The 57,503-nt window shown below is 62.1% G+C and carries 52 protein-coding genes and 3 pseudogenes (2 of these 55 running past the window's edge); 22 read left to right on the top strand and 33 right to left on the bottom strand.

What is annotated here, in order from left to right:
* Positions 1–3,269, top strand: partial view of a P-loop NTPase fold protein gene (locus X756_RS159080; protein WP_031237843.1) — the 3' portion only. Its footprint begins 379 nt before the window's first position; 3,269 of the gene's 3,648 nt are visible here — the last part of the coding sequence; its start codon lies off the left edge, out of view; the stop codon is at positions 3,267–3,269.
* On the opposite strand, the gene X756_RS159085 is transcribed toward X756_RS159080, so the two are convergent.
* Positions 3,264–3,638: a hypothetical protein gene (locus X756_RS159085; protein ID WP_198019993.1), complete on the bottom strand. Its 375-nt coding sequence runs from the start codon at positions 3,636–3,638 to the stop codon at positions 3,264–3,266. The two genes, X756_RS159080 and X756_RS159085, sit on opposite strands and share 6 nt — an antisense overlap.
* Positions 3,639–4,354: 716 nt before the next feature.
* The gene (locus X756_RS1000000169275; RefSeq protein WP_198019992.1) at positions 4,355–4,498 is read right to left on the bottom strand and encodes a hypothetical protein; all 144 of its coding nucleotides are present in this window, start codon (positions 4,496–4,498) and stop codon (positions 4,355–4,357) included.
* A 225-nt stretch (positions 4,499–4,723) separates the two neighbouring features.
* On the opposite strand from X756_RS1000000169275, the gene X756_RS159095 reads away from it, so the two are divergent.
* Positions 4,724–5,659, top strand: a complete 936-nt coding sequence (locus X756_RS159095; RefSeq protein ID WP_023728889.1) for an XRE family transcriptional regulator — start codon at positions 4,724–4,726, stop codon at positions 5,657–5,659.
* 155 nt (positions 5,660–5,814) lie between these two features.
* On the opposite strand, the gene X756_RS159100 is transcribed toward X756_RS159095, so the two are convergent.
* Both X756_RS159100 and X756_RS159105 read right to left on the bottom strand, forming a co-directional pair.
* On the bottom strand, positions 5,815–6,309 hold the full coding sequence (locus X756_RS159100; RefSeq protein ID WP_156941329.1) for a hypothetical protein: 495 nt from the start codon (positions 6,307–6,309) through the stop codon (positions 5,815–5,817).
* Between the two features lie 290 nt (positions 6,310–6,599).
* Positions 6,600–7,940, bottom strand: coding sequence for a site-specific integrase (locus X756_RS159105; RefSeq protein WP_023728887.1), 1,341 nt, complete (start codon positions 7,938–7,940; stop codon positions 6,600–6,602).
* Positions 7,941–8,267: 327 nt separating this feature from the next.
* On the opposite strand from X756_RS159105, the gene X756_RS159110 reads away from it, so the two are divergent.
* Complete coding sequence (locus X756_RS159110) at positions 8,268–10,133, top strand: site-specific integrase (RefSeq protein ID WP_245264449.1); 1,866 nt, start codon at positions 8,268–8,270, stop codon at positions 10,131–10,133.
* An 85-nt stretch (positions 10,134–10,218) separates the two neighbouring features.
* Here X756_RS159110 and X756_RS159115 read toward each other — a convergent pair whose 3' ends face one another.
* From X756_RS159115 to X756_RS159140, 5 genes are all read right to left on the bottom strand, one after another.
* Entirely contained in the window at positions 10,219–10,848 is a 630-nt protein-coding gene (locus tag X756_RS159115; RefSeq protein ID WP_023728885.1) for a hypothetical protein, read from the bottom strand.
* Positions 10,849–11,528: 680 nt separating this feature from the next.
* Positions 11,529–11,960: a hypothetical protein gene (locus X756_RS159120; protein ID WP_023728884.1), complete on the bottom strand. Its 432-nt coding sequence runs from the start codon at positions 11,958–11,960 to the stop codon at positions 11,529–11,531.
* Between the two features lie 99 nt (positions 11,961–12,059).
* Complete coding sequence (locus X756_RS159125) at positions 12,060–12,833, bottom strand: recombinase family protein (RefSeq protein WP_023728883.1); 774 nt, start codon at positions 12,831–12,833, stop codon at positions 12,060–12,062.
* A 529-nt stretch (positions 12,834–13,362) separates the two neighbouring features.
* On the bottom strand, positions 13,363–13,740 hold the full coding sequence (locus X756_RS1000000169705) for a hypothetical protein (protein WP_023728881.1): 378 nt from the start codon (positions 13,738–13,740) through the stop codon (positions 13,363–13,365).
* Between the two features lie 177 nt (positions 13,741–13,917).
* Positions 13,918–15,348 (bottom strand): hypothetical protein, encoded by a 1,431-nt coding sequence (locus X756_RS159140; RefSeq protein WP_023728880.1) that lies wholly within the window; start codon positions 15,346–15,348, stop codon positions 13,918–13,920.
* 249 nt (positions 15,349–15,597) lie between these two features.
* On the opposite strand from X756_RS159140, the gene X756_RS1000000166540 reads away from it, so the two are divergent.
* From X756_RS1000000166540 to X756_RS159190, 11 genes are all read left to right on the top strand, one after another.
* On the top strand, positions 15,598–16,428 hold the full coding sequence (locus tag X756_RS1000000166540; protein WP_023728879.1) for a toll/interleukin-1 receptor domain-containing protein: 831 nt from the start codon (positions 15,598–15,600) through the stop codon (positions 16,426–16,428).
* Positions 16,429–16,835: 407 nt separating this feature from the next.
* Positions 16,836–17,102 carry an acylphosphatase gene (locus tag X756_RS159145; RefSeq protein WP_245264448.1) on the top strand — a complete coding sequence of 89 codons (267 nt, stop codon included), beginning with the start codon at positions 16,836–16,838 and terminating at the stop codon, positions 17,100–17,102.
* A 124-nt stretch (positions 17,103–17,226) separates the two neighbouring features.
* Positions 17,227–17,880, top strand: a complete 654-nt coding sequence (locus tag X756_RS159150) for a Rieske 2Fe-2S domain-containing protein (protein ID WP_023683609.1) — start codon at positions 17,227–17,229, stop codon at positions 17,878–17,880.
* Entirely contained in the window at positions 17,877–18,722 is an 846-nt protein-coding gene (locus tag X756_RS159155; RefSeq protein WP_023728877.1) for an aromatic ring-hydroxylating dioxygenase subunit alpha, read from the top strand. The genes X756_RS159150 and X756_RS159155 overlap by 4 nt, the downstream gene beginning before the upstream one ends.
* Complete coding sequence (locus X756_RS159160) at positions 18,719–19,378, top strand: glutathione S-transferase family protein (RefSeq protein WP_023728876.1); 660 nt, start codon at positions 18,719–18,721, stop codon at positions 19,376–19,378. The genes X756_RS159155 and X756_RS159160 overlap by 4 nt, the downstream gene beginning before the upstream one ends.
* 1 nt (position 19,379) lies before the next feature.
* Positions 19,380–20,759: an amidohydrolase gene (locus X756_RS159165; protein ID WP_023728875.1), complete on the top strand. Its 1,380-nt coding sequence runs from the start codon at positions 19,380–19,382 to the stop codon at positions 20,757–20,759.
* Positions 20,760–20,785: 26 nt separating this feature from the next.
* A complete protein-coding gene (locus tag X756_RS159170) occupies positions 20,786–21,883 on the top strand; it encodes a BMP family ABC transporter substrate-binding protein (protein ID WP_198020001.1) in 1,098 nt (365 codons plus the stop codon).
* A gap of 3 nt (positions 21,884–21,886) precedes the next feature.
* A complete protein-coding gene (locus tag X756_RS159175; RefSeq protein ID WP_023728873.1) occupies positions 21,887–23,410 on the top strand; it encodes an ABC transporter ATP-binding protein in 1,524 nt (507 codons plus the stop codon).
* Positions 23,407–24,507: an ABC transporter permease gene (locus X756_RS159180; RefSeq protein ID WP_023727825.1), complete on the top strand. Its 1,101-nt coding sequence runs from the start codon at positions 23,407–23,409 to the stop codon at positions 24,505–24,507. Before X756_RS159175 ends, X756_RS159180 begins: the two co-directional genes overlap by 4 nt.
* Complete coding sequence (locus X756_RS159185; protein ID WP_023727826.1) at positions 24,504–25,415, top strand: ABC transporter permease; 912 nt, start codon at positions 24,504–24,506, stop codon at positions 25,413–25,415. The genes X756_RS159180 and X756_RS159185 overlap by 4 nt, the downstream gene beginning before the upstream one ends.
* A gap of 542 nt (positions 25,416–25,957) precedes the next feature.
* Positions 25,958–26,551 carry a hypothetical protein gene (locus tag X756_RS159190; protein ID WP_023728872.1) on the top strand — a complete coding sequence of 198 codons (594 nt, stop codon included), beginning with the start codon at positions 25,958–25,960 and terminating at the stop codon, positions 26,549–26,551.
* Between the two features lie 355 nt (positions 26,552–26,906).
* Here X756_RS159190 and X756_RS1000000169270 read toward each other — a convergent pair whose 3' ends face one another.
* Positions 26,907–27,089, bottom strand: coding sequence for a hypothetical protein (locus X756_RS1000000169270; RefSeq protein WP_196813864.1), 183 nt, complete (start codon positions 27,087–27,089; stop codon positions 26,907–26,909).
* A 218-nt stretch (positions 27,090–27,307) separates the two neighbouring features.
* A complete protein-coding gene (locus tag X756_RS159200) occupies positions 27,308–28,411 on the bottom strand; it encodes a LacI family DNA-binding transcriptional regulator (RefSeq protein WP_023727829.1) in 1,104 nt (367 codons plus the stop codon).
* A 579-nt stretch (positions 28,412–28,990) separates the two neighbouring features.
* Between X756_RS159200 and X756_RS159205 the strand changes: the two genes are divergently transcribed.
* From X756_RS159205 to X756_RS159215, 3 genes are all read left to right on the top strand, one after another.
* Complete coding sequence (locus X756_RS159205; protein WP_023672352.1) at positions 28,991–29,953, top strand: sugar-binding protein; 963 nt, start codon at positions 28,991–28,993, stop codon at positions 29,951–29,953.
* Positions 29,954–30,075: 122 nt separating this feature from the next.
* A complete protein-coding gene (locus tag X756_RS159210; RefSeq protein WP_023728870.1) occupies positions 30,076–31,614 on the top strand; it encodes a sugar ABC transporter ATP-binding protein in 1,539 nt (512 codons plus the stop codon).
* Between the two features lie 44 nt (positions 31,615–31,658).
* A complete protein-coding gene (locus tag X756_RS159215; protein ID WP_023672350.1) occupies positions 31,659–32,645 on the top strand; it encodes an ABC transporter permease in 987 nt (328 codons plus the stop codon).
* 2 nt (positions 32,646–32,647) lie between these two features.
* Here X756_RS159215 and phnN read toward each other — a convergent pair whose 3' ends face one another.
* The 10 genes and pseudogenes from phnN to X756_RS159260 all read right to left on the bottom strand — a co-directional run bounded on the left by phnN (position 32,648) and on the right by X756_RS159260 (position 43,139).
* Entirely contained in the window at positions 32,648–33,277 is a 630-nt protein-coding gene (gene phnN / locus X756_RS159220; RefSeq protein WP_023728869.1) for a phosphonate metabolism protein/1,5-bisphosphokinase (PRPP-forming) PhnN, read from the bottom strand.
* Complete coding sequence (locus tag X756_RS159225; protein WP_023728868.1) at positions 33,274–34,428, bottom strand: alpha-D-ribose 1-methylphosphonate 5-triphosphate diphosphatase; 1,155 nt, start codon at positions 34,426–34,428, stop codon at positions 33,274–33,276. The genes phnN and X756_RS159225 overlap by 4 nt, the downstream gene beginning before the upstream one ends.
* A 34-nt stretch (positions 34,429–34,462) precedes the next feature.
* Entirely contained in the window at positions 34,463–35,170 is a 708-nt protein-coding gene (locus tag X756_RS159230; protein ID WP_023703742.1) for a DUF1045 domain-containing protein, read from the bottom strand.
* Between the two features lie 154 nt (positions 35,171–35,324).
* The gene (iolB, locus tag X756_RS159235; RefSeq protein ID WP_023728867.1) at positions 35,325–36,137 is read right to left on the bottom strand and encodes a 5-deoxy-glucuronate isomerase; all 813 of its coding nucleotides are present in this window, start codon (positions 36,135–36,137) and stop codon (positions 35,325–35,327) included.
* A 191-nt stretch (positions 36,138–36,328) separates the two neighbouring features.
* On the bottom strand, positions 36,329–36,577 hold the full coding sequence (locus tag X756_RS159240) for a hypothetical protein (protein WP_023728866.1): 249 nt from the start codon (positions 36,575–36,577) through the stop codon (positions 36,329–36,331).
* A 9-nt stretch (positions 36,578–36,586) separates the two neighbouring features.
* Complete coding sequence (gene iolE / locus X756_RS159245; protein ID WP_023728865.1) at positions 36,587–37,504, bottom strand: myo-inosose-2 dehydratase; 918 nt, start codon at positions 37,502–37,504, stop codon at positions 36,587–36,589.
* A gap of 144 nt (positions 37,505–37,648) precedes the next feature.
* Positions 37,649–39,510: pseudogene (gene iolD, locus X756_RS01000000165190) on the bottom strand (3D-(3,5/4)-trihydroxycyclohexane-1,2-dione acylhydrolase (decyclizing)).
* Positions 39,511–39,543: 33 nt separating this feature from the next.
* Positions 39,544–41,478 (bottom strand): 5-dehydro-2-deoxygluconokinase, encoded by a 1,935-nt coding sequence (iolC, locus tag X756_RS159250; RefSeq protein ID WP_023728864.1) that lies wholly within the window; start codon positions 41,476–41,478, stop codon positions 39,544–39,546.
* Positions 41,479–41,721: 243 nt separating this feature from the next.
* Positions 41,722–42,276, bottom strand: a complete 555-nt coding sequence (locus tag X756_RS159255; RefSeq protein ID WP_156941328.1) for a hypothetical protein — start codon at positions 42,274–42,276, stop codon at positions 41,722–41,724.
* Positions 42,273–43,139 carry a MurR/RpiR family transcriptional regulator gene (locus tag X756_RS159260; protein WP_023728862.1) on the bottom strand — a complete coding sequence of 289 codons (867 nt, stop codon included), beginning with the start codon at positions 43,137–43,139 and terminating at the stop codon, positions 42,273–42,275. Before X756_RS159260 ends, X756_RS159255 begins: the two co-directional genes overlap by 4 nt.
* 213 nt (positions 43,140–43,352) lie before the next feature.
* On the opposite strand from X756_RS159260, the gene X756_RS159265 reads away from it, so the two are divergent.
* Positions 43,353–44,462 carry a Gfo/Idh/MocA family oxidoreductase gene (locus X756_RS159265; RefSeq protein WP_023728861.1) on the top strand — a complete coding sequence of 370 codons (1,110 nt, stop codon included), beginning with the start codon at positions 43,353–43,355 and terminating at the stop codon, positions 44,460–44,462.
* A gap of 8 nt (positions 44,463–44,470) precedes the next feature.
* Here X756_RS159265 and X756_RS159270 read toward each other — a convergent pair whose 3' ends face one another.
* Positions 44,471–45,169: a YafY family protein gene (locus X756_RS159270; protein ID WP_023728860.1), complete on the bottom strand. Its 699-nt coding sequence runs from the start codon at positions 45,167–45,169 to the stop codon at positions 44,471–44,473.
* 127 nt (positions 45,170–45,296) lie between these two features.
* Here X756_RS159270 and X756_RS159275 point away from each other — a divergent pair, with 127 nt between their 5' ends.
* On the top strand, positions 45,297–45,932 hold the full coding sequence (locus tag X756_RS159275) for a LysE family translocator (protein ID WP_023728859.1): 636 nt from the start codon (positions 45,297–45,299) through the stop codon (positions 45,930–45,932).
* A 115-nt stretch (positions 45,933–46,047) separates the two neighbouring features.
* Here X756_RS159275 and X756_RS159280 read toward each other — a convergent pair whose 3' ends face one another.
* The 11 genes and pseudogenes from X756_RS159280 to X756_RS159325 all read right to left on the bottom strand — a co-directional run bounded on the left by X756_RS159280 (position 46,048) and on the right by X756_RS159325 (position 55,543).
* A complete protein-coding gene (locus X756_RS159280) occupies positions 46,048–46,563 on the bottom strand; it encodes an SRPBCC domain-containing protein (RefSeq protein ID WP_023702091.1) in 516 nt (171 codons plus the stop codon).
* Positions 46,541–46,900: a helix-turn-helix domain-containing protein gene (locus X756_RS159285; RefSeq protein ID WP_023672338.1), complete on the bottom strand. Its 360-nt coding sequence runs from the start codon at positions 46,898–46,900 to the stop codon at positions 46,541–46,543. The genes X756_RS159280 and X756_RS159285 overlap by 23 nt, the downstream gene beginning before the upstream one ends.
* Positions 46,901–46,975: 75 nt before the next feature.
* A complete protein-coding gene (locus X756_RS159290; RefSeq protein ID WP_023728858.1) occupies positions 46,976–48,067 on the bottom strand; it encodes a 3-deoxy-7-phosphoheptulonate synthase in 1,092 nt (363 codons plus the stop codon).
* 472 nt (positions 48,068–48,539) lie between these two features.
* A pseudogene (locus X756_RS01000000165185) lies at positions 48,540–48,961 on the bottom strand (type II toxin-antitoxin system VapC family toxin).
* Entirely contained in the window at positions 48,958–49,221 is a 264-nt protein-coding gene (locus X756_RS159295) for a type II toxin-antitoxin system Phd/YefM family antitoxin (RefSeq protein ID WP_023702090.1), read from the bottom strand. Before X756_RS159295 ends, X756_RS01000000165185 begins: the two are co-directional and overlap by 4 nt.
* 72 nt (positions 49,222–49,293) lie before the next feature.
* Positions 49,294–50,088 carry an SDR family oxidoreductase gene (locus X756_RS159300; RefSeq protein WP_023728857.1) on the bottom strand — a complete coding sequence of 265 codons (795 nt, stop codon included), beginning with the start codon at positions 50,086–50,088 and terminating at the stop codon, positions 49,294–49,296.
* A 30-nt stretch (positions 50,089–50,118) separates the two neighbouring features.
* Positions 50,119–51,114 carry an inositol 2-dehydrogenase gene (gene iolG, locus X756_RS159305; RefSeq protein WP_023672333.1) on the bottom strand — a complete coding sequence of 332 codons (996 nt, stop codon included), beginning with the start codon at positions 51,112–51,114 and terminating at the stop codon, positions 50,119–50,121.
* A gap of 113 nt (positions 51,115–51,227) precedes the next feature.
* Positions 51,228–52,010, bottom strand: a complete 783-nt coding sequence (locus X756_RS159310) for an ATP-binding cassette domain-containing protein (protein WP_027049093.1) — start codon at positions 52,008–52,010, stop codon at positions 51,228–51,230.
* 2 nt (positions 52,011–52,012) lie between these two features.
* Positions 52,013–53,089 carry an ABC transporter permease gene (locus tag X756_RS159315; RefSeq protein ID WP_023687413.1) on the bottom strand — a complete coding sequence of 359 codons (1,077 nt, stop codon included), beginning with the start codon at positions 53,087–53,089 and terminating at the stop codon, positions 52,013–52,015.
* Between the two features lie 107 nt (positions 53,090–53,196).
* The gene (locus tag X756_RS159320) at positions 53,197–54,138 is read right to left on the bottom strand and encodes a sugar ABC transporter substrate-binding protein (protein ID WP_023684065.1); all 942 of its coding nucleotides are present in this window, start codon (positions 54,136–54,138) and stop codon (positions 53,197–53,199) included.
* A gap of 373 nt (positions 54,139–54,511) precedes the next feature.
* Entirely contained in the window at positions 54,512–55,543 is a 1,032-nt protein-coding gene (locus tag X756_RS159325; RefSeq protein ID WP_023695982.1) for a LacI family DNA-binding transcriptional regulator, read from the bottom strand.
* 174 nt (positions 55,544–55,717) lie between these two features.
* On the opposite strand from X756_RS159325, the pseudogene X756_RS01000000165180 reads away from it, so the two are divergent.
* The 3 genes and pseudogenes from X756_RS01000000165180 to X756_RS159335 form a co-directional block, all read left to right on the top strand.
* Positions 55,718–56,817: pseudogene (locus X756_RS01000000165180) on the top strand (fatty acid desaturase family protein).
* 85 nt (positions 56,818–56,902) lie between these two features.
* A complete protein-coding gene (locus X756_RS159330) occupies positions 56,903–57,217 on the top strand; it encodes a MocE family 2Fe-2S type ferredoxin (RefSeq protein WP_023672328.1) in 315 nt (104 codons plus the stop codon).
* A 3-nt stretch (positions 57,218–57,220) separates the two neighbouring features.
* Positions 57,221–57,503 carry the 5' portion of an FAD-dependent oxidoreductase gene (locus tag X756_RS159335; RefSeq protein ID WP_031197325.1) on the top strand. The gene runs 947 nt beyond the window's last position, so the window shows 283 of its 1,230 coding nt (coding positions 1–283); it begins with the start codon at positions 57,221–57,223; its stop codon lies off the right edge, out of view.

Genomic DNA, 57,503 nt, shown 5'->3' with positions numbered 1-57,503 from the left:
GCCTGATTGAGCCGGCGGGAAGCATCGCTCAAACAACGATAGAGACGTCCCAATACGAAGCGAGACATCTTCTTGGAGCGATGATGCTTCGCGATGTTGTAGTGGACCAAGTTCGGCAGCTCTTCTCGCTCAAACTTGTGGCCAGTGATATCACGGACCTGGCACGAACGCTTGTCGATCGGATCATGACGTCGCCACAACCCAACGAAACCCGCGCAAACTGGATGGAAGCGCTGGCGCCCATCTTCGGTCTGGAGCACACGACCTCAGGCGATGGGCTGGAGCAAACGACCTCGGGCGATGTGTCTCGACTTGACCGTTTCCTCCAGGAAAAGGGCATCAATGCCGCGACCCACCTCGCGAGAGGGGCGCTTGATCTTGCCGCGCGAATGAACCAATCCGGTGGAGATTTCGTGGAGATCAGCAGCAGCAGGCTGTTCGCTTCCGCGTTGAGGCTGGCGCGGAGCGAAAGCGAAACTGCGGAATTGGCGGGCGCGACAGCATTGGCGCGGCTCGCGCGGACAGGTCCGTTCCGTGGCATCGGCGACGTCGAGGCGTCTTTCTCCACCACCCAGTCAGATGCAGTCCAGTCGGACGACGAACGGATCGAAGCGACGGACAATGTCACCGATATCCTGCGTCGCGCCTTGTCTATGGCAGAAATTTTCGGCCGATCCGGCACGCTCCGGTTGGACGCGATCATCGTTGCTCTCCTGCTGAAGCGAAGCACCAAGCTCGAAGAGCGNGAAGAGCGGCTTGGCCTAGGTTCCGTCAGCCTCTCCGATCTGCCGGGCGCGCTGCTCGAGCAGATCCAAACGCTGGACAGGCCCCGGATGCAGCAATGGTACTCCGCTTTTGGAGTTGAACTGCCTGAAGGTATCGAGGCCACCGCTTCGCTTGCGGCAGCAGGCATCATCTTCGCCAACCTCCGCAATGACAGCACCGAGGGCGATACGCTAGACGATAAGCTCAACGTGGAAGACGAGGCGCGTGCCTTCGCCCGGGTAGCAGCTGCCCGACAGATCTTGCCCCCCCTAGCCTTTGGCGTCTTTGGCGACTGGGGTTCAGGTAAGACGTTTTTCATGCGGCTTATTCACCGCCACGTCGCTGCCTTGGCCAACCAGACGTCCGATCGCGCGGGTAAGGGAAACGGTTTTCACCGGCAGATCGTCCAGATTCGTTTCAACGCTTGGCACTACGCCGAAACCAACCTGTGGGCGAGCCTCGTCGACAGCATCTTCGGCGAGCTCGATGCCTGGCTTCGGGCTAAAAGCCCTGGCGGCGGCGACACCAAATCCACCCTCCTGGACAAGCTGGCGACGGCGCGCGAGCTGACGCTCGACTCGGCCGAGCGTCTGATGTCGCAACGGCGCCAACAAAAGCTGGCTTCGGAACGGGTAGCGTCAGCTGAGCGAGAGCTGCTGGTGCAACGCGGGCGGTTTGCGGCAACACCACGCCTGTTCTGGAAGGTCGTTGGAGAAAGTTTTGCGAACGCGATCGCCAGAAACGGCGAACTCAAGAAGGCAGCGGCAACGCTTGGCCTCGATCAGTTGAGGGACGACGGTGAGGCGTTGAAGAGCGCCCTGGATTCATTAGGTGACGAGGCGAAGCGAGCTCAGCTGGTCGCGAAGGCTACCCGTGCACGCCTCCTCGGCTGGCCGTTCCTTACCCTCGCTTTCCTGGCGGTCGTCGTCGTTCCACCGCTTGCAGGCGCGATTGGAGCGTGGATTCTCGCCCGGACCGGCACCGAGGGGATATTTGGCGCGGTGCATCCGATCATTGCGCAGGCTTCCGCGGCGTTGGTCGCGATCGCGGGCGCCGTGCGCTTCATCGCCCACGGCGTGCGAAAAGCAACAACGGTGATCGACAAAAACCGCGAAGCCTTGGACATCGCTATTGAGAAAGAACTGAAAAAACCGACACTGGAGGTCAAGCAGGCCGAGGAGCAGCTCGCCAAGCTGATGGCTGAGCTATCCGAGTCCAAGGCCGTGCTAGCCGCCACATCGGATCAATTGGCTGAAATCGCTAGGGAATACGAGGGCGAAACCGGCAACAGTCGCCTCCTCCGCTTCGTGCGGGACCGCGCAGGCGACGGGCTTTATGCGAAGCACCTGGGCCTGATCGCGACAATCCGCAAAGACTTCACCGAGCTGTCCGCATTGATGGCCGCCGCCGACCGCACGATGCGAGAGGAAGCCATCCAGCAAGTCTTGGCGTACGATATCCGTGTGAAAGCACTAGTTGCGAGCGGCCAGGAGGGAGGACTGCTAACTCCAGAAGAGCAAGACGCGCTGACGCGATCCGCCGAGATCCCGACCACCCCGTCTCCAGATCACTTCGAACGGATCGTTCTCTACATCGACGACCTTGACCGCTGCCCGCCCAAGAAGGTCGTGCAGGTCCTGCAGGCCGTTCACCTGTTGCTCTCGTTCCCACTGTTCGTAGTGGTGGTGGCAGTCGACTCTCGCTGGGTCAGCAAATCGCTCGAGTCGCACTACACAAAGCTTCTCGCCAGCAACGAGGGCGAAGGCGCCACAGCCGGTGATTACCTCGAGAAAATCTTTCAGGTGCCCTATTGGGTGCGCGGCATGTCGCCAGCGGGCAGTCAGGCATTGTTGTCGTCGCTCGCAGCCCCTTCGCCCGACGAAACCGCGGTAGCACCGGCGGTGTCGCCTGAGCAAGATGCTGCTCCAAAAGACCGCCCCGAGGAAGGGCAAACGCCATCACCCGATGCTGCGCCGCCCGACAAACCCGCCACGGCTGAGGTGCAGGAACCAGTCACAGTTGTCGGACAGAACCGTACGACCGACACTTCCGCGTCCACCGAGGCCGCGGCGATGGCCCTGGCGCTGACCAGCAATGAGATCGCCTACATCGAGACAGTCGCTCCCTTCACTGGTCGAACGCCAAGACGTGCCCTTCGGTTCCTCAACACCTACCGCGTCATCAAGGCGAGCCTGGACGCCGCGGAAGTCGCCCGGCTGGAAGCTGGCGGCTATCGCTCCCTTATGACCCAGCTCGCGATCGTCACTGGCTCTCCTGGCCTGCGTCATATCTGGTCAGCAGCCCTCGGTCGGTCGACAAGCCAAGTTGACCTTGCCGACCTGTCGGGACGACTGGCGGAAGCCGAGATCTCCGCGCAGAACTCCGCCCTCTTGCTCGGAGCACTTGCCGCACTGTCGAACAGCGAACCCCGAGACCTGGATTTGGCGGTGGACCTCAAGCACTACGGGGAAATTGCGCGTCGCTACAGTTTCGAGAGTTCATAGGACAAGAGGCCGTGCGCGCGTCGCTGCCAGACCAGCTCGGCCATCGCGGCTGGTTTCGCCATAGCGTCGGCGAACGGGCGGACTGCTCCATTCGCTGAAGCCACTTGGCCCGAGATGGCCTGGTCTGCTTCGGATGGCGATGCATGCGCGAACCTTGGGGATCGGCCTCGACTTGAGTACGACAACGATGCCGCGCTCGACATCAACGAACTCCGCGACCTCCGTCCGCAGATGGCCCTCGGGCAACAGCGCGCGGATCTTGTCGGTCTTGACGCGGTCGTCGGCATAGCACGCGGCGGCTGACTTCATCCGAGAACACCGGGGCAGCCGGTCACCGATCTGTGCCAAAGGCAGAGCCTTCTCGAGCATTTTGCGCGCAATTGAAAGATTGCATGGGATGATGTGATCTGATTGGGAGGCATGCGCGCCCAGGGGAGCTCCCTAGGATGCAGTCATTGGCAGGTGGACGTCCACCATCGAGGGGAGAGACGCACTCCCGTCTATAAAGTTTACGACCTGGGCAGGTGGTTTGCGACTGGCAAAGCCTCCTGGAATAGCCTGCATGAAATGTTCGATGAGTTGCAGGCGGTTCCACCTCAGGTCCCCGGGTTTGCAACAATCCGCGTATCGCAACGTTTCCGAGCCGCAGCCGCATAGTTCATCGTCTCTGCACTCACTGAGGCGATAGTGGACTTGCAGGGCAAGCGGGCTCCCAATCAGGGCATACTGCTTGCCAGGCCACAATCCGAAGGTCTCAAGAAACAATTGCCGCGCTGCCCATACTGTATAGAGGTCGAGCAGTGTCGTGAGATCGCCGCCCTCGGTCCATGCCCCGTCGTTGGGCGCGAAGGCGCAAACTGTACCATCCTGGAAATTGGTGTGGCGGGGACCGATCCATCTCGGCGGATTGCCGGTCTCGGTCCAGAATCCCCACGTTCGGGGGCCAGGCCCTGGATGATAGGGTAGCGCTACAAGAAAAGTGGCTTCCCGCGTCAAGCCCGGGAGGATCGAGCTTTTGACGAGAAGCCACAGGCCGTTTTTGTCGGGGTATGTCGCCAATGTCGGATACGCCTCACCGGCGGGTCTCAATTGGCTTTCGTAGGCTTGCTGAAGGTCGCGGCCGACCCGTGATGCGGGACTGGACGGCCGTGATCCACCGGGCGCCCTTTGCCGTCGGGCGGTCCTTTGCCGTGGTCGGGCTGCGGGTCTTCTCTCTCTTTCTCGTTCATCTGCACTTTCCTTTTTCGTTTCGTGATCAACGGAGATCACACCATCGGTGTGCACCCGGAGTGACCCGTGCGTGTTCAGGGCCGCGCCGATCTGCCGCAACAAAGATTCGGTCTCCGGCGCCAAAGCGACTTCCCTTGGAATCGGTGATGTGCGAGTCTGTGTCACCTGCACAGGCTGCGCCAATCCGCGCTGTCGTGTCAAGGTGTGTCATTCGCACAGGCAAGATGCTTTCCTTCGAAGAAAAACTGATCCAAGCCGTAAAGAAGAAGCGCGAGGCCGAAGGGCTGAGCATTCGCGCCCTCTCAACTGCCGTGGGAGTGAGCTTTTCCACGCTTGCCCGAATCGAACGGGGAGAGGGTCAACCAGATAACAATTCCAAGATTCGACTGCTCCAATGGCTCGGCCCTTATGCAGACGAGGCCGGCCTCGGCTTCGATAACGTGGCGTTCGTCCATTTTCGCGCCGGGCGAAACGTTCAGTCTGGCACCGTTCGAATGCTTCTGCAGGCTGCCGACTGCCTTCGCCAATCATTGGGAAGCGCAAGCACCGCGAGTGATGAAGGCGACATTGCGACCCACGAGGCCGTAGCGCTCTCGAAGGAGGAACTCGAGGAGACTGCAGAGCGGTTCCGCGTGGACCTCGGCTTGGACAAAGATGCGCCCCTCGATAGCCTTCGCCTTGAGGTTGAGGATATCGCCATCGTCCCGCTGTCCAAGAATAATTGCATCGACGCGCGAAGCGTCAAGCAACTGCGGGGTAGTGCTAGCGGCGAATGGTCAGCGATGAGCGTGCCGCTGGATTTAGCGAATGACCGGTGGGCCGTTCTTCTGAACGATAGCCACACATTGGAGCGCCAGCGTGTCACCGTGCTCGAAGAGTATTGGCACATCCTGCTGGGGCACAAGCTGACCAAGATTAGCAGAGTGGCTGAGGCCTTTGGCCGAACCTACGACGCGACCGAAGAGCACGATGCTTACTATCTCGCCTCCGCATCCCTGCTGCCAAAAGCCGCGATCGTCGAAGCCGTGTCCCAGAACCTGTCGTCCGCCCAAATAGCCAGGAAGTTCGGAACGTCCTCCGAACTGGTAGAATACCGGATCAAGCGGCTCGGCCTTTGGCGCGAGTACACCGGCAAGCAGATCAAACTAATCCCAGGCTGAAGATAGCCATATGGCGCGGGGGCAGGGCTTTGAGCCGCCGTAAAATCCCTTCACCGGGCGCTGCCGGACGGCTCGCTAGCCGTCTTTCTCAAAGTTGCCTCTCAAATGGCCGCCGGTCCTCAATCGCGGAAGAACGACTGCAACAACCAGCAGTCTCACGGATTTGCCATCCGAGGCATCACTCCCATCACCTTGTCTACTGCTTGGTTGATCTCTTTGTTGTCATTGCCGAATGCGAAGACCTCACCAAAGGTATGGCCGGCCCAATCTTGGCCGGCGCAACCTGCCAAAAGGCGTCCATTTGCGGTATCTGCCCACACGAGAGTGCCGTTTTGTAGAGGCCTGGTACCCGTTACATCGCCGATTGCAGCTTTCATGTCATCGACGCACGCATCGTCGGTCTCCCAAAGAAATACGACAGCTCTGGACACAAACGCAACCTTATGTATGTCCGGTGTTTTCGTAGTTGCACCGCCTATCTTCAGAACCCAGAATTCTATTGGTGCACCAGAGTAGGCGCGAATACCCCCCACTATTACAAGGAGCGCTATCGCCAAGATGACGAGAACCGTCAGGATTTGAAATGCACCCCGAAAAAAGGCCCTACTCCAGTCTGTCTCTAGTAAAGCTGCGATGATCTCTTTGATCATGACGCGCATCCCCCCTTTGGCCAATATATTAGGCGCTTGTTGAACTGCATAAGCAAGTCCAGAAGCCTCCTGAGGCGCGTGCAAGGCCAAGCATACGGCTGCTGTAGACTCCCCGCGGCAACGGACGCATTGTCCCGTCGGGGACAGGGCGATGGGCAAGATGGTCCGTTCAGAGACTGGAACTCCTGACCAGGCACGGAGCGGGTCGGCGGGCACACGCTCTTTTGAAGCTCAGTACTTCTCGATCGACAACGTAAACTGGATTGCTACCTGGCGAAGACGACACCTGGTTACGCAGCAAGCGCTTCGGCGTCCTCGTCAACCACGGCCTCAGAAAACAGACGCGAGAGGGCGATCATTCTTGCCCCTCGGTCGAGGGCGTACGATGTTCGCGTGAAGCGCATTCCGTCCAGAAGTCCATCAATGTACCCCGCGATCGTGTCAGCCGCCATGATCAGCGCGGTATCAACGGTATGGATGTACCTGCTGGTCACCGTGCCACGCGAATGACCGAGTAGAGCCGCAACGGTAGCTTCTGTGAAACCGAGATCGTTGGCGAGGCTAGCGAAACTGTGGCGGAGCACGTGGGGCGTTATGTCCTCAAGTGTCGTCCCCTTGAGAATCTTTTTCCAATATTTAGGGAAGCCAACCAGCGGCTTGCCCTCGACCGTGCCCGGAAAGACGAAGGTGTCCTGGTCATCCATGCTTAGATCGTCCGTCATGTCCAGAATCGGCAGCCCGACTGGCCTTACTGAGGCGCCTTCCTTGCTATCCTCGAAGCGAAGACAGCTGTTTTCAACATCGACCTCGGTCCACTTCAGGCTCACTATCTCGCTCCGCCGGCAGCCCGTTAGAGCAAGGAACCGGATGACGGCGAGAGGGGTTCCCAAAGCGTCATTCTCCCGTGCCTTCCGTAGAATCGCCCCGAGTTCTCGATACTCCTGCTCTGTCAGACGGCGATCCTTGGCGCGATCAGCTTGCTTCCGCACGCCGTGAGCTGGATTTTTCTCGATGATCCCCTGCTCTATCGCGTAGGTGAAAATGCCACCGAGCAAACCTACCGCACGAGCGGCTGTTCCGGGCCCCCCACGAACAATCGCGCGACCTCGTGCCTTCGTCTTCACATTGGCCTTGGTCCGTCCCGCCGTGACGTCCCGGACGAAGCGATTGACGTCGGTTGAAGCGATGTCCTTAACGCGACGGGTGCCCAGAAGTGGGATGATGTGACGGCGGATCCGGCTCTTGTCGATCGTCAACGTCGAAACCTTTTTCGGTCTACGGCCCTTGCCCAGAATCAAGCCCTTGTCAGCATCTTCAAGATATTGCTCACAAAGTTCCTTGACTGTAATCGCCTGGTGATCGAGGCGCCGTTCCTCAGACGGGTTTTCGCCTTGGGCGATTCTTCCGAGGAGTATGCGCGCTTCACGGCGAGCGGTTTCGGGTGTCCACACGCCGTGAAGCCCAATCGTATAGCGGCGGGTACGGCCGGCGGCGCGGTACTGGACGAGGTAGCTTCGTTTGCCAGACCGAAACATGCGTAGTCCGAACCCCGGCAACTCGTCATCCCATATGAAATAGTCCGCATCGCGTACTTCCGCGGCATCGACAACGCGCTTTATCAGTCTGGCCATGGAGTGCCCTTCCTGCACCTCTCGCCTGCTTCCGCGGAAGCACCACGGAAGCAGGCGGGAGAAAATCTCGACCTGTCGCAGCCTACCCAATTCGGCGCGAAGGTCAAAATAAATGCGTTGAATCAAGTGGATAGAGTGCTGCGGCGTACAAAGAGAAACGTTGAGGAAAGCCCCAAAAATTTCCTCCGAAGGCAGAGGTCACAGGTTCGAATCCTGTCGGGTGCGCCAGTTTCTCCCTAGCGCATTGAAAAGCCAAAAGGTATAAGGTTTCAGGACCTTAGACAAAGCCGCCTTGTACACAAAGGGGTCCCACTTGGGCGGTTCATCATGGCGGCTTTGAGCTACATGCAGCGGCGGTCTTCAGGCATCTACGAGTTTCGCAAGCGGCTCCCCCTAGAGCTTGCCGCCAAGCCTGTGCCCCCACATCTCCGCTCGCGGCTAGGTGAGTTGGTCAATCCCGCCACCGGCCTCTTCAAGCGGGAGCTTACCGTTTCCCTAAAGACGGCAGACCACAAGCTGGCCAAGCGGCTCGACCTGAGAGAGGCGGTGCGGGTCACTGACCTCCTCGCCTTAGCGTTGCGTCTCATGAACGGCGGGGCGCTGGACGAAGGGGCAGGCCACCCCGGCACCCCATCACCCGAACAGATTGAGGCGGACACCATCACCGCCTTGCTTGAGGCCGACGAAGAGGAGCGCGAAGAGGGCGACCCTAGGCGGCACGAGCAGACCCCTGAGGAGAGGGCCGCTTGGCCTGACCTCACAGACCCCCGCTTCGGCAAGAAGGGGATGGCAGAGGGGCACCTTGAAGCCCTCGGGGAGCACATCGCCGACCTCCTACGGGAGTATCGCGAAGCACTGGCGCGACGTAACCCCGAGATCGTCAGGGGAGAGCTTCACACCTACCTGAAGGCACGTCAGCTTCCGATAGACCCCTCCTCCCCCTTCTACCGTGATGCTGGCCTTGCGGTGCTCAAGGGGCACGTAAAGGCCTATGAGATGATGGGGAGAAGGCAGGCAGGCGATGACATCCCTACGCCACAGCCTAGCGCCGGCAAGGGGCCGCTCCTGTCGGAGGCTTATGACCTGTGGCAGAAGGGCAGCCCAGCGAGGGGAGGAAAGCAGTCCTCACCCCATACCCTGCGTGAGGCAGAGCGGGCGGTGCGCTACTTCACCCAGTGGCATGGCGACCTTAGGCTAGGGGATATCGGGAAGGAGAAGGCCCGAGACTTCCGCAATGCGCTCGCCAAGATGCCTACGAGGATGACGGACAAGCAGAGGGCCTTGCCACTTAGGGAGTTGCTTGCCGGGGACCTTAGGGCGCATGAGCCTGTGCATGCAGCCAGCGTGAACAAGTATCTCAACCTGCTCTCAGCGATCATAAGCGCGGCGGAGAAGGAGGGGTTGGTCGATGCGGTGCCGGGCTTCACCAATCCCTTTAAGGGCCTCGCCCTCACAGTAGACCGGCGAGGAGAGGATGGCAGGCGGGCACCGTTCGCTGAGGGGAACCTTAAGGCCATATTCGGGACAGGGGTCTACGCGGCAGGGAAGCGGCCTGAGGGTGGCGGTGGTGATGCTGCTTACTGGTTTCCCCTCATCGCCCTCCTCTCAGGGGCCCGGCTTAACGAGATCGCTCAGCTTCGCATCAAGGACCTCAGGCAGGACGCTGAGACAGGCATCTGGCTATTCGACATCGGCACCGAGGGCGGCAGGGCGATCAAGACGGCTAGCTCTAGGCGCTACGTCCCGGTTCACCCCGAGTTGGAAAGGCTGGGGCTTCTGAGCTACCGGCAAAGCTTGCTTGATGGGAAGCCTAAGGGGGGCGACGAGGCCAGCCTCTGGCCAGACATCAAGTCCGCAGACCCATTCTACAGATCGACAGCATGGTCCAAGTGGTTTGGCCGCTTCCTCCGCATTGAAGCCGGGGTGACAGATAGCAACCTCGTGTTCCATTCGTTCCGCCACAGCTTCAAACGGATGGCGCGGGACGCTGGGGTGCTTGAGGAGACCCATGACGCCCTTACGGGCCATGTCGGCGGGGGCGGTGTCGGGCGAGGGTATGGAGGCGGCTTGGGGCTCAAGGCGCTCGCCGACGCTATGGGGAGCATCATGGCCCCTCAGGCAGTTCGGGCCTTGCCTAAATGGTCTCGGCGCGGGAGCCGTGCGGTAAGGCAGCGCAAGGCCGCCAAAGAGTGAGACGAGAGAGAGGAGCCGAACCCCTTCTAACTTCCTCTCCCCCGCCCCTGTCCCTTAAGGAGACATCAGGATGGGCCTATCCCGCTTAGCGCAGGGGCCTCAGGAACGAATGGCCGTGCTTGATGTCGAAGAGCCGGAAGCTCCCGCGAACCAGCGCTTGGTACGCCTCACGGGGAAGCTGCTTAGATAGACCCCATTTGGCAGCGTTCTTTTCGTGGGCATCCAACGCTTTCGCCAAGGCTTCGCGGCGGCCCTTAAGGTTCACTTGCTGGCCTGCGACAACGGAGAGGTTGGCTGCCATGAGGGAATGGTGATCGCCAATTTGCTCGACCGTCTCAGCCCGCTGCGCATCCGCTAGAAGCCGCATGAAGGTGATCCGAAAGACCTTCAGATAGTCCCTCCTCTCATCACCGTCCTTCTTGTTCTTGTCGATAATGGCTGCCCCGCCCTCGAATAGGGTTACAACCCGGAGAGCGGCGAACGCTTCGGGTTCCATAAAGCGCTCGTTGCGGTCCGTGATGGTGACAGCGATGACGGTCCTGCTTCCGATGGTGGTAAGGTGAGCGGTTGAGATAGAACCTTGCGGCAGGCCTTCGAGGAGGCGCTTGGGGTCCGCCTCGGGGGCTCCAGGGTCTACTAGGTGCCTGACGGCTTGATCGTGGTAGGCGACGAGGCCTTTGATGGCTTCGGGGGTGGTGGCTGGGTATGGACGCATTAGGGTTCGACCTTGTGGTTGGTGGCCCATTTGGCGGGCCAGGGTTAGCCGGGGTTCGGCATCTGGTGAGGCGCATAGGGCTGCCCTTCCGAGCGAGGCGGCTGGCCTCTCGGGGGGACTGCAATGCGCGTGTCTCGGGTGATGGTGGGTGGCTGTGGCCCGGGCCGGGCGGGTGACCTTGAGGGCGGCTGAAGAGTGGGTAGGGCAACCCTGAGGGTGAGCCACCGGGCAGAGAGCAACGGATGATATCTCTCAAGCGGGGCTCTGGGCCTATCCGGTCATGAGGCTGCCCGAAGAGGGGGCAATGATGTGGTCTGCCTTCTGCCCCCTGCCTGCTTCAAAGGGCTTAGGGCTGGGCGGGGGTGGTCTTATAGGTCTGTCCCCTTCTCCTCCCTCACCCCCGGAGACTTGGTGGCAGGGCAGGGTTAGGGACTAGCCGGGTGGCGGGTGACTGGTCGGCCCAAGGGGTTGGCTCAGCGGTGGCGTGGTGGCGGCGAAGGGGTATGGTCTGCTTCCTCAGCGGGTTGCTTAGAGGTGGGCAGTCTGAGGGCGAAGAGGTGACTTTTAGGGGCCAGACCTATGGACATCTGTCGGACTGCCTTGAGCCGGCTCAAAGAGAAAGGAGATGAGGAATTAGATATGGGTCGATGGGGGGGGCCTTCTCTATACGCTGCCTAACTTTAAACCTTTGAGTTCTTTATGATTTGCGCGAAGCCGACGTAGGGATGCATTTCCTCCTCCGCCTTACTTGCCTCCCTCGCCTTCCTCGCCTCGTCCCGGTGAGCGTTGCGAGTTCGTTTGTCGGCAAGGTTGTAGTCCTCGAAGCGCTGGAAAAGTTCTTCTGGCTGACTGCCGATGCTTTCCGACACACCAAACAAGGTCCCAAGCATGTCGCGCAAGGCCATTATGTGCTTCATTTTCACACCATGGGTTGAGGCGAGTACCCTCGCGCTATCACCGTACAGCTTCGCGCACGTATCATTCTTGATGCGTTTCGCTGTTATGGGGTGAACTGAATGTTGCCGTGCAGCCGCTTTAAGCATGGCTGCCCATGCGGCATTGCGCCTAAGCTCGTGCGGTCGGGCCTCGCGCTTCAAATTCCGATCATCCATTCTAAACTGTCTCCCATACGGAGGGCTGGGGGCGCTCCTTCTTCATTAGGGAAGGCTAACTCTAACCCATTGAATTTGTTGATGGGGCATTTTCAAGTGTTATGTGGCCAATCTCGCCCTTAGCCTGATGACGCTTTGCGCCGTCCAGCGCCCGCCGCGAGGCGACCGAAAACCCCGCAGGTTGAGAGCGCCGGCCAGCCCCCTTGCCGACAGTGCGCCAGCTGGATCGACATCGCAGAGCACGTCGCGGAACTCTTCGGCCCGATCCTGAGCGCCTAGCTTCACACTCGCCACCGCCACCCCATTCCCGAGACCACGCAGGCAGTCAGCGCCGTTAGGGTTGCCGAGGCGCAGAGGCCGCACCGTGCCGTCTTCAAGCCGCCTCACGGGTTCCTGGCCCTGCGCTACCAACGAGGCTGCTTCACGGGCCAACGCGTCTCGCTTCACCGCTAAGGCCGCCTTTGTGCGGCTCTGGATCATCTTCCGCTCATGCTCCGCCACCAACGCCAAGACCCCGATAGTAAGGTCGCAGGCATCTGGCATATCGGCGGCCACGAACCGCGCCCCGCTGTCCCTGAGGGTGAGCAGGAAGGCGGCGTTGCGGCTGAGCCTGTCGAGCTTGGCTATGATGAGCGTGGCCTGAGCATGTTTGGCGTGGCGCAGGGCCGCTTGAAGCTGGGGCCGGTCGTTGGCCTTGCCGCTCTCGACCTCGACATATTCCCTCAGCGGCCCAGCGGCGGCCCCTGCGCGGCTTCGGATGTAGGCCGCGACGGCTTCGCGCTGGGCCTCAAGGCCGAGGCCTGACGCGCCTTGGCGGGCCGTTGAGACGCGCAAATAGGAAACGAAGAGGGGAGTGGTGACGGTATCAGACATGGGTTCGCTCCTGAGCTATTCCCAAACAGTCTAACGAGGGTTAGGCAATTTGTGAATACCAGTTTTAGGAGCTGAGTAGCTGAGGAGCTGAAGCGCAGATCGGCCCGCCTATCCGCGCGAAGATTGCATCCTCTTTTGAAGTCGCGACACTGGTTCGGCGAGTACGTCAGTGCCCAAATATCTACGGCCAGCCGCCTTCTCTCTCTCGGAGAGCGACCGAACTGGTTTGTCGTTCTTCGATCCGGGACCTTTGACGCGCTCTAGCGTCAACAGCTCAGACTGCGCTTTGATTTTCCGTCCAGATGTAATCATGGCAGTTCGTCCAAAAATATCGCTGCTTTGCCCTTTGACGCGGCGACCTCGACTATTTGAAAGGATTGCCCGGCGGGCATCAGCACTTCGTTCTCATCGTACTCTGCCGCGAGGAACCATATCCGATGTGCAGTAAGCGCCCTAATGGTAAACAGAACATTACCGAAGTAGGCTTCATTTTCCTTAACGGCAGCGCTTGTGAAGCCGGGAAATCTTATCACCTGACCAACGTTATATCTGGCCGCAAAAGCGTCAACGTCAAGGGCGTGGTAGCCTCTGTATACCAGACCCCCATTAAGGACATAAGGGGCAGCTTGCCGAGAGCGTGGTTCAAAACGCCCATGAACTGCAAGATTTCCGGGTTCGCATTTTCCTTCCAGAGAGCACCGTTTATATGATCATGCCAAGCGACACCTGTCGAATACACATAGAATGCCAATGCCTCATACCCGAGTATTGTTTCCGTGTAAGGCTTATCGAGGTCACCAAAGCGCATGGCATATCGCTCGGCAGTTTCGGTTCCAACAATTTTTGCCACGCACTGAAGAAACGCCCCGCCATTCATGTCAATTAGTTTGCCCCCCTCGGCCAACATTCGAAAGCACCTTAGCAAGACGCGCACTCGGCAAAGAGCCGTTGCATTCAAGACGTGGGAATTCAACGGAAATCGTCTAGCTGCGCATCAGAAGATGCTACTGGGTCCTCCTTAAGGAGTAACGTGTTGGCTGGGCACTCCCGCGTAGGGAGAGCGCCTCTGGGTCTTCGTCACCGATCAATGGGTGATCTCGTCAAACCTCCGCTGAAGGAAGGTGTCGATGTCTGGACGGCGGTGTCGCTCGACCATTTCCAACATTTGCACGAGGTCAGCGTCTTCTAGCACAAGCATGTAGCCCCTGCCGTCTCCCGCAGCGTCTCGACACGCCGCGACTACGCGAGGCCGCTCGTCAAGGCGTCGGCAAAGCATCATGCCGAAGAAGCCGCGCTGAAGGCCGAATCGTCCCGTAAGTTGGTCAAGCTCAGGGTTCTCAACGTCATTGCTGTAGTTCTTGCATTCAACGGGCACGCTGATCGAGCGCGTCTGAGGCGCTTGAAGCATCCTGAAGAAGAACCCTATCTGCGCAGCGTTGGTGAACTTGATGTCCATGCGCTTACGCCCCTCGTGTATCTCCTGCTCTTTGATGGGTTTGATGAGGCTTGGGAAGAACAGGAACGTGGTGATGCCCATGGCCACACGATGGTACTCGCTGGCGGTGTTGTTGCCGGTGGCGATGCCGGCCAGCCTGTCTATGAGCACCCTAGCGAACACGGTCTCATCGAAGTTCGCGTCGAGGTCGTCGTTGTCTAGCGGGCCTTGAGCCCCCTTGATCCTCTTGTACTCTTCGAGGACCTCTGGGTGCCGTTGAACGAAGGTGGCCAGATCGTCCTTGATTAGGGGGTGGCGCTCCTTGACGGATTTCTTGGTGACGTAGCGGACGCCATCTCGAAAGGTCCGGACTAGGCTGCTGCGGGCGTCGAGGTATTCCTGCCGAAGGAACTCGATCATGTAGTGGTTCCAGAACTCCTGGCTGTTTAGTGACAGGGTTCTTCGCACGGAGAATTTCGGCACGAGGAGGATAGGCTTCCCGTTGGAGATCGGCAGTTCGTAGAACCTCGACACCCAGTCCTGTCGCTCGGCGGACCAACAAGGGTCCAAGGGCAGCGTTCTCGTGGGTATTCCTAGGAGGTCGCACTGGTCCTTTGTGTAGTCCGCCAGAAGCCCGCGTAGGATGTTGGTGGTGAGGTCCGAAATCGTGTCTGGCCCGACCCCGCGAATAAACAGCTCGGCTTCGGAGATATCGGCGAGGACCCCGGTGCCGAAGGCTCGGCTGTGGCGAAGGGCTTCTACGAGGTCGAGAGCCTTCCCGTGTCCCACGCCCCGCCCTGCGGGTTCCCCTACCGACTGGCCAAAGCATGTTTCGTTCGGCTCGTGCAGATTGCCGAGCAAATGTCCGGCTCGCGCTGGGTTGTCGTCACGAAGGGCCTCAAGGACTTCCGCAAAGAATGATCGGATGTGGTCGCCACACGTTGCTGACCACTCATCATTCCGAATTTGTATGGCGTATGGGTCCAGATAAAGGGGATTGTCGAACGCAGTATCGACATCGACAAAGTCGAGTTCCGCCTGAGACAGCTGCCCGCCGAATGTTGAGTAGAACGTAGCCATAGCACCCCCCGGTCTTGGGCTGACCATAGCAGACCTGCGCTAAGAATGAGGAGGGACCGATGAAGACTTTGATAGGGTCCCATCGGCACCCCACGGGGGGGAGGTCGGAACGACCCTCTCGCAAGCACACCTCTAAGATTTTCGACCCAGAATTTTCATCGCTATCCCCAAGGACCTTGAGGCGGAGTGGTGGCACCTAGGGACCCGGTAAGCTAGCCTTTGTCTGCTCAACTGTTCGGCGGGAAGACGATGGCCACCCTGAAAGAGTATTTTGTCAAAGATGCCGTCACCCTGACACTTGAGGGTGAGTTCCCTATCGAAGGCCCGAACGGCACCCATCTGGTGACATTCATCGGGCGAATTCACTTCAATTTCGAGGCTAACGCCCGCTATGTGTCGTTCTACATCCCCGCCCACAACGGTGTCGAATTTCCGGAATTGCTGTGCCTGAATTTCGTGCCAGAGCTGTTCGATTGGGCTAGCAGCCACTCTGTCAGCACCAACCTACATGGCCTAGATGAAGTGGCCTCCTCAGAAGACCTTCGTTTCACTGGGCGCGTTTACCTTTACTCTGAGGTCCCGGTGCCCGAGAGCCTAAAGCAGCAAGTCAGGCAAGAGGCCGCCTCGCGGGGCAATTTCGTTGAGTTTCGGAGTGTCGAATATATGGAAACTCGCAACCGCACGGAGAAGCCTCTGGCATTCATTTCGCACGACAGCCGCGACAAAGAGGAGATCGCGAAGAAACTGGCGTTGGCGTTGAGCAGCCGCATGTGCCCCGTATGGTACGACGAATATAGCCTCAGGGAAAGCATCGAGAAGGGGCTACAGGAATGCAGGAAATGCATCTTCATCTTGACCCCCAACTTCCTCGCTAACGGCGGATGGGCAAAGACGGAGTACCAGTCGATCTTTACGCGTGAACTGGTCGAGCGGCAGAAGGTCATCCTTCCGGTCTGGGCCGGGGTTACGTCCCAAGACATCTACCAGTATTCACCCATCCTCGCCGACCGTGTGGCTGCACAATGGTCGGAAGGCCTCGACACAGTGGCTGCAAAGCTTGTGGCGGCTATTGGGGCCTGACCCTTCCTCAGACCCCGCAGCGGTGGTACACAGGCGCTACGCGGCTGCTTAGAAAACCTTTGCTTTTCAAGCGCTTTAGGGACTTTGCGGCGTCTCCTGTCGGGTGCGCCAATCTACCCATGTATTACAATAGCTCAGATAACCCTTAAGCGCGTCACGCTGAACGGATCCATGCGACCCGCTTGAAGTCTTTGTTTTAATGGATGTCGTTGTCCCAGAACCGCGGCACTTCTGGGCGACATGCATGAGTGCCCGGGTCTAGGCACGGGCGATCAGTCGATATTCGTGTTATTGGCGCGTCGATTACCACTTCCGCCCGTTCAGTCAGACGCTATGCTGCCGACCATGACACCAAGGTGCGCGTTCCGTCCGTGATGAAGCAAAGTCAACACCGCTTGCATGAGCGGATGACCATTCGCGGCCACCTCGAACCCGCGTCCTTCGTGCCCTGGATCATGCGCCATGCGGCCAAGCTCGGTCTCGCGCACCACATCGCTCATGCAAGCACCGATCGCATCGAACTCGATATTGCCGGTGCGGCGGAGCTGATCGACATGATGGAGATGGGATGTTCGCTTGGGCCCATTGAGGTCTGGGTCGAGACGATCGACCGCGCGCCTGTCGAGCAAAAAAAACATATAGCTTTGCGTGTGGTTACCTCGGTTTGCACTTAATTTAACCAATATTGCAATTGCGAAATTATTATGCATACGTCAGCCGCATCGAGCGGTTCGCCAACTCCTTGCGCCGGCATCTCTCTGGTCGGGAAACAGTAGTATCAGTACGGAAAGTAAGGTCATGCTGTCCGACAAGACGGACACCTGGGTGCCGGTCGCCCTTACCCAGGATCTGCCAACAGGACAGGTAATGCCGGCGCGGACGCCCGCCGGTCCCATTGCCCTCTGGCGAAGCCAATCGGGGCGCTTGGCGGCATCGGCGGATCGCTGTCCGCATCGCGGCATGCGCCTCTCCCATGGCTTCGTGCGCGGCGAGGCGCTCTCCTGCATCTATCACGGCTGGACCTATTCGCAGGCCGGTCAGTGCCTGCGCATTCCTGCCCATCCCAGCCTCACGCCGCCGGAGACGATTCGCGTTGCGACCCGGTTGGTCGAAGAGGCCGGCGGGATCATCTGGGTCGCTGATGGAGAGCCTGATGGCAAGCCACCCCTTTTTGAGGGTTACGTGCCGCTCCGTTCATTGACGGCCCGTGCCGGACATTCGGCGCTCTCGGTCGCTGCCGGTACGAAGGCCACCGTTGAAGGATACGTCTGGCAGGCACCCGGCGCGCCGGCAATTCGCCTGCTGCCTATCCCGCAGGAAGCCGGCGAGACGCTGATCCACGTCCTTGTTCCAGCCGATTGCGATGCGTCCGAGCGCATCGCCGCCTCGCGAGCCGCCGAGAGCCTTCGGCGCATGGCCGAAGGGATCGAGGCGAAAGGGGCTGTGCCATGATCGACGATGCGATGCGCGACGAATGGTATCCGGTCGGGCTTTTCAGCCGGCTCGACCACTATGGGCGCGAGACCACCCTGATGGACGAGCCGATCAAGGTTGCGCTCGACGCCAATGGCGCGGCGAAAGTGACAGGCGAAAACGGGCGCGTGCTGCCGGTTTCGGTGCGCTATGGCCATATCTGGTCGTCGCTCGGCGAACCGAAGAAACCGGTCTTTCCGATTCTCGAGGCAGACCAGCCCGGGCGCCGCTTCGTCGATGTCGGCGTGGTGCGGGTGCGCTGCTCGCCGCTCCGCGCCGTCGAGAACTTCCTCGACATCGCGCACTTCCCCTTCGTCCATACCGACATCCTCGGCTCGGAGCCGCATACCGAGGTCGAAAACTACAAGGTCGAGATCCGCGAGGAAGAGGACGAGGTCTGGGCGACCCAGGTGAAGTTCTACCAGCCGCAGGCGGCGAAATCCGCGAGCGGAGGTATCACGACGGAATACATGTACCGCGTGCCGGCTCCGACCTGCTCAGTCCTCTACAAGACCTGCCCGCCGCGCCCGGGCGAATGGGATGTCATTGCGCTATTCGTCCAACCGCTTGCCGAGGATCTCTGCGACGTCTGGCCGTGGATGGCGCTTTTCGATGACGAGACGCCACAGACCGACCTCATCCATTTCCAGCAGACGATTTTCCTGCAGGACCGCTCGATCCTCGAAAACCAGATCCCGCGTCTTTTGCCGCTCGATCCCGGCATGGAAATCCCGACGCGCGCCGACCTGACCTCGGTCGCCTATCGCCGCTGGCTGAAGCGCCACAATTATACCTACGGCGCGCAATTGGTGGCACAATGAAGCTTTACGATTACATCCTCTCCCCAAGTTGCTACAAGGTGCGCCTGATGGCGACGCTGTCAGGTGTGAAGCTCGAAGTCCGCCCGGTCGACTTCCATCCCGGCGCCGAGCATCGTGGCCCCGAGCTTATGGCGCTTAATCCGGGAGGCTCCATCCCGATCCTTGAAGACGGCGACCTGATCCTGACCGAGTCTTCCGCCATGCTTGGCTATCTCGCCGCGAAGGCAGCACCGGCCTGGCTCGGCAGCGGCGCCCCCGAGGAGACGGCGCGCATCCAGCAATGGCTTTCCTTCTCGCACAGGCTGACCGCCAACCTCGGCGGCGCGCGCCTGCATGAGATGCTGCTGCGCCCCGGTGACATCGGTGCGCTTCAGGCCAATGGCATAGCGGCACTACGTGAGCTGGAAGCCGGCCTCTTCGAACAAAAAATGCGTGGCGACCGGTTTCTCGCTTCCGACCGGCCGACGATTGCCGACATTGCTTGCTTTCCCTATGTCGCGCTCGCGCCCGACGGCGGCGTTTCCCTCGATCCGTATCCCACGATCCGGCTCTGGTCGCGAGCGCTCCGCAGCCTCGACAATTTCATCGAAATGCCCGGTATCCACCGGCTGCACGATTTGAAGCCCGAACCGCGACCCATGCTGGACGAGGCGTGAGGTGACCGGCTATCTCCTGAAGAATTGCGCAGCGGTCATCACCGACGAGGGCAGGGGTCCGAGCGTCCGGCGCAATGTCGATGTGCTGACGAATGGCCCGCAGATCGAGGCAATCGGGCAAGGCCTGCACAGAAGCGAGTTGCCGGCCGGTACTATCGTGCAGGACGCCGACGGCTGGTTCGTCTATCCCGGCCTCGTCAACACGCACCATCACTTCTTTCAGTGCTTTGTGCGCAACCGTGCCGAACTCGACTGGACGAAGCTGTCGGTCATCGAATGGCTCGACCGGATCTATCCGATCTTCTCCCGGCTCAACGAGGATTGTTTCTACCACGCCTCGATCACGGCGATGGCAGAGATGATAAAGCACGGTTGCACGACGGCCTTCGACCACCAGTACAATTTTCCGCGCCATGCCGGAAAACGGCTCATCGACCGGCAGTTCGAAGCGGCCGATCTTCTCGGCATGCGTTTCCATGCCGGCCGCGGCGGCAACACGCTGCCAAAATCGGAAGGCTCGACCATTCCAGACGAGATGCTGGAGACCACGGACGAATTCATTGCCGACTGCGCACGCCTCATCGACACTTATCACGACACCAGTCCCTTCAGCATGCGTCAGGTCGTGGTCGCTCCCTGCCAGCCGGTCAACTGCTACCGCGAGACCTTCGTGGAATCGGTTTCGCTGGCGCGTGATCGCGGGGTGCGGATGCACACCCATGTCGGCGAGGGCGAAAGCCCGATCATCGGGGCCCGCCATGGCATGCGTACGGTGGACTATCTCGAGGACCTCGGATTTGCCGGCCGAGACACTTTCTATGCCCATTGCTGGGAGCTGACGCATGACGAACTGCGGCTGATGGCGGCGAGCGGCACCGGTGTCTCGCATTGCCCTGAGCCGGTCTATCTGGTGGGCGCGGAGGTGACTGATATTCCCGCCATGTCCGCCTTTGGCCTGCGCGTCGGTCTCGGCTGCGACGGTGCTGCCTCGAACGACAATTCCAACCTCATGCACTGCATCCATTCCGCCTACATGCTGCAATGCCTGGCGGCCTCGACGCGCGCTCATCCCGTGCCTGCGCCGGTCGATTTCCTCGGCTATGCGACAACGGGCGGGGCCGCGCTTCTGGGCCGCAATGACATCGGCCGACTGTCGCCCGGCATGGCCGCCGACCTCTTCGCGATCGACACGCGCCGCATGGATTATGTCGGCACGCGCCACGATCCATTGAGCCTGATCGCCAAGGTCGGCATCGGCATGCCCACCGACATGACCATGATCAACGGCCGCATCGTCTGGGAGAAGGGTGCGTTTACCGGGCTGAACGAGGCCCGGCTTGCTGCGGACGCGGAAACCGCTTTTGCCGCGGTGGAATTCTAACAACTTAAGACAGGGGAACTGACATGCTGAACTATCTGACCCGCAGAACTCTGATGAAGGGCCTTGCCGCGACAGGGCTTGCCGGCGCGCTTGGCAGCCGTCCCGCCTTTGCGGCCGACGAGCCGCTCGGTATCACGCTCGTGCTCCCGTCGCCGGTCGGCGATGTCGGCTGGGGCCATGCGCTCGCCGCCGGCCTCGAGCCGGTCAAGGCCGCGTACGGCGACAAGGTGAAGATCACCGTCATCGAGAACATCGCCGAAGGGCCGGACGCCGACCGGATCATGAACAAGACCGTCGCCGACGGTAACAAGTTCCTGATCGCCGGCTCATTCGGCTACCAGAATGGTGCACTACAGATCGCCCGCCGCGATCCTGCGGTCACCGTGCTGCATGCCTCCGGCTTCCAGACCGCGCCGAATTTCTCGCCCTTCGCGGCGAAGTATTTCCAGGGCACTTACCTGCTCGGCATAGCCGCCGCGGCTCTTTCCAAGACCGGCAAGCTCGGCTCCGTCTCGGCCTTCGCCATTCCGGAGCTGATCACCTCGATCAACGCATTCACGCTCGGCGCACAGACTGTAAATCCCGATATCGAGGTATCGGTCGTCTGGGTGAACTCCTGGTTCGACCCGGCCAAGGAACAGGAAGCCGCCAAGGCGCTGATGGCACAGAACTGCGACGTGATCTTCTCGAACGCGCAGGACACACCCTCCGTGATCTCGGCCTGCGAGGAGGCTGGCGTCTATGCGTTCAACCTCAATTCGTCGATGAAGAAATATGCGCCGAAGAAATATCTCGGCTGCATCGCGACGGACTGGTCGCCCTTCTTCAAGGCTTCCGTGGATGCCCATCTCGCCGGAACTTTCAAGGGCGCCAACACCTTCCTCGGCGTCGCCGAAAAGGTGGTGGAGGTCGTGGACTGGAACTCAGATATCCCAGCCGACACGATGACGAAGATCAAGGAAGTGGCGACGAAGATCGCCGACGGCAGCTTCTCGCCCTTCACAGGTCCAATCACCAAGGCCGACGGCAGCGAAGCCGCCGCCGCCGGTGCGACGATAGCGGATCCCGAGATCGTCGCGATGGACTGGCACGTCAAGGGTGTCACCACACCACTGCCGAAGTAAGTCATGACCCCGCCCCTTCTGTCGCTCCGCGGCATCTCGAAGAGCTACGGCCAGATCCGGGCCAACCAAGCCATCGATCTGGACGTGGCGCCCCAATCGATCCATGCGATCCTCGGGGAGAATGGGGCGGGCAAATCGACGCTGATGAAGCTCATCTATGGCGTTGAACAGCCGGACGAAGGCACCGTCGTCTGGAACGGAGAGCCTCTGCGCCTTGCCTCGCCGGCTGAGGCACGGCGCAGGGGCATCGGCATGGTCTTTCAGCATTTCTCGCTGTTCGAGACGCTGACTGTCGTCGAGAACATCCAGCTCGTCGTCCCCGGCGGCAAGGCGGAGCTGGCGGCGCACATCCGCAGCCTCGGCCAGGATTTTGGCCTTGAAGTGGATCCTCTCGCCGATGTGCACGCGCTCTCGGTCGGCGAACGGCAGCGGGTGGAGATCATCCGCTGCCTGATGACGGACCCGAAGCTGCTCATTCTCGACGAGCCGACCTCGGTCTTGCCGCCGCAGGCGGTGAAGAAGCTGTTCGACACGCTCAGGCGCCTTCGCGACCGCGGCGTGTCCATCCTGTTCATCTCCCACAAACTGGAGGAAATTCGCACGATCTGTGACCAGGCGACGGTCTTGCGTGGAGGGCGCGTTATCGGCACCGTCGACCCGCGCGACTATGATGCGCACGACCTCGCCCGGATGATGATCGGCCGCGACATGCCCGAGGTGATGCCCGCGTTGGCCATGCCCGAGGGGGAGAAGCGGCTGGAAATAATCGACATGGACTACACGCCGGACGACCCCTTTGCCACGCCGCTCTCCGGCATCAGCCTCACGGTACGATCAGGCGAGATTCTTGGCATAGCCGGAATATCGGGCAATGGCCAAGGCGAACTTGCCGCGCTTATCTCGGGCGAAGCGATGCTGCTGAAGGAACAACGCGACCGGATTTACATGATGGGCCGCGACGTAGGCGCACTCGATGCGGCCGCGCGCAGGAGATTTGGCTTCGCCTTCGTGCCCGAAGACCGGCTGGGACGCGGCGCGGTCCCTGAAATGTCGCTCGTGCTCAACACCGTTCTTACCGCCCATCCTTTCGATCTCGTGAGGCGCGGCCTCATCAACAGCGCCGGAGCGACGGCTTTCACCAGCGAATGCATCCGTCGGTACGACGTCCGCGCCTCCGGCCCGGATGCCGAAGCGGGCTCGCTGTCCGGCGGCAACTTGCAGAAATTCATCGTCGGTCGCGAGATGATGCTGTCGCCAAAACTGCTTTTCGTGGCGCAGCCGACCTGGGGTGTAGACATTGGCGCTGCATCCGCCATCAGAAGGCGGCTCATCGCGTTGCGCAACCTGGGCGTGGCGATCCTCGTAATTTCCGAGGAACTCGAGGAACTTTTCGAACTCTGCGATTTCATCCAGGTGCTCCATCATGGAATGCTGAGTCCGCCTCTGGTCACGCGGGACACGCGCCCCGAAGACATCGGCAGATACATGATCGGAGCACATGCCTCGCCAGAGAAGGTTCCTGCATGAGCGTTTGGGCCGCGCCGTTCCTCCCCGCGCTCGTCCGCCGGGAGCATGCCTCGCTCGTCGCGGCCATGCTGGCCCCGGCTGTCGCGCTTGGCATGGCGATCATCCTCAATCTGGGCCTTTATGTGCTGATAGGCCGAGATCCGGCGGCCGTCCTGTACGCGATGCTTCTCGAGCCGTTCCTCTCCTGGGCATCGTTCGCGGAGGTGCTGCTGAAGGCGGGGCCTCTTCTCCTCATTGCTCAGGGGCTGGCGATCGGTTTCCGCGCAAAAGTGTTCAACATCGGCGCGGAGGGCCAGTTTATCCTGGGCGCTATTTTCGCCTCGGCGATCCCCGTCTGGTTTCCGCAGGCGACCGGGCAGTGGATCTGGCCGCTGATGCTGCTTCTCGGTGCCCTCGGCGGTGCGCTTTGGGCATCTATCACCGCCTTCTGGCGCGTCAGGCTCAATGCGAACGAGATCCTGGTCTCCCTGATGCTGAGCCTCGTTGCGGCGCAAGTCCTCAACTACCTGCTGCTCGGCCCATGGAAGGACCCGGCCGGCTTCAATTTCCCACAATCCGTCATGTTTCAGAACGACGCGATGGTGCCGACCCTGATCGCCGGTACCCGCGTCAACGTCTCGCTGCTCATCACACTTGCGCTCTCGCTGGTGGCCTGGGTTTTCATGCAGCGAAGCTTCATGGGGTATAAGCTCAAGGTCGGCGGCCTTGCCCCGCGCGCGGCCGGTTACGCCGGCTTCAGCGAAGGGCGTGCGATTTGGCTATCGCTTCTGATCGGTGGCTTGGCGGCGGGACTGGCAGGCGCGGCGGAAGTCGCGGGTCCGCTCGGCCAGCTGCAGCGCTCGATCTCGACCGGCTACGGTTATGCGGCCATCATTGTCGCCTATCTCGGCGGCTTGCATCCAGTCGGCATCATCTTTTCCGCGCTCTTTATGGCTGTTCTCTATATCGGCGGCGACAATGCGATGGTGTCGGCAAACCTGCCGATCGCCGCCGTCCGCGTCTTCCAAGGCAGCTTGCTGCTCGCCTATCTCGGCGCTGTGGCCTTCGTGCGCTACCGCATCGAGTGGCGCCGCCCCCATCACCTGAGCCAGCCATGAACGCCGTCGAGTTCATTATTTCGGGCATGCTCGCAGCGGCAACCCCCTTTCTCCTTGCCGCACTCGGCGAGTTGGTGGTCGAGCGCGCCGGCGTTCTTAACCTCGGCGTAGAGGGCCTGATGGCCCTCGGCGCGGTGCTCGCGTTCATCGTCGTCTACCACGGCGGTGGACACCTGCTGGGGTTCGTTGCCGCCGGCCTCGGTAGCGCCGTCCTGTCCCTCGTCTTTGCAGTGCTGGCACTCGGATTCCGGGCAAACCAGGTCGCGACAGGCCTTGCAATCGGCATTCTCGGCCAGGGCCTTTCGGCGCTGTTCGGCAAAAGCTACGAGAGCTTGACGGTCAAGGGGCTCCCGAAACTTGCCTTTCCCGGCCTCTCGGAAATCCCGGTAGTCGGCAGGCTGTTTGTCCAGGACGTCGTCGTATGGCTTTCCCTTGCCGTGACGTTTGCGATCTGGGCGATGTTTGCCTATACGAGAGCCGGCCTTGTCGTGAGGGCAATCGGCGAGAATCCCAAGGCAGCCCACGCCATCGGCTATCCGGTCATCGCTATCCGTGTCGCGGCCATAGCTTTTGGTGGCATGATGGCGGGTTTTGCCGGCGCCTATGCGGCGGCGGTGTACACGCCCCTTTGGGCGGACGGTATGATTGCCGGACGTGGCTGGATCGCGATCGCACTCGTTGTCTTTGGTACGTGGCTCGCTGGCCGCATCTTCCTGGGTGCCTGCCTCTTCGGCGCGGTTTCGCTGATGAGCCTCGCCGCCCAGGCGACCGGTCTGGACCTGCCATCGCAACTGCTTTCCAGCCTTCCCTATCTCGTTACGATCGTCGTGCTCGGTGTCATCTCGGCGGACCGCCGCTTGCTCAGGCTGAACGGTGTCGCCTCGCTTGGCGAACCCTTCGAACGTTAGCCAGGATGCAAAGTGGATTTGCGAAACTCGACGTAAGTTGAAGAGATCGAAACGCCAGCGGACGATCGGCATCCGATCCAAAGGGCAGAAACGCCAAACGGGGCGAAGGTATTTCCGCAAGGGTAGCGCTGACGCCGTCGACTGCGAGCAGGGGAACGATGTGACGCTCAACGCGCCCGACACCGGTGGATCGTCGCGGGTTCTTGGATCGTCCCCTTTCCCCAGTACGAGCCCATTCTCGAGGGTCCATTCTCCACCGCAGCCTAGGGAAGCGGCTTCGCAAGATGGCCTGAGGCATGCGCCCGGTAAATTCCCGCATGCGAGCACTCGTCCTGCCTCTCTAAGATTCCGAGTCTAACCGCAAATCCTCGGTTTTTTCTGCCAATTCCAAAATATGTATTCCGATCGTCGCAAGCAGCGATAACAACGATTTCCAATACTACCTATTCTCGCAGAAACTAAAAACGCTACACTCGCGTAATCATATTGGTAACGGATGCTGTTCAACCTGCGTCCAGGCAACCAACGCGGGGAGCGGCGTTATGGCTTTCTTTAAAAGTTTAACAAAGGTCTTGGCCGGCGGCGCGGTTTCCGTGGCTTTGTGCTTTCCGGCTGGCGCGGGCGGGCTCAGTGTGGGCATCGGCGGCAGCGGTGGGGTGGGCGTCTCGGTCGGCGGCAGTGGCGGCGGACTTGGCGTCGGTGTGTCGGTCGGCGGGAGCAAGGGCGCCAATGTCGGCGCAACGGTCGGCGGCACCAGCGGCACCACCGCCAGTGTCGGCGCTACGGTTGGCGGCACCAGCGGCGTTGCGGCCGGGGTCGGCGCATCGGTGGGCACGGGCGTCGGGGTTGGCGTCGGCGCAACCGTCGGCAGCGGTGTCGGGGTCGGCGCCGGTGTCGGGGTGGGCAATGGGGTGACGGCCGGGGTCGGCGTCGGCATAGGCGCACCGACCGCGCCCACCAGCCCCAGGGATCCCAACACGCCGGCGGTGCCGACGCGACCGGCGGNGGTTGCCATCAGCGCCATGTCGGCCGGCCAGATCGCCAAGATGAAAAAACGCTGCGCCAGCGTGCTCAGCGGAAAGGGCACCTACGACCGGGACCTGAAGGAGCTCTGCCGGATATTGGCGCGGCGCTGAGTACCGCAACATCGCATCTGCCGTGGGGCGTCAGTCTCTCAGCCAGCCACTGCCGCAAGGTGGCGGGCATTCTTAGGGGGTAGCTTTGCCAAGCGGTTCAGAGTTTCGCGGAAAGGCGGAACCGCTCAGGCTGTGCGCTTTCATCGGCGGCATTCCGCATGGCTTGGTCGCCGAGCCGAAGGAAGCGCGCCGCCCGGTAGCGGCCTTGCTCCGACCTCTGCCGTCCGTCCGGTCACCCGTTTGGGCCGGCTCGAAGATTCGCCTCTGGCCTTTTGTATCACCCGCTCTAGCTGCTTTGTGTTAGGCTCGTGATGTTAGCCTTGTCTTGCTGATGGAGGTTTTGATGGATCGGCGATCATTCTTGACAGCATTGTTCGGCGTTGCGGGGGCCGCGGCGCTTGCTACCGCGGTTCGGCCTCTCGAGGCCGTGGCCGGGGTTCCCAATATCGGTAACGGCATTCTCGATGAACTCGACAAGCAGGATGCCAATTCGTTTGATGACGACGAAGGCCCGGGCGATGTCGAGCAGATATCGCATCGGCGATGGCACCATCGTCGCCACCACAGGCGGCATGTCTGGAGACGGCACTGCCGCACGTTCTGGCGGCATGGCCGGTTGCGCCGGCGCTGCTATCGCAGGCGCTCCTTCGTCGTCTTGCGGTTCTAACCGCGGCACGTTCCCGGATTGACCCTGCCCTGAGGCGCAAACACCAAACAGACCCATCCCGATTTGCATCGGGATGGGCTGGTTCAGCTTTATCCAGCCACAGCTGCCACCGAATCCCGCTGCACCAGCGGGCATTCCAGCTTGGTGATTGGATAGCGGCCGCGGCCGGGAGGCGGCGGCACTTCGAGCTGTTCGATCGCCCATTGGCCCATCGCCATGTGCGGCAGGATCGATGTTGTCAGCGGCGGGAACAGGTGGCGGGCGATCTCCTCGTCGTCATAGCCGACGACGGAGACGTCCTGCGGGATGTGCAGGCCCGCCTCCTTCAGCGCTTCGTAGCAGCCGATGGCTGTGCGGTCGTTCTGGCAGAAGATGGCGGTCGGGCGCTCCTTGAGCGCCAAAAGCTTAACGGTCGCGGCATAGCCGGCGCTCGCCGACCAGTCGCCCTCGACCACCAGTTCGGGATCGAACGGGATGTCGGCGGTGGCGAGCGCTCTGCGGTAGCCTTTCAGCCGGTCCTGCGCGGCCTGCATCCACGGCTCGCCGGTGATGGTGGCGATGCGGCGGTGGCCGTGGCCGATCAGATGCCGGGTCGAGTTCTGGCCGCCGGCGATCTCGGACGGCACCACGGCCGGGAAGGCATAATCGGCCGTGTAGCAGTTGAGCAGGATGACCGGGATGTCGAGGCCGTAGAGGAAGTCCGGCGCCGTGATCTCGCGGGTGAAGATGGTCATGTAGATCAGCGCCGAGATGCCGCGCCTGGTGAGCGCCGCAACGGCGCGCGGCTCCATGACGGCGTCGCCCATGGTCTGCGCCACGAGCAACACATTGCCGGCGTTCCACGACGCCTGGCGCGCGCCCTCGATGGCGACAACGGCTTCTGGGCTTGTCGCCAGCTGGTCGACGGCGAAACCGATGACACTGTCAAGTCCATCGAAGGCGGGAACAGGTTTGCGCAGCGCCGAGAAGGCGGGTGCTGCGTAGCCGAGCGCACGCGCGGCGTCGATCACCCGCTCGCGCGTCTGCTGCGACAGCCGGATGCCGGGCGAATCGTTGAGCACGAAAGAGACGGTCGCCTGCGAGCACCCGGCTGCCCTGGCGATGTCGGTCATGGTGACGCGGCCGCCCTTGGCGGCTCTCGCCGGCGCCTTGCGCCGCTTCGCCGTGTCGTCCGGATCCCTCGTCTCGCTCATGGCATTGCGTCCCAATCCCCAGCCTGTCTAGTCGCAAGCCTGCCACACCGACAAGATGGTGTCGCGCCGTCGACCGATGGAAATAGTCGAAGGCGTTTATCTTTATTAGCAGCTTTGAAGTTCCCGCCATGCCGCTGCGGGCCGCGTGAAATTCGAGGACTGCAAGGCATCTGCTTGCGCGAAGCGGTGCTGCACCTGTTCGGGAAAACTAGACCTAGGGCCACCGCCGAGTGTCCGCGCGGGACCTCTGCTAATAGTGTTTACTAATACAAAACGACGCTGTAACGTCAATCCGCCGTGTCCGGTCAGGTGGGACCCGTGCGGCGAGAAGTGCACGTGAATGGCCCGATGGCGAGCGGGGTTTGCCTCCGCAAGCGTGGTCTCGGACATGTGATATGTCAGACAAATCAGACTATTTACGAGCACGGGATGAGTCTCTAATGTCCGTGATCGCGACCGACGACGCCATTCTTCAGCGCCGGGAACCCCTGAGGAGGAGGGCGTCCAAATCGCGAGCGGCAAGTCAGTGAATGCAAGATCGGTTCAGTCCGACGACTGAGCCAAAACGGGAGGTTGAACATGAAATCCTTGATACGACATGCATCCGTGGCCACCGCAGCCCTGCTGCTTGGCCTGACCGCGACAGCCATTGCGCGCGCCGACGACAAGCCGACGCTGGCCTTCGTCGTCAACGGCGCTTCCGATTTCTGGAAGGCCGCCGAAGCCGGCGTCAAGAAGGCGCAGGCCGAATTGCCCGACTACAATCTCGAACTCAAATATCCCGAGCAGTCCTCGGTCGCCATCCAGCAGCGGCTGATGGATGATCTGGTGACCGCCGGCGTCAAGGGCATCATGGTCTCGGCCGTCGATCCCAAGACCTCGACCGACGGTCTGAACAAGATAGCGTCGGAAACGGCGCTGTTCACCACCGACTCCGATGCCCCGCAGACCAAGCGTGTTGCCTATATCGGCTCGTCCAATGTCGACGCCGGCAAGCAGGCGGCCGAGATCGCCAAGAAAGCGATGCCGGACGGCGGCAAGTGCCTCGGCTTCGTCGGCCTGCTCGGCGCCGACAATGCCAAGGAACGCATCCAGGGCATGAAGGACGGCCTCGCCGGCAGCAAGATCGAACTGGTGGACGTGCGCGGCGACGACATCGACCAGGCGCGCGCCAAGAAGAATGTCGAGGACGCGCTGGTCGCCAGCCCCGACATCACCTGCATGGTCGGCTTCTATTCCTACAACACGCCGCGCATCTATGAAGCGCTGCGCGACGCCGGCAAGCTCGGCTCGATCACCGTCGTCGGCTTCGATGACGATCCGATCACGTTGGGCGGCGTCAAGGAAGGCACCGTGGCGGCCACCGTCGTGCAGCAGCCCTTCGAATGGGCCTATCAGGGCATGAAGCTGATGGCCGCCTATCTCAAGGGCGACAAATCAGGCATTCCGGAAGGCGGCCTGATCATCATCCCGACCAAGATCATCGGTAAGGACGATGTCGACACCTATGCCGCCAATCTGAAGGCGATGTCCGGAAACTGAGACCACGAGCAGTTGCGCCGGCTCAGGGTTCGCCTTGAGCCGGCGATCGTGTTGACGGGTCGGCCAAGGCCCGTCAGTCTGTAGCCCACCGGCTGCTGGCAAGCCTGATCAAATATGGCGTGATGAATTATTCCGACCCATCTATCGTCGCAACCACCCCGTTCCTCGGCCTCGAGAACGTGCGCAAGACCTATCCGGGCGTGGTGGCGCTGGACGGCTTTTCCATGGAGGTCAGGCCGGGCGAGGTGATCGGCCTGGTCGGCGAAAACGGCGCCGGCAAATCGACCTTGATGAAGATCCTCGGCGGCGTCACCAGGCCGGACAGCGGCGCCATCACCGTCGACGGCGTTGCGCATGACGGGCTCACCGTCGAAGGCAGCCTGGGGTCGGGCATCGCCTTCGTCCACCAGGAACTCAATCTCTTCGAAAACCTCGATGTTGCCGCCAATATCTTCTTCGGCCGCGAGCCGTTGCGCGGCGGGCCGCTGAGATTGGTCGACCGCGCCAAGCTGCGCGAAATGGTGGCGCCACTGCTGAAGCGCGTCGGCGCCAATTTCTCCGCCGATACGCCGGTTGCCTCGCTGTCGCTGGCGCAGCAGCAGATGGTCGAGATCGCCAAGGCACTGTCGATCAAGGCGCGGCTGGTGATCCTCGACGAGCCGACGTCGAGCCTGCCGCTCGCCGAAACCGACAAGCTGCTCGACGTCATCAAGGCGCTGAAGGCCGATGGCATCAGCGTCATCTTCATTTCGCACCGGCTGCATGAGGTCGAGCGCGTCGCCGACCGCGTCGTGGTGCTGCGCGACGGCATGCTGGCTGGCACCTTGCCGAAGAGCGCCATCAACCACGAACAGATGGTCAAGCTGATGATCGGCCGCATGCTGAAGGAGCGCGAGAAGGCCTCCGAGGCGGCTCGGGCGCCGGGCGCCACTGCGCTCTCGGCCAAAGCCATCCGCACCCCCGCCTACCCTGCCCGGCCGGTCGACCTCGACATCAGGCGCGGTGAAATCCTCGGCCTCGCCGGCCTTGTCGGCTCCGGCCGCACCGAACTGGCGCGGGTGTTCTTCGGCATAGACAGCACGCTTGGCGGTGGGCTCGAACTCGACGGCAAGCCGCTTGTGCTGGGTTCGGCGGCCGATGCGGTCGCGCATGGCATTTTTCTGGTTCCGGAAGACCGCAAGCTGACCGGCATTTTGCTTGACCTGTCGATCGCGCAGAACATCTCGCTGCCCAACCTGCCGGCGCATGCGAAGCGTCGACTGGTGTCGGCAAGCGCCGAGACCGCCACCGCCGAGAAGCAGAAGAGCAATCTCGGCATCAAGGCGCCGTCGGTGCAGACGCGAACCGGCACGCTGTCGGGCGGCAACCAGCAGAAGGTGGTGCTGGGCAAATGGCTGGCGATGAACCCGAAGGTGATGATCCTCGATGAGCCTACGCGCGGCATCGATATCGGCGCCAAGGCCGAGATTTACGGGCTGATGCGAGCCTTGGCCGATGCCGGCGTGGCCGTGCTGATGATCTCCAGCGACATGGAAGAGGTGATCGGCGTGTCCGACCGCATCGCCGTCATGCATGAGGGCCAGATCTCGGGCATTCTCGACAAAGAACAATTCAGCCAGGAAAACGTGCTGTTGCTGGCGGTCGGCAAGCCGGCAAACTAGCGGGCTTCAGGCGATTGCCGGTCCGGCGCATTGGGGAGAAGACGATGAGCAAAAAAGATCTCGGCCTGCTGATCCTGATCCTGGTGGTCGGCGCCGTGGTGACCGCCATCAACCCGCGCTTTCTTTTGCCGATCAACCTCGCCAACACCTCGAACCTGATCGGCCTGTTCGGGATCCTCGCCATCGGCCAGGCCTTCGTCATCATTACCGGCGGCATCGAATTGTCGGTGGGATCGCTGGTGGCGCTGCTCGGCACGCTATTCATCGATTTCATCGCCGTGCGCGACATGCCATGGCCGCTGGCGCTGCCGCTGATCCTGGTGCTGGGCGGCATCATCGGACTGGCGCATGGCTGGCTGATCACAAGGCTGAAATTGCAGCCCTTCGTGGTCACGCTGTGCGGCCTTTTGATCTATCGCGGGGTCGCCCGTTTCTATACCGCCGACGGCACCGCCGGCTTCGCCTTCGGCCAGAATTTTCCCGAGCTCGAATTCCTCACCGCGGGCCGCAGCTATGGCGTGCCCAACAGCTTCATCGCACTGATCGTCATTTCGATCGTCATGTGGGTGGTGCTGCACCGCTCGGTGTTCGGACGCTACCTCTATGCCATCGGCAAGAATGAAGAGGCGGCGAAATATTCGGGAATTCGCACCGGCCGTGTCGTCATGGCCGCCTATGTCATCTGCGGCGTGCTGACGGCGCTGTCGGCGATCTATTTCGCCATGTACACGCGCTCGATCTCGCCGGCCAGCCACGGCCAGTTCTACGAGCTCTACGCCATTGCCGCCGCCGTTCTCGGCGGCTTCTCGCTGCGCGGCGGCGAAGGCTCGCTGGTCGGCGTCATCCTGGGCACCGTGCTGCTGCAGGAGTTGCAGAACCTGGTCAATCTGCTCGGCATCCCGTCCTCGCTCAACTTCGCGGTGATGGGCGGCGTGATCCTGATCGGCGTGCTGGTCGACCAGCAATGGGGCGTGTTCCGCGCAAGGCGGCTGATGCTCGATGCCAGCCGGAAGACTGTCGCGGCGGAGTAGCGCTACATCACGCCGGATATATCCGAGAAGGCCATCGCCTTGCGCAGCACCTCGGCGAAGCGTTCTCCGGCGGCTTCGCGCCGGCCGCCATTGTCGATCGAGGTGACGCCGGAGCCGGACAAAGCGACATTGGCGCCGCGGGCGAGCCGAGCCAGCACTTCGCCGCGCGATTCGCGGCCGCGCTGGGCGAGACGCTCGGCGAGGATTTCCGGCGAGGCGGTGATCTCGACGACAGCCAGATTGGCATAGCGCTCCCGCAGCACCGGGATGACTGCGCGCGAGACATTGGCGACCGCGACATGGCCATTGGCGATGGACCAGTCGACATCGGCCGGAATGCCGTAGCGCAGGCCGTGCGCCTCCCAGGAAATGGCGAAGGCGCCGTCGGCCTCGGCTTCGACAAAGGCCGCGTCGGCCAGCGTGTCGTGATCCTCGCTTGCCGCATCGCTCGGCCTGGTGATGACCCGGCGGACGAACTCCAGCCTCGTCTCGTCGGCAAACAAGGTGCGGGCATAACCGATTACCGTATCCTTGCCGGCGCCACTCGGGCCGACGACGGCGACGAAGACGCCGTTGCGGACCGGAAAGGCCTCGCTGGTCAGTTCGCGCTCGATCGACGCCGAGACCATCAGGCGACCCGCCTCCCTTGGCGCCAGACGGTGCGCACGACCGGCACATGGTCGTCGACGCGCACCCGCACGAGGTCGGCGCGGCGGCCCTGTTCGATGACGCCGCGGTCGTTGAGGCCGATGGCCTCGGCCGGGTTCTTCGACACCATCGCGACCGCCTGCGGCAAGGAGATGCCCTCGACGACGTCGCCGAGGAAGAAGGCCGACTGGATCAGGCTGAAAGGGATATAGTCGGACGACAATATGTCGAGCAGGCCGTCGCCGGCCAGCGTGCGGGCCGAGACATTGCCCGAATGCGAGGAGCCGCGCATGACGTTGGGCGCGCCCATCAGCACGCCGAGCCCGGCATCCTTCGAGGCCTTGGCGGCTTCCAGCGTGGTCGGGAATTCCGCGACGCGCACGCCTTGTTCGATCGCCTCGTCGACATGGCCTGATGTGGCGTCGTCATGGCTCGCCAGCACAATGCCCCGCTCGTTGCAGGCGGCTGATATCGCCACCCGGTTCGGTCCCGAATTCTTCGCTGATTCCGACATCCGCTTTTCGCAGAACAATTGGAAGTCGCGATCGGTCAATTTCAGCTTGCGCTGATAGTAATGGGCGTAGGTCTCGAGATTGACGAACTGACGCTGTCCCGGCGCATGGTCCATCAGCGAGGCCAGCTTGACCCGCCCGTCGCCATCGAAATTGGCGAAAGCCCGCAAGCAATCCGGCGCCGAGACCTCGCAGCGCAGGTGCAGGAAATGGTCGGCCCGCAACCGGTCTTTCGCGACGCTGTCCTCGATCGCGCCGGCGAGCTTGCGGATGTCGTCGGAGGTAATATCCGCGTCCTCGTCCATGCCGACACGCAAAGCGTCGAGCACGGTGGTGATGCCGGCGGTGGCCACCTGCGCGTCATGGGCAAGGACGGCGGCGATCGGGTTCCAGCGCACTTTCGGGCGCGGCGCATAGTGGCCTTCGAGATGGTCAGTGTGCAGCTCGACCAGGCCGGGAATGATGTAGTCGCCGCCCATGTCCTCGCCGCCCATGCTCCCGCCGGTGTGGCCGGTGCCGGCGTCGACGCCGGAGATAAAACCGTCGCGCAGCACGAGCGACCCTTCGACGATCTCGTCGGCAAGCACGATGCGGGCGTTGTGGAGAACAGTTTCGGCGGTCATTCAGGCAGTCCTTGCTTACTCGGACGAATTGCGGTCAGGCGGTTTTTCGGGCAGCGCGGCGGCCGAGCGCATGATGCGAAAGCACCATGAACGGAGCGCCCGGTTCGGTTTCGACGAACAGCGTCAGCGCATCCACCAGCACCGGCTGCTGCAGCACATCGGCGAACAGGCTGTCAATTGCCGCGCGCAGACGTTGGCTTTCCTGCGGCCCGGCCCGGCCGGACAGTGTCATGTGGAAGCGAAAGGTCTCAAACACATAGGGATAGCCCCACTGGCAGAGATTGCGGAACTCGGCCGGCTTCAGCGAATCCGGGCTGCGCCGCTCGATCTCGGCCTCGGTGAGCGGCGCGCGAAAACGGTCGAAGCTAAGCACGACATCATCGGCGAAACGGTTGAGCGGCGGCAGCGGGCCTTCCGGCAGCAAAGCGAAGAAACCATCGATCTGGCTGACGACCAGGCGCGGGATGGTGACCGTCGGCGTTGCTTCGGCAAAGGCGTCCAGCGCCGCGCGCAACGAGCTTTCGGTTTCGTTGGCGGCCAACCGGAAGGGCGCTTTCAGCGTCGCATGAAAACCGTAGCGCCGCGCCGATGCGGTGTGAAAGGCGACTTCGGCCGCCGACAGCTCGCCCACCGCCTCGACCGGCCTGGTGGCGGCGCCAAAGGGGTCGCGGCCCAGCCAGTTGGCGGCGATCCGCGCCAACGGCTCGTCCTGCCTTGGGGTGAAATAGATGGCGTAGCGCATCGAAAAAAATCCTCGTCAGCCCGCTGCCATAGGTGATTTCCATGACGGATTGACGAAGCTTATGCGGGTTTTCGAAGGCAAATCGACCCCATGGATCGTTAGCCGACGATTTTTTGCTGCTGGACCAACCGCTTCCGGCGCAAGCGAAGGCCGATCAGGCCTTCGTCAGCCACTCGTGCTCGGGCGCGTTGTGGAACTTCCACGTCCGCTTCGGCCCGGCCATGACGTTGAGGTAATAGAGGTCGTAGCCGTGGCAGGCGGCGCAGGGGTGATAGCCCTTGGGCACCAGCACAACATCGCCGTCCTCGATCGCCATGGCTTCGTCCAACTCGCGGGCGCCGGTCTTGTCGGCGTCGGTGTAGACGCGCTGGAAGGCAAAACCCTGCGGCGGGTTGAGGCGGTGGTAGTAGGTTTCCTCGAGATAGGATTCGGCAGGCAGATTGTCCTGGTCGTGCTTGTGCGGCGGGTAGCTCGATGTGTGGCTGCCGGGCGTGATGACCTCGACCACCAGCAGCGAGTCGGCCGGCTTACCCTCGGGCAATATGTTGGTGACGTAGCGCGTGTTGGTGCCTTTGCCACGCACTTCCTGACCGAGGTCGTCCGGGACGATGACGCGCACCGGGAGGCCGCCGCCAAGGCCCGGCGCCGAGCAGACCGCGAGCTCGAGATCGGTGTCGGCGGTGACCGACCAATCCGACCCCTCAGGAATATAGACCGACCACGGCTTGCCCTCGAAGGGCGACATGCGCTCGCCGAGCAGGCCGAGTTCCTGGCCGCCGGCCCTTGCCGTGCCCTTGCCGGTGACGAACACCAGGCAGACTTCGCGATCCCGCGTCTTGCCGGATGCGGTCGCGCCCGGCTTCAGCCGGTGCAGGTCGAAGCCGACATAGGTCCATCCGGCGCTTTTGGGCGTGACATGGGCGACGCGGCCATGGCCCTTGTCGGCTTTGACGAGCAGTTTCGACATGTTTTGTCTCTCCTATCGCATGTCTTCGAGGTCGGCCTCTCAACTTCGTCATCCTAGGGCGAAGCAGGAGCGAAGCTCCGTCGCGAAGACCCTAGGATGACGAAGCGAGGGACGTTCCGGCCAATCATCGACGTAGGCGATACGCCAGGTGTCCAGTGTCCGACCCGCAAGCCTTCCGAGCCACGGCCGCTTCATTCCTTCGGTCCGGCGTCCGCCTTCGCTTCGCCGGTCTTCGGTCGATCAGGCGCAGCCTTGCTCTCCTCCACCGGCTTGTAAAGATAGAAGAACTGCCAGACGGCGTAGGCGGCAAAGCCGAGCGCAATGATGCCCCAGAATGGGGTGCCGGAGGCGAATTCTATTCCGGCCCAGATCACGCAGACGGCGACGACGGCAACGCGCCGCCACAGCGGCCGGAAGAACGGGTGCTCGTAATCCTTCATCGGATCGCCTCAGGCATTGGGAAAACCCTGCGTTTCCACCGTGTAGCCGGCCGCCGTCATCACCCGCATCAATTCCTTGTGGCCGACCTGCGCCATCTTGAGCGGCGGGTTCTTCTTCGGGTCCTGCTCGGCCTCGACGACGAACCAGCCTTCATAGCCATGGTCGGCGAAGCGCTGCACGATGGCGCCGAAATCGAGCGAACCGTCGCCAGGCACCGTGAAGGCACCGAGCGCCACGGCGTCGAGAAAGGACTGCTTCGTGCGGTCGAGCCCGTCGATCACGCCCATGCGCACATCCTTCACATGGACATGGCTGATGCGCTTGTGGTGGTTGTCGATGGCGCGCAGCACGTCGCCACCGGCAAAGGCGAGATGCCCTGCATCGAGCAGCAACGGAATGCCTTCGCCGGAATGGCGCACGAAGGCATCGAGCTCCGGCTCGGTCTCGACCACCGCCGCCATGTGATGGTGATAGGACAGCGGCATGCCTTGCTCTGCGCACCATTCGCCGAACTCGGTGAGGCGCCTGGCATAGGCCCTCATCTCGTCGTTCGACAATTTCGGCTTGGTGGCGAGAGGCCTGGAGCGATCACCCTGGATCGAGCGGCCGACCTCGCCATAGACGATGCAAGGCGCATTCACCGCCTTGAACAGGTCGATCATCGGCTGGATGCGATCCTTGTTCTTGCCCATATCCTCATCGACCAGCGTGCCGGAGAACCAGCCGCCGCACAGCGTCACGTCGGCCTGCTTCAGGATCGGGAGCATGATTTCGGGGTCGTTTGGGAAACGCCGGCCCATTTCCATGCCGGTGAAGCCGGCAGAGCGCGACTGGCGCAGGCACTCTTCCAGCGAGACGTCGTCGCTGAGTTCGGCAAGATCATCGTTCCACCACGCAATGGGGGACATGCCCAGTTTGGCTTTCAAGTTTTAGCTCCGGTTTCTTGTTCACCCTCCCCCTTGTGGGGAGGGTCGCTGCGAAGCAGCGGGGTGGGGTGCGGCGCCAGCCCCCACCCGGACCTTCGGTCCGACCTCCCCACAAGGGGGAGGTAGGGGGCGGGTGCATGTACATCAATCACCGATTGTCTGCATCTGCCGCTTTTCGTCATAGGCCTTGCGGGCTGCGTTGACCTGCGGCCGTGCGGAGACTTCCGGCACCGCGACATCCCACCAATGGCCGCCGGCATCGGTGGAAATCAGCGGGTCGGTGTCGATGACCAGCACGGTGGTGCGGTCGTTGGTTTTCGACTTTTGCAGCGCAGTCTCCAGGCCGGTGATCGACGGCACCTTCTCGGCAATAGCGCCCATGCTCGCCGCATGCGCGGCGAAGTCGATGTCGGGCAGGATCTCGTGGCGCGCGTCCTTCAGGAGGTTGTTGAAGTTGGCGCCGCCGGTGGCCATCTGCAGCCGGTTGATGCAGCCATAACCCCTGTTGTCGAGCACCACGATGGTCAGCTTCAAGCCGAGCATCACCGACGTGGCGATTTCGGAATTCATCATGAGGTAGGAGCCGTCGCCGACCATGACGACGACCTCCTGGTCGGGCTTGGCCATCTTGGCGCCGAGCCCGCCGGCAATCTCGTAGCCCATGGTCGAGAAGCCATATTCGCCATGGTACGAGCCGGGCGCGCCTGCCTGCCAGAGCTTGTGCAACTCGCCCGGCAAACCGCCCGACGCATTCAGCAGCGTCACGCCTGAGCCCAGGGCGCGCTGCACGGCGCCGATCACCTGCGCGTCCGAAGGGAAGGCGGCGTTGGTCGACGCCGTCACCTTGGAGGCTTCGGCCTGCCAAGCCTTCTTGCCTTGGGTCGCATTGTCGGTCCATGTCGCCGGTGCTTTCCAGTTCCCCAGCGCAGCACCGAGTTCGGCGAGCCCTTCGGCCGCGTCGGCGACCAGCGGCAGCGCGCGGTGCTTGCCGGCGTCGAAAGGCTGCACGTTGAGGCCGATGATGGTCTTGCCGGAATTCTTGAACAGCGCCCACGAACCGGTGGTGAAATCCTGCAGGCGGGTGCCGATCGCCAGCACGACATCGGCTTCCTCGGCCAGCCGGTTGGCGGCCGACGTGCCGGTGACGCCGACCGCCGCCATGTTGAGCGGATGCATGTCCGGCAGCGAGGATTTGCCGCCTTGCGTCTCGCAGACCGGAATGCCGGCGCTCTCGGCGAATTTCGCCAGTTCATCCGAAGCCTGCGAATACAGCACGCCGCCGCCGGCGATGATCAGCGGTTTTTTCGCACCCTTCAGTGCGGTGACCGCCGCCGCCAATTCATGGCGGTCCGGGCGCGGACGGCGCTGGTGCCAGACACGTTCGGCGAAAAAGCTCTCGGGATAGTCATAGGCCTCGGCCTGCACGTCCTGGCAGAGCGACAGCGTCACCGGGCCGCATTCCGCCGGATCGGTCAGCACCTGCATGGTCCGCGCCAATGCCGGGATGATCTGCTCGGGACGGGTGATGCGGTCGAAATAGCGCGACACCGGACGGAAGCAGTCATTGACCGTCGCGGTGCCGTCGGAAAAGTCCTCGGCCTGCTGCAGCACCGGATCGGGGATGCGGTTGGCGAAGACATCGCCCGGCAAAAACAGGACGGGCAACCTGTTTACGTGGGCGAGCGCCGCCGCCGTCACCATGTTGAGCGCACCGGGGCCGATCGAAGAGGTCGCGGCCATGAAGCGGCGGCGGAAATTGGCCTTGCCATAGGCGATCGCCGCATGCGCCATCGCCTGCTCATTGTGGGCGCGGAAGGTCGGCAATTCGTCGCGCAGCTGGTACAGCGCCTCGCCGATGCCGGCGACATTGCCGTGACCGAAGATCGCCCAGACACCGCCGAAGATGGGCACTCGTCTGCCGTCGATCTCGGNTCGATCTCGGTCATCTGCTTGCTGAGAAAGCGGGTCAGCGCCTGCGCCATCGTCAGGCGGATTGTCTTGCTCATGGTGTTTTCCTCCGCAGTCCTCTTGCCGCGCCTTTATGCTGCTTTACGGCCACGCGCGGCAAGCCACGCTTCGGTCAACTGTTCGAAGCGCGCGGCCATGTCGGCGATAGCCTCGTCATCCGTCATCTTGCCCGCCAGCCATTGTTCGGCGGCGTGGACGAAGATGGTGCGGCCGACGGCAAAGCCCTTGACGATCGGCGCCTTGGCGGTGGCGGCAAAGGCCGCTTCCAGTTCGTCCTGCGGCGCTTCGAGACCCAGCAGCACGACGCCACGACACCAGGGATCGTGCTTCAGGATCACCGCTTCGATCTTGGCCCAGGCGCCGGCCGACGCCTGCGGTTCGAGCTTCCACCAGTCCGGCTTGATGCCAAGCGCATAGAGTTCTTCCAGGGCGCGCGGGATCGTCGTGTCATCGAGCTTGCCGTGCTTGCCGGCGATGATCTCGACCAGAAGCTCCCGGCCGACCGTCCGCGCGGCTTCGAACAGCGAGCGCAGCTTCTGCTGCTGCTCTTCCTTGAGCGCTGCCGGATCGTCGGGGTGATAGAAGCACAGGCATTTGATGCAGTGGTCGACCGGCCATTCCACCAGTTGCGAGCCGATGTCCTGCGAGAACTCGAAGCGCAGCGGCCGCGAGCCCGGCAGTTCGACGGGACGGCCGAGCCAGGCAAAGGGGTGGCGGGCGAACTCGAACATCGCCTCGCGACCGTGCTTCTCGTCGATCAGCATGCCATAGCCGTCGCGGCCGGCGGCGACTTTCGCCGCGGCCTTGACCGCCAGCACCTTGAAATCGCGGATGCGCGCCGGATCGGCGCCGGTCTTTGCCGCGACGTCCTCGAGCTGCACACGGTGGTCGCAGGCGAGCGCCATCATCGAGGGGATATCGCGGCGGCGGGTCGTCGCCCAATGGATGTGGTTGATCGCCTCGTCCTTGCGCAGAGCGAGATGCTTGCTGCCGTTCTTGAGGAAGAACTGCAATTCCTCGAAGGTCGGATATTCCGGCGCGCAGAGCAGCCGCGACACGGCGAAGGCGCCGCAGGCATTGGCCCAGGTCGCCGCTGTCGCATGATCTTCGCCACCCAGCCAGCCGCGCAGGAAACCGGACATGAAGGCATCGCCCGCGCCCAGCACATTATAGATCTCGATCGGAAAGCCCTTGCCGACGATACCGTCTTCCAGATCGTCGCTGATCGGCCCGTCATAGACGATGCACCCCATGGCGCCGCGCTTCAGTACGATGGTTGCCTTGGACAGCGCGCGGATCGTCTTCAGCGCGCTCAGGCAATCGTCGGCGCCCGAGGCGATCATGATCTCTTCCTCGGTGCCGACGATGAGGTCGCAATCGGGCAGCACCGTCTTCAGCTGGGCCGAGACGCGGTCGGATTTGACATAACGCTCAAAACCCTCGGCATGGCCTGCGAGTCCCCAGAGGTTGGGGCGGTAGTCGATGTCGAACACCACCTTGCCGCCCCTGGCCTTGATGATGCGGATCGCCTTGCGCTGGGCGGCGTCGCTGTTGGGTCGGGAAAAATGCGTGCCGGTGACGACGATGGAACGGGCCGAGGCGATGAAGGCTTCATCGATGTCTTCTTCGGCGAGCGCCATGTCGGCGCAGTCGCTGCGATAAAAGATCATCGGCGAGACGCCTTCGCTCTCGACCGAAAGCAGCACCAGAGCCGTCAGCCGTTCCTTGTCGGTCTTCAGCCCGTCGACATTGACGCCTTCGCGCCGCAGCTGCTCGCGGATGAAGCGGCCCATCTGCTCGTCGCCGACGCGGGTGAGCAGCGCCGAGCGCAGGCCTAGTCTCGCCGTGCCAACCGAGATGTTGGCCGGGCAGCCGCCGACCGATTTGGCAAAGGAGGTGATGTCCTCCAGCCGCGAGCCGATCTGCTGGCCGTAAAGGTCGACGGAAGCGCGACCGATGGTGATGACATCGAGCGTCGCCTGTTTGGCGTCCACGGCTTCGCTCATTGGAACCTCCCGTCGGTCTTGTTGTCTTGAGCAACGTAGTTGGGGGACACGCGCGAGCGGCAGCGTGGCGCCGGGAATATGAAATAATAATTCCAATCCATAGTCAATATGGAATGAGCATTCCTTCCTTTAAAAGTGCCGAAGAGCGATGGCTGCTGGAGACTTAGGATGGAGACCCGTTACCGCAGATGTGGATCGAGACGAGTTTGAGGGGGAAAGCCGCCAGCCGACAAAACGATTCGGTTATGAAAAAGCACGCCAGACCACACTCCCAAGGTCGGGAGAGTAGCGGGCGATGATAGCCTCCTGATCATTTTCCTGCGTCAGAGTTACCTGCTTCCCAGTAGCGTCACCTAGCAATCGCACAAAGCGGTCAAGGTGCTCAATCTCAGTTTCTCCGCTGACTTGCCTAGGATCGAAGTCGAACTCGATTTCGACAACGGTGAAGAAGTGACATGCAAGCTGGATTGGCCCGACGCAAAAAGAAAGTAGGCTGTCTGTTTCGCTTTCCAGGGCGGCTTCGACCCCCAATGGCATCGATTCGATCTTGCCGGAGACACTGAAATTGGCAGGCGGGGTCCATTCGAGGAGGATGTTCCAGACGGCCTGCCAATCTGCCTCAGACGTGTTCAGAACGTAGATATCTCGCCATGAGCCGTCCCAAGCGAAATCCGATGCGATCTGTTCCCAATTCATGCATGAACCATTCTCGATGAACTTCGGTTCTAGCATGGCATACGGGATGATCCCTTTCCACAGATCCCAAGTCCGCATTTTCCGGACGGAAAACCGCTTCACGCCTTTTTCTGGGATTGCCTAGACCTTGCGCTTCTTCCGGTGCTGCGCCGCTTCTCGCCGACGCCGACGGTGAGCGCCATGGCCAGCGCCATGGTGGCCGACAGCGAGCGGAAGCCAGCGAAATCGGCCTCGGCGACCTCGAACCAGACCTTGGCGAACTGGGCGAGTGGCGAAAACGAACTGTCGGTGATGGCGACGATCGGCACGCCCTGTTCGGAAATGGTGCGGGCTTCCTCGATAGTGGCCGGTGCGTAAGGCGAGAAGCTGATGGCGATGACGGCGTCCGCCGGGGTGGCGAAGGCGACCATTTCGGCATTGAGGCCGGCGGCGGATTCGATCAGCTGGTTGCGGATCTTCAGCTTGCCCAAGGCATAGGCGATATAGCTTGCCACCGGGTAGGAGCGCCGCTTGGCCAGGACATAGATGGTCTCGGCCTTGGCCAGCAGCGAGATCGCGTCTTCCAGATGCGCCTCGTCGAGCGTTCGCGAAATATCGTTGAGCGAAGTGCTGGCGGCGGCGACGAAGCCGTCGAAGATGGCTCGGTGTCCAGCACCCGCATCGGCCTTGGCGCGCAGCGCCTGCAGGCGTTCGTCATAAGAGGAATTGCGCTCGCGCAGCCGCTCGCGAAACACCTGCTGCAGGCTGGTGAAGCCGTCGAAGCCTAGTTGCTGGGCAAAGCGGATCAAGGTGGACGGCTGCACGCCCGCCGAAGCGGCGATGCTGGCGGCGGTGCCGAAGGCGATGTCATCGGGATTGTCGAGCGCATAGGCGGCGATCTGGGCGATGCGCTTGGGCAAGGTTTCACGGCGATCGAGGATCGTGGCGCGCAGCGTCTCGAAGTCGCGAGGTACCCGTTCGTCCATCGTCGCCCCGTCCAAGCTCATCTAGAGCATGATGCCGAAAAGTGTGCAGCGGTTTTCGGACGACATCATGCTCTCTTTAACTCAAGTGACGTCCTCTCTGCCCCATCATAGCGAGCCTGCGCAAGAAGGCCATAAAAAATGAGGCAGACATTCCATTCGGAGAAGAAATGGACTAATTCATCCATCGATCGCTTCAGGTATCGGGAGAAAGAAATGGTCGGCGTTGGTCTTATCGGCACGGGTTTCATGGGCAAATGCCACGCCATTGCGTGGAGCGCCGTCGGCGCCGTCTTTCCCGATGTCGCCAAGCCGAAGCTGGTCCATCTCGGCGAGGTCAACGAGGAGCTGGCCAAGCGCAAGGCCGGTGAGTTCGGCTTCGCCAAGGCGTCGGGCGACTGGCGTGCCGTCGTCAACGACCCCGAGGTCGATATCGTCTCGCTGACCACGCCCAATCAGTTCCATCCGGAGATGGCCATCGCTATTCTCGAAGCCGGCAAGCATCTGTGGTGCGAGAAGCCGATGGCGCCGAGCTTTGCCGAAGCAGCGGCGATGGCGGCCGCGGCGAAGAAGTCCGGCAAGGTCGCAGCGCTTGGCTACAACTACATACAGAGCCCGGCCATCCGCCACATCGGCGTGCTGCTCGAGGAAAAGATCATCGGCGAGGTCAACCATCTGCGCATCGAGATGGACGAGGACTTCATGGCCGACCCCGAAGCGCTGTTCTTCTGGAAGCATGAGGCCGCATCCGGCTATGGCGCGCTCGACGATTTCGCCGTGCATCCGCTGTCGCTGGTCTCGACGCTGTTCGGCCGCGTCGCAAAAGTCATCTGCGACATGGCCAAACCCTATGTCGACCGCAAGCTGGCCAGCGGCGGCCGCCGTTCGGTGGAGACCTACGACATCGCCAGCGTTTTGATGCATCTGGAAAACGGCATTGCCGGCACGCTGCTGGTCAACCGCTCGGCCTGGGGCCGCAAGGGCCGCATCGCCATACAGATTTTCGGCTCCAAGGGATCGATCCTGTTCGACCAGGAGCGGATGAACGAAATCCAGCTCTATGTCACCGCCGATCGCCCGACCGAACAGGGCTACCGCACCATATTGGTGGCGCCGCACCACAAGCCTTACGACGCCTTCCTCCCGGCGCCCGGCCATGGCCTCGGTTTCAACGACCTCAAGATCATCGAGTGCCACGAATTGCTGACGCGGCTTGCCGGCAAGCCGGCACGGGTCATCGAATTTGCCGAAGGGCTGGAGATCGAGCGCACCGTGCACGCGATGGCGAGGTCGTTCGAGGAGAAGCGCTGGGTGGATGTGCGGTAAGATCCGCTTCAGCCGCCAGCGACAGCGTTCGCCTCCCAGCCACTGACCCAGACCTGCCGCAGGCGATCGCCTTCGCCCTTGAAGCGCAGCCCGGTCGCCCGGCAATCCGCGATGCGGTCGCTGCGGAAATTGCGGAAGGCCTGGCGCAATTCGCACCAGGCGACGATGTTGGCGGTCTCTGAATAGTAGATCAGCGCGATCGGACGGATCAGCCGCTCGGAGGCGCGGCCGATTTCGTCGCGATAGGACAGGTCGAGCTTTTCCTCGTCGCGGATTGCGCGGCGCACCAGCGCCAGATCGATGGTGCCGATTGCCGGTGCAGCGAACCCCCAGACATGCAGTGCGTTGGCGTCGAACGCCTGGCGCAACGGCGGCGGCACGGCGCCGGCGATCTTGGCGCTGACGCGCTTGGCCGCCTGCTTGAGCTCGCTGTCTCCCGTGCGCTCCAGCAGCGCCAGCGACAGGACGATCGCCTCCATCTCCTCGATCGAAAACATCAGCGGCGGCAGGTCGAAGCCGGGCCGCAATATATAACCGATACCGCGCCCGCCTTCGATCGGCACGCGCATCGCCTGCAGTGCGGCGATGTCGCGATAGATCGAACGCATCGTGACTTCCAGCTGCCCGGCGATCATGGCCGCCGTCACCGGCTGCCGCGCCAGCCGCAGGATCTGGATGATCTCGAACAGGCGCGACGCCTTGCGCATTTCCTCTCCCTGATGAAACGCTACTGACACATCCCCGTCAGTTGGGATGATTTATTGGACTGCCTATCGGGTTGAAAATCAACAAATTCCTTAACGGCACCCCAGCAGGAAGCGACAAGCAACTGACATGAGTTACGCGGAAAATCTCTGGCTGTTCTTTATCCTGCTGTCCGGCATCATCATCGTGCCCGGCATGGACATGCTGTTCGTGCTGGCCAATGCGCTCACCGGCGGCCGCGACCGGGGCCTCGCCGCCACGGGCGGCATCATGGTTGGCGGCATCGTGCACACGCTGAACGGCGCCATCGGCGTCGGCCTGCTGATGCATTTCGTACCAATCCTGTACAAGCCGCTGCTGATAGCCGGCGCCGCCTACATGGCCTTCATCGGCATCTCGCTGATGCGCAGTTCCATCACCGTCGGCCATGACGGGCCCGCCGGCAGCCGTACGGCCTGGAAGGCCTTTCGCCAGGGACTGGTGACCTGCCTGATCAACCCGAAGGCCTATCTCTTCATATTTGCCGTCTATCCGCAGTTCCTGAAGCCGGATTACGGCCCGATCTGGATGCAGGCGACGGTCATGGGCTTGCTGACGATGCTGACGCAGGCCGCCATCTATGGCGGGCTCGCCATCACCGCCGGCCCCAGCCGCAATCTGCTGGTGGCCAATCCGCGGGCGACCGCTTTTGCGGGCCGGGCGGCCGGACTGCTGCTGTTTGCGGTCTCGGTGTTTACGGCATGGGAAGGGTTGAGGGCAGCGTGATCCCGATCAAGCGATGACGCCGCGTTTCTTCGCCTCGGCGCGGCGCTTGCGGATCACTGTCCCGGTCTTTTCGTCGTCGAGGGCGGCAGCTACCCCGTCCGCGAGACCGATGACGTCATGACCGCCTCACGCCCTCGCCCAAGACGACGAGAAGCTCGTCCAATTGCTCGAACGTCTCGCCCATCGCATCCGCCGCCCCGGTACCGGCCGCGTCGAGAGCCTCCTTCGAGGGATAGAGTTCGTGCATGACCAGCAGCGTCTTGCCACCCTTTTCCTCGAAGGTCAGCGTGGTGACGGGTCCACCGTCACCACCTTCGTCATTGGTCCAGACGAGGCGTGAGTGGGGTGTCACTTCGATATACCTGCCGAAGAATTCGTGAAGGTCCGAGGCGTCGTGGCCGAACACCAGGCGGTACGTGCCTCCGGTACGAGCATCCATCTCGCAGGAACGCAGGAACATGCCCATCGACTTCGGCACCCACCACTGCTTGAACAGCTCGGGCTTGGTCCACGCCTCGAAGACGATGCGCGCCGGACCGTTGACTGTTCGCGTGACGACCAGCTCGCGTTCGGACTTCCGTTCGACCGTGGTGCGGCTGTTCGTGGGCTCACTCTCGGTTCTTTGGCGCATCGGCTTTCTCCTTCCGTTTCAATTCCTCGACAACCTTGTCCAACTCGTTGAAGCGTGCGTCCCAGAGCAGGCGGTGCCGCTCGATCCAGGCCGCCTCTTCCTCCAGTCCGCGCAGGCCGAGCTTGCAGGTCCGCACGCGGCCAACCTTCTGCGTGGTGACGAGCCCCGCCTGCTCCAGGACGCCGACGTGCTTCTTCATGCCCGTGAGGGTCATGTGGAACTTTCCGGCAAGCTCGGTGATCGAAGCGTCTGCGCGTCCGAGCTGCTCCAGAACGCCACGCCGGGTGGCGTCCGAGAGCGCGGCGAACGAGGAATCCAAGTCGGTATACTGAACCATATGGTTCAGTCTTTAGCAGACCGGTTGCCGAGGTGCAAGGGGAGCCGCAGCGCCCTTCCCGCGCATCGCCTCGTATCAGGCGGCGCCCGACCGGTTCTCCATCATGGCGCGGCGGGCTGAGCGGCGCCATTCTACGGCGCCGGCGAGGCCGTGCAGCACCGTCTCTGTGGTCGCCCAATCGATGCAGCCATCTGTGATGCTCTGGCCATAGACGAGCGGCTTGCCTGATACCACGTCCTGCCGGCCGGCGACGAGATTGCTCTCGATCATGACGCCGATGATACGCTCGTCCCCTGCTGCCACCTGGCCGGCGACATCGGCCGCCACCTTCGGCTGGTTCTCCGGCTTCTTGCTCGAGTTGGCGTGGCTGACATCGATCATCAGACGGGGGGCGACGCCGATGCGGGCAAGTTCGACCGAGGCCGCCTCGACGCTCGCCGCATCGTAATTCGGCTGAACGCCGCCGCGCAGGATGACGTGGCAGTCCTCATTGCCGGTAGTAGTCGCAATGCCGCTGCGTCCGCCCTTGGTCACCGCCATGAAATGATGCGGCTGGGCGGCGGATTTCACCGCCTCGGCGGCGATCCTGAGATTGCCGTCGGTGCCGTTCTTGAAGCCGACCGGGCAGGACAGGCCGGAAGCCAGTTCGCGGTGGATCTGGCTCTCGGTGGTGCGCGCGCCGATGGCGCCCCAGGCGACGAGGTCGGCAATGTATTGCGGCGTCGTCATGTCGAGAAATTCGGTGGCCGAGGGCAGGCCGAGATTGTTGACCGCCGACAGCACGTTGCGCGCCATCCGCAGCCCCTTGTCGATGTTGAAGCTGCCGTCGAGATCGGGATCGTTGATAAGGCCCTTCCAGCCGACAGTCGTGCGCGGCTTTTCGAAATAGACCCGCATGACGATCTCCAACCGGTCGGACAGGGTCTCGCGCAGCGCCACTAGCCGGCTGGCATAGTCAACGGCCGCGACCGGGTCGTGGATCGAACACGGGCCGACGATGACAAGCAGCCGGTCGTCGGTGCCGTTCAAGATGGCATGGGTGGCGTTGCGTGATGCGCTCACGGTGCGCGTTGCCGTCAGCGTGCGCGGGATCTCCCGCATCACCTCGTCCGGCGTACTCAATTCTCGGATTTCCTTGACCCGAAGATCGTCTGTGGTGGTCAACACGGCTTTCTGCTCCTGTTTTTAGGAGACCTGCCGGCTGATACAAAAAAGCCGCCAGGTCTGGCGGCTGTTCGGACTTGTTGCTGCAATCTTCAGATCGAGCGCAATCCTCCCGCCGCCAGCGAGCTGCTAAAGTACCAATACGAGGCGGTCAGGTTGATCATGAGGCTCATATAGTCGATGCCGAGGCGCTTGTCACGTGGGGTATGCGGAGACAATTCGGGATGGGCCGAATCCTCGCGATTTCGTCATCCCAGGGCGGAGCAGGAGCGAAGCTCCGTCGCGGAGACCCTGGGATCCATTCCGTGACCTGGGCCGTGGAGTGCGGCGGAGCAGAATTCTGGACCCTAGCAGCGCTCTGAAGTCGCGGCATGGATCCTCGGGTCTGCGCTGCGTCGCCACGCTCCTTGCTCCGCCCGTGGATGACGAAGTGCCGGCGGTTCGCCAATCGCCAACACGTATAACGCGGAGCGGCTCATGCGGTCCAGGGATCGAAGAGTTCAAGCCCTAAGCCTTCGAAATGTTTCGTATTGCGCGTTGCCAAGGTGAGCTCGTGCGCAATCGCAGTGGCTGCGATCAGGCCGTCCATCGACGATAGACCACGACCGCGGCGCTTGCCAAAACCCATCAGGTCGCCCCAGGCCAAGGCAACCGCATCGTCCACCGGCAAAACCCGCTGTTCGAAGCGCTGGGGCAGGTCCCGGGCGAGCCATTCGGCCAGCGCCTCGCGTTTGCGGCCCTCATCCATCAGAGAGACGCCGCGCCGGATCTCGCGATCGACACTACGCTGATGAAGGAGCGGTCCTCATCAAGCTCGTCCAGCCAGCCCAGGACACGTGCGACAGGCGCTGGCCTCGTCACCTCGGACAGGACATTCGTGTCGAGCAGCAGTCTCACCGCGGCAGGTCACGCGGTTCGTCGCGCTGACGTTCAAGGTCGAGATCGGCGCCGCGCAGCGGCGAGTCCAGCAGGAACTCGGCAAGCGTACCCTTGCGTGCGATCTTGCGCTGCCATTCCTCGGCCGAGACGACAACCACGCTTGGTTTGCCGTTCTTGGTGATCGTCTGCGGCGAGGACTGCGCGCGCTCGATGACCTCGGATAGCCGGGCTTTTGCCCCGGCAACCGTCCAGTTGGTGCCTTTGGATGACGTTAGCATCGCATCCCTCGCGACTATCATGACTATCATGACTATCTGGGAATGGCGATGTTGCTGCAACAGGGTTTGAAGCTACTCCGGCGAGGTCCCCGCGACGTTCTGGTCATAGTCGACCAGCGAGCCGGTCATGACGCCGGATTGCGGGCTGGCCATGTAGCTGATCAGCCGCGCCAGTTGGTCGGGCTTGACCAGTTGGCCCATCGGCTGGCCGGCCTCTGCCTTTGCCAGCCAGTCGTCGGAGGCGCCGTGCCATTTCTTCTGCACGATGTCCTCGCCCTCGGTGTCCATCCAGCCCGGCAGAACGGCGTTGCAGCGGATGCGGTTGGAGCGATAGGCGTTGGCGACGTTCTTGGTCAGTGTCGCCAGTGCACCCTTGCTCGATGAATAGGGCGCCAGGAAGGACTGGCCGCAATGCGCCGACATAGAGAGCACGTTGACGATCGAGCCCGGCGCCTTCTTGTCCAGCAGATGCGCCACCACGCCCTGCATCAGGAAGAACGGGCCGCGCACGTTGGTCTGGAAAATCTGGTCGAACACCTCTTCCGAAGTTTCGACAAGTGAACCACGCGCGGACGTGGCGGCGGCGTTGACCAGCGCGTTGATGGTGCCGAAATGCGAGATCGCGGTTGCCACCGCACGCTTGCAGTCGGCCACTTTCGAGACGTCGGCGCTGATGAAGATCGCATCGACGCCGGCCTTCTTGAAGTGGGCGACCGCCTTGTCGCCCTTCTCCTGCGAGCGGCCGATGAGCGCCAGCGCCTTGCAGCCCTCGTCGGCCAGCGCTTCGGCGACGGCAAAGCCGATGCCTTGCGCACCGCCGGTGACGATGGCGCGCGTGTTCGAATTGCGATCGGCGGATGTGCTCATCGCTCTGCTCCTGTGCCTTGGTTCCGGTTCTTACTTGTCGAGACGGACGGTCTTGCCTGATGTCGCCGACTTCAGCGCGGCATCGGCCAGCTTCAGCGCCACGAGGCCGTCGGCGCCGCTCGGCGATGCCTTCTTGCCCGAGGTTGCAGCAGTGATGAAAGCGGCAATCTCGATGGCGTAGGCGTCGAGATAGCGGGTCATGAAGAAATCGTGCAGCGGCGGGCGCGTATAGCCCTTCTCGTTGGCGACCTCTATCGACACCGGCCGCTGGTTTTCGGCGGCGACCATGCCTTTGGAGCCATGCACCTCGATGCGCTGGTCGTAGCCATAGGTGGCGCGGCGCGAATTGGAGATGACGGCCTGCTTCCCGGACGCGGTTTCGAGGATGACGCTGACCGAATCGAAATCGCCGGCCTCGCCGATCTTCTTGTCGACCAGCACCGAAGCATGGGCGCTGACCGCCGCCACCTCTTCGCCGAGCAGGAAGCGCGCCATGTCGAAATCGTGGATGGTCATGTCGCGAAAAATGCCGCCCGAGCGCTTGATGTAATCGACCGGCGGCGCGCCCGGATCGCGCGAGGTGATGGTGACCATCTCGACAGTACCGATGGCGCCGTCGTCGATCGCCTTGCGCACGGCGGCGAAGTGCGGATCGAAGCGGCGGTTGAAGCCGACCATCAGCGTCGCCTTGGCCTTGTCGACCACGGCCAGGCACTTCTCGACGCGCTTGACGTCGAGGTCGATCGGCTTCTCGCAGAAGATCGCCTTGCCGGCCTTGGCGAAACGCTCGATCAGATCGGCATGGGTGTCGGTCGGCGTGCAGATGACCACGGCGTCGATGTCCTTGGCCTTCTCGATCGCGTCGATGGTGCGCACTTCGGCGCCATAGGCGGTTGCCAACTCGGTCGCCGCCTTTTCAAAAGCGTCGGCAACGGCCACCAGTCTGGCCTGCGGGTTGGAGCCGACGGCGCGGGCATGGACCTTGCCGATGCGGCCGGCACCGAGGAGGGCGAAACGAACAGTCATGGGGTATTTCCTCTAGGGGGATGGGTTCGAGAGAGTTGTGTCTCCACCTTCCTTTTGAGAAAGGTGGCAAGATAATTTTTCGAGCACGCCAGAAAACAGGATGACCATCCTGTTCAGGCCGCGAGTTCCGCCTCCCCGGTCTTGGCGCCGGTGATGTAGGAGACGATGTCGTTGCCGTCGGTGTTTTCCTTGCGCAGGTTGGCGACGATGCGGCCGCGCCGGAAGACGACGATGCGGTCGCACAGGTCGAACACCTGGCGCATGTTGTGGCTGATCAGGATCAGCGGCTCGCCATTGTCCTTCAGCGTGCGGATGATGTTCTCGACCTGCGCCGTCTCCTGCACGCCAAGGGCTGCCGTCGGCTCGTCCATGATGATCAGCTTGGAGGCGAAGGTCGCGGTCCGGGCGATCGCAACGCACTGGCGCTGGCCGCCCGACATGTGGCGAATGGTGTTGGACAAATTGGGGATTTTCACTGCCGTGCGGATCAGCGCCGCCTCGGTCGCCTTGCGCATGTATTTGCGGTCGAGGATCGAGAACGGGCCGAGATTGAAAAGCACCTTTTCGCGGCCGAGGAACAGGTTCGACGGCACGTCGAGATCGTCGGCCAGCGCCAGGTTCTGGAACACGGTCTCGATGCCCGCCGTGCGCGCTTCGATCGGCCCGGCAAAATTCACTTCCCTGCCGTCGAACCAGATCTGGCCGCTGGTGCGCTGCTCGACGGCGGTGATCTGGCGCACGAAGGTGGATTTGCCGGCGCCATTGTCGCCCATGATGGCGACATGCTCGCCCTTGCGCAGCTCGAAATTCGCGCCTTCCAGCGCATGGACGCCGCCATAGCGTTTGGTCAGGTTTTCGGTCTTCAGGACGATGTCTGTCGTGGAGATATCTGGCATGGTCAAGCCCTCAATGCCCGCATGCGCTGGCGCCATTGGTCGAGAACGACCGCGCCGACGATGATCACGCCCTTGACCATCTCCTGATAGTAGGCGTCGAGGCGCAGGAAGGTGAAGCCGGAAATGATGACGCCGAAGATCAGCGAGCCGATCACGGTGCCGACGATCGAGCCGCGGCCGCCCGACAAAGAGACGCCGCCGATGACCGCCATGGCGATGGCGTCGAGCTCGTACATGACGCCCATGCCGGACTGTGCTGTCAGGTTCTTGGAGGAGAGCACGACGGCGGCCAGCGCGGCGAGGATGCCGGCAATGACATAGACGAGGATCTTGTGGTTGGCGATCTTGATGCCCGACATGCGCGCGGCATCCTCGTTGGAGCCGATGGCGTAGCAGTGCTTGCCGTAGCGTGTGTAGGTCATGATCAGCTGGAACAGCACCGCCAGCGACAGGAAGATGATGACCGGCATCAGGCCCTTGCCGATACCAGCGAAACTTTCGGTCGGAAACGAGATCGGCTGACCCTTGGACCACCATTTGGCAATGCCGCGCGCGGTCACCATCATGCCGAGCGTGGCGATGAACGGCGGAATGCGCGTGTATGCAATCAAGGAGCCGTTGACGAGACCGGCGAGCAGACCACAGCCGATGGCGACTAGTACCGGCACGATGACCGGCAGGTCGGTCCAGCCTTGCGCCAGGAACATCGCCTTGGGGTTGGGGTTGCCGTTGACCGTCGCCACCTGGGCAAAACTCATGGCGATCATGGCGGTGGCGCCGACGATCGAGCCCGAGGACAAGTCGATGCCGCCGCAAATGATCACCTGCGTGACGCCGATGGCGATGATGCCGACGATCGACACCTGCAGGATGATGATCTGCAGGCGGGCCTCATTGAAGATCCCGGCGACGTTGTCGCGCGTGTTGAACAGGAAGCTGTCGCCAAGAAAGATGCGGCCGATCATTTCGAAGATGACGACCAGAATGACCAGCGCCAGGAAGACGTTGAATTCGGCCGGCCATGTCCGCCTCTTCGCGTCATAGCTGACCCCGCCGACGCCATGAGATGTCTGTGACATGTCTGTCCTCCGTGAGGCGGCATTTGCCCTCCCGCACGTAAGGGCGGTGAGGGAAACGGGAGCGGCGCGATTGATGCGCCGCTCCGTTAGTCGAACGAGTCGCCGGCTCAGTTCTTCTTCAGGAACTTGTCGATGTTGGCTGGCGTCACGAGTTGGAAGGGCACGTAGACCTTGTGCTCGACCTTCTCGCCCTTGGCGAGCTTCAGCGCTGCGTCCAGAGCGCCGGCGCCCTGGCCGGCCGCATCCTGGAACACGGTGGCATCGAGGTCGCCGGCCTGCATGGCGGCAAGCGCGTCCTGCGTGGCGTCGACACCGCCGACGACGACCGTCTTCATGTCGATGTTGGCGGCCTTCATCGCCTGGATGGCGCCGATGGCGCTTTCGTCATTGTTGGCGATGACGCCGTCGAACGGCTTGCCGGTTGACAGCCAGTTGGTCATCAGGTTCTGCGCTTCGTCGCGGTTCCAGTTCGAAGTCTGCTTGTCGATGATCTTGATGAAGCTGCACTCCGGCGTGGCGATCACCTCTTCGATGTCCTTGGTGCGCTGCACGGCGGCCTGGTTGGAAAGCTCGCCCATGATGACATAGACATTGGCCTCCTTCTTGCCGGCCTCGGTGAACAGGCGGCAGACTTCCTTGGTCTCGAGCGTGCCGGAATCGGCCTCGTTCGACGCGACGAAGGCCTGGTTGTCCGGCAGCGTGTCGACATTGACCGGCTGGCGGTTGACATAGACCAACGGGATCTTGGCGGCTGCGGCGGCGTCCGACATCGCCTGCGTGGCCGAGGTATCGACCGGGTTGACGATGATGGCGTCGACGCCCGAGGCGGCGAAGTTCTTGATCTGGTCGAGCTGCTTGGCGACGTCGTTCTGCGCGTCCTCGACCTGCAGTTCCACGCCGCTCATGCCCTTGGCCTGCTCGATCATGCCGTTGCGCAGCACGGTGAGGAAGTTGTCGTCGAACTTGGCCATCGACACGCCGACCTTGGCGGCAAAAGCGGACGAACTCATCAGCGCCGCAAAGGCGACGCCCAAAATCAGTTTCTTCATTATGTTTCTCCTCCACATTGGTGTCCGGCTGCACCGATCTACCCGGAATCCCCGATAGCCCGAGGAATCTCTCCCTGATGCCTTCCTGTTCCGTATGGCGTTTTGTCCAAGGGATGGAACGCCAGGCTCCCAGTTTGAAACAGATGTTCCGGAACGAAAGAACCAAAATACCAATCTGATGAAATATTTATTCCATTTTTTCGCGAGACGTCAAGAGCGATTCCTAAGTCGGAAAGCGGATTTTCGGTCGCCGCGCCGCAATTTCACGTCGAATCAAGGCCGACAGCGGCCCAGGCCGAGTCTGAAGGCAGACTCTGATAGATTCTATCATCGCCGGGAGAGCCCACGCCGAACGGGTCGGCGCGGCAACGCGTTAGATATTTTCCGGCAGATAGATGTCGAAGGGCAGAAAGGTCTGGCCCGGCGCGTTGGCGGCGCCGGCCTCGATGGAATGCGCCATCAGGTCGACAAGCTCGCGGCACAAGGCGGCGAGCGGCGTCGAGATCACCATTGTCAGGATGTTGTCGGCGAGTGCCGCGCGCGATTCGGCGTTGATCTCGTTGCAGACGACCACCGGCATGTTTGCGGGCTTCGCTGCGCGCAGCGCCGAGACCGCGCCTTCCATGCCGCCGCCGGCGACATAGCAGCCGGCAATATCCGGATACCGCACCAGGAGATCGATCATCGCATCGTGGGTGACCTGGTTGGCTTCCAGATTGACCAGCGTTTCCATCACCGTGAAGTCCGGCGCATGTTCGCGGAAGAAGGAGCGAAATCCGATCTCGCGCAGTTCATGGCCGTGGAAGCGATGACTGCCGACGAAAAGGGCGACCTTGCCGGGGTTCTTTGCCGCCCTGGCGATCATCCAGGCCGCGGTGCGACCGACCTTCCGATTGTCGAGGCCGACATATCCCTCACGGATGCCAGCGGCAAAGTCGGACAGCAGCGAGAAGACAGGTTGCCCCCTCGCTTTCAGCGACTCCACGACCGCCGTCAGCGTCGGATGGTCCGGACCGACAACGGCGATTGCTCTGGATTTCGCTGCCAGCTTGCGCATCTGGGCGGCGATCTCGTCGGCGGCTAGCGAGCTGGCGAAATCGATGGTGGCGACGCCGCGGAAGCGCTGCGATTGCGAGACCGCCATTTCTAGCTCCCTCGCGAAATCGCCGTAAAAAACATCATTGCCCCGCAGCAGCAGAAAGCCGAGGCGGTATTCCGGCAATTCCTGGCGCATGCGCCGCTTGATCAGCCCGGCGGCGTGGTAGCCGATGCCGGTCGCCGCCTCATAGACGCGGCGCGCGGTTTCCTCGCGCACCGGCAGCCGGTTGTTCAGCACCCTGTCGACAGTGGCGACGCTAACGCCGGAGATGCGCGCCAGATCGGTGATGGTTGGCCGTTTTGCCATGACTGTCCCGCATGAGTGCCTGCAACTGCTTACATCGTTCTGATGGAAAATGATAGAAACTATCTTTGTGATATTGAGACTATCACCGCATGGCGCTATTTTGCGCTCGGACACAGGCGCCTGTAATGGACATATCCGTCCTGACGGATGCTGTGGCCGACGGAGGCAGCCCCTATGGAAGCGACACTATCCACACCACCGTCCCGGCGCGACTACAGCCTGATCGGCCGCGACGCCAAGCTCGCCGTCGAGACCGGCCTGTCGGCGGCCGAGTGGTATCACACCGATATTCCGCGCAAGCAGATGAAGGAGCTGATGCAGCGCTCCGATGGGCCGGCGATCCGCGACACCGCGATCTNGCCGCGCTGATCCTGAGTGCCGCCGGCGGCGCCTGGTTCTGGGGCAGCTGGTGGTGCGTGCCGTTCTTCTTCGTCTATGGCGTCCTCTACGGCTCGTCCACCGATTCACGCTGGCACGAATGCGGCCATGGCACTGCCTTCCGCACGCAGTGGATGAACGACGCGGTCTACCAGATCGCCTGCTTCATGATCATGCGCAATCCGGTGACCTGGCGCTGGAGCCACACCCGCCACCACACCGACACCATCATCGTCGGCCGCGACCCGGAAATCTCCGTTATGCGGCCGCCGGATCTGTTCCGGGTCGCGCTTGGCTTTATCGGCGTGCTGGATGCCTGGCATGCGATGTCGGACATGCTGCGCAATGCCGCCGGAAATATCAGCGCGGCGGAAAAGACTTTTATCCCCGAACAGGAGCAGCCTAAAGCCATTCGCATCGCCCGCATCTGGACGGCGATCTATGCCGTGACGATCGCGCTGGCGCTTTATTTCGGTTCATGGCTGCCGCTGATGCTGGTCGGGCTGCCCCGGCTCTACGGCGCCTGGCATCATGTCATGGTCGGCCTGCTGCAGCATGGCGGGCTCGCGGAAAATGTCATCGACCACCGGCTGAACAGCCGCACCGTCTACATGAACCCGGTCAGCCGCTTCATCTACTGGAACATGAACTATCACGTCGAACACCACATGTTCCCGATGGTGCCCTATCATGCGCTGCCTAAACTGCATGCGCTGATCAAGCACGATCTGCCGGCGCCGACGCCGTCGATCCTGGCCGGCTACCGCGAGATGATCCCGGCCTTTTTGCGCCAGCTGCGCAACGAGGACTATTTCCTCAAGCGCGAACTGCCGCCGACGGCGCGGCCCTATCGCGAGGAACTCCACAACGACGCCGTCACCGCCGCGGCGGAATGATCGCGCGATTAAGCTTTTGTTTTGACGCAACTCCGAACGGAAAACCGCAACGCACTTTTCCTGGAATTGCTTTTGGGAGGAACACATGAGCGACTGGATCGAGGCCTGCGCCGCCGGCGACATCGACGAAGAAGATGTGATGCGCTTCGACCATGGCGGCCGCACCTTCGCCATCTATCGCAGCCCTGACGACGATTATTTCGCCACCGATGGCCTGTGCACGCACGAAAAGGTGCATCTGGCCGACGGGCTGGTGATGGACGACATCATCGAGTGCCCCAAGCACAATGGCCGCTTCAATTACAAGACGGGGGCGGCACGGGGCGCGCCGGTTTGCGTCAATCTCGCCACCTATCCGGTAAAGGTCGAGGCCGGCAAAGTGCTGATCCAGATCGGATAGACCATGCAGGCGGGAATGGTCATCATTGGCGCCGGCGAGTGCGGCGGGCGGGCAGCGCTGACACTGCGCGAGCTGGGCTATGACGGGCCGGTGACGCTGGTGGGTGACGAACCCCATCTGCCCTATGAGCGGCCGCCCCTGTCCAAGGACGCAATGACGAGCGACGCGGCCGAGATCAAGACGATCGCCAGCGACGAAATTCTGGCCGAGAAATCGATCCGGCATATCCATTCCGTTCAAGCGGTGGCGATCGACCGCCCGGCGCATATGGTGCGGCTGTCGGACG

Origin of the sequence: Mesorhizobium sp. LNJC405B00, from assembly GCF_000502615.1 — a bacterium.
Taxonomy (GTDB): domain Bacteria; phylum Pseudomonadota; class Alphaproteobacteria; order Rhizobiales; family Rhizobiaceae; genus Mesorhizobium.
The sequence above is the reverse complement of the archived record's forward strand: the minus strand, read 5'-3'. Positions and strand labels throughout refer to the sequence as shown.

Coding starts and splice junctions, on each gene's coding strand:
- X756_RS1000000169275 (WP_198019992.1), bottom strand. CDS start 4,498: ATGAACGAGAAAGAGAGAGAAGACCCGCAGCCCGACCACGGCAAAGGA.
- X756_RS159225 (WP_023728868.1), bottom strand. CDS start 34,428: ATGACCGCCGAAACTGTTCTCCACAACGCCCGCATCGTGCTTGCCGAC.
- X756_RS159160 (WP_023728876.1), top strand. CDS start 18,719: ATGAAGCTTTACGATTACATCCTCTCCCCAAGTTGCTACAAGGTGCGC.
- X756_RS1000000169270 (WP_196813864.1), bottom strand. CDS start 27,089: ATGCGATATCTGCTCGACATCGCCCGGGCCTTCGTCGTCATCAAACGA.
- X756_RS159330 (WP_023672328.1), top strand. CDS start 56,903: ATGAGCGACTGGATCGAGGCCTGCGCCGCCGGCGACATCGACGAAGAA.
- X756_RS159200 (WP_023727829.1), bottom strand. CDS start 28,411: ATGAGCGAGACGAGGGATCCGGACGACACGGCGAAGCGGCGCAAGGCG.
- X756_RS159205 (WP_023672352.1), top strand. CDS start 28,991: ATGAAATCCTTGATACGACATGCATCCGTGGCCACCGCAGCCCTGCTG.
- X756_RS159180 (WP_023727825.1), top strand. CDS start 23,407: ATGAGCGTTTGGGCCGCGCCGTTCCTCCCCGCGCTCGTCCGCCGGGAG.
- X756_RS1000000169705 (WP_023728881.1), bottom strand. CDS start 13,740: ATGTTGGCCGAGGGGGGCAAACTAATTGACATGAATGGCGGGGCGTTT.
- X756_RS159155 (WP_023728877.1), top strand. CDS start 17,877: ATGATCGACGATGCGATGCGCGACGAATGGTATCCGGTCGGGCTTTTC.
- X756_RS159210 (WP_023728870.1), top strand. CDS start 30,076: ATGAATTATTCCGACCCATCTATCGTCGCAACCACCCCGTTCCTCGGC.
- X756_RS159325 (WP_023695982.1), bottom strand. CDS start 55,543: ATGGCAAAACGGCCAACCATCACCGATCTGGCGCGCATCTCCGGCGTT.
- X756_RS159265 (WP_023728861.1), top strand. CDS start 43,353: ATGGTCGGCGTTGGTCTTATCGGCACGGGTTTCATGGGCAAATGCCAC.
- iolG (WP_023672333.1), bottom strand. CDS start 51,114: ATGACTGTTCGTTTCGCCCTCCTCGGTGCCGGCCGCATCGGCAAGGTC.
- X756_RS159110 (WP_245264449.1), top strand. CDS start 8,268: ATGGCGGCTTTGAGCTACATGCAGCGGCGGTCTTCAGGCATCTACGAG.
- X756_RS159175 (WP_023728873.1), top strand. CDS start 21,887: ATGACCCCGCCCCTTCTGTCGCTCCGCGGCATCTCGAAGAGCTACGGC.
- X756_RS1000000166540 (WP_023728879.1), top strand. CDS start 15,598: ATGGCCACCCTGAAAGAGTATTTTGTCAAAGATGCCGTCACCCTGACA.
- X756_RS159105 (WP_023728887.1), bottom strand. CDS start 7,940: ATGGCCAGACTGATAAAGCGCGTTGTCGATGCCGCGGAAGTACGCGAT.
- X756_RS159185 (WP_023727826.1), top strand. CDS start 24,504: ATGAACGCCGTCGAGTTCATTATTTCGGGCATGCTCGCAGCGGCAACC.
- X756_RS159230 (WP_023703742.1), bottom strand. CDS start 35,170: ATGCGCTACGCCATCTATTTCACCCCAAGGCAGGACGAGCCGTTGGCG.
- X756_RS159125 (WP_023728883.1), bottom strand. CDS start 12,833: ATGTCTGATACCGTCACCACTCCCCTCTTCGTTTCCTATTTGCGCGTC.
- X756_RS159320 (WP_023684065.1), bottom strand. CDS start 54,138: ATGAAGAAACTGATTTTGGGCGTCGCCTTTGCGGCGCTGATGAGTTCG.
- X756_RS159150 (WP_023683609.1), top strand. CDS start 17,227: ATGCTGTCCGACAAGACGGACACCTGGGTGCCGGTCGCCCTTACCCAG.
- X756_RS159260 (WP_023728862.1), bottom strand. CDS start 43,139: ATGGACGAACGGGTACCTCGCGACTTCGAGACGCTGCGCGCCACGATC.
- X756_RS159240 (WP_023728866.1), bottom strand. CDS start 36,577: ATGAAGGATTACGAGCACCCGTTCTTCCGGCCGCTGTGGCGGCGCGTT.
- X756_RS159310 (WP_027049093.1), bottom strand. CDS start 52,010: ATGCCAGATATCTCCACGACAGACATCGTCCTGAAGACCGAAAACCTG.
- iolC (WP_023728864.1), bottom strand. CDS start 41,478: ATGAGCGAAGCCGTGGACGCCAAACAGGCGACGCTCGATGTCATCACC.
- X756_RS159145 (WP_245264448.1), top strand. CDS start 16,836: ATGACCATTCGCGGCCACCTCGAACCCGCGTCCTTCGTGCCCTGGATC.
- X756_RS159120 (WP_023728884.1), bottom strand. CDS start 11,960: ATGGATGATCGGAATTTGAAGCGCGAGGCCCGACCGCACGAGCTTAGG.
- X756_RS159295 (WP_023702090.1), bottom strand. CDS start 49,221: ATGCTAACGTCATCCAAAGGCACCAACTGGACGGTTGCCGGGGCAAAA.
- X756_RS159140 (WP_023728880.1), bottom strand. CDS start 15,348: ATGGCTACGTTCTACTCAACATTCGGCGGGCAGCTGTCTCAGGCGGAA.
- X756_RS159315 (WP_023687413.1), bottom strand. CDS start 53,089: ATGTCACAGACATCTCATGGCGTCGGCGGGGTCAGCTATGACGCGAAG.
- X756_RS159085 (WP_198019993.1), bottom strand. CDS start 3,638: ATGCTCGAGAAGGCTCTGCCTTTGGCACAGATCGGTGACCGGCTGCCC.
- X756_RS159300 (WP_023728857.1), bottom strand. CDS start 50,088: ATGAGCACATCCGCCGATCGCAATTCGAACACGCGCGCCATCGTCACC.
- X756_RS159275 (WP_023728859.1), top strand. CDS start 45,297: ATGAGTTACGCGGAAAATCTCTGGCTGTTCTTTATCCTGCTGTCCGGC.
- X756_RS159095 (WP_023728889.1), top strand. CDS start 4,724: ATGCTTTCCTTCGAAGAAAAACTGATCCAAGCCGTAAAGAAGAAGCGC.
- X756_RS159280 (WP_023702091.1), bottom strand. CDS start 46,563: ATGCGCCAAAGAACCGAGAGTGAGCCCACGAACAGCCGCACCACGGTC.
- X756_RS159285 (WP_023672338.1), bottom strand. CDS start 46,900: ATGGTTCAGTATACCGACTTGGATTCCTCGTTCGCCGCGCTCTCGGAC.
- X756_RS159100 (WP_156941329.1), bottom strand. CDS start 6,309: ATGATCAAAGAGATCATCGCAGCTTTACTAGAGACAGACTGGAGTAGG.
- X756_RS159115 (WP_023728885.1), bottom strand. CDS start 10,848: ATGCGTCCATACCCAGCCACCACCCCCGAAGCCATCAAAGGCCTCGTC.
- X756_RS159215 (WP_023672350.1), top strand. CDS start 31,659: ATGAGCAAAAAAGATCTCGGCCTGCTGATCCTGATCCTGGTGGTCGGC.
- X756_RS159270 (WP_023728860.1), bottom strand. CDS start 45,169: ATGCGCAAGGCGTCGCGCCTGTTCGAGATCATCCAGATCCTGCGGCTG.
- iolB (WP_023728867.1), bottom strand. CDS start 36,137: ATGTCGAAACTGCTCGTCAAAGCCGACAAGGGCCATGGCCGCGTCGCC.